Genomic DNA, 44,850 nt, shown 5'->3' with positions numbered 1-44,850 from the left:
CCCGCCATGGTGCGCACCTTCCTGGCAGGCAAGGCCGGCGTCTCGGTGCTGGCCGCCCAGCACGGTGTCAGCGTCCGCGTGCTCGACATCGCCGTCGACGACGACCTCGTCGGCGTCGATCCGGCAGTCACGGCCCACAAGGTGCGGCGCAGCAGCGGCGCGATCCACCTCGAGGATGCGCTGACCGCCGACGAGACCGCACGGGCCATCGCAGTCGGCGAGACGATTGCCGCCGAGGAGATCGTCGCCGGCGCCCAGTTGCTGATCTCCGGCGACATGGGCATCGGCAACACGACGCCGACCGCCGCGCTGATCGCCGCCTCGCTGGGGCTCCCGGCGGCCGACGTCACGGGACACGGCACCGGGATCGACGAGGCAGGGCTCGCGCACAAGACGCTGATCGTGCAGCAGGCGATCGATCGCGCCGGTGAACGTGTATCTGACCCGATCGAGACGCTCACGGCGCTCGGCAGCGCCGACATCGCGGCGACCGCCGGGTTCATGGCGGCCGCCGCCCGTGCCGGCGTCCCGGTGCTGCTCGACGGCGTCATCTCGGTGGCTGCGGCCATCATGGCCGACCGCCTCGCCCCAGGCGCCGCCGCCTGGTTCGCCGCGGCACCATCGTTCGACCGAGCCCGCCCAGGCCTTCGCGCTCGAGAAGCTCGGCCTCGAGCCGATCCTCGACCTGGGCATGCGGCTGGGTGAAGGCAGCGGCGCCGTCGCCGCCGTTCCGGTGCTGCGCTCGGCCGCCTTGTTGCTCGCTGACGTCGCACTGCTCGCCGATCTCGGCTGACCCGGTGCTGGACGCCTGGCGACTCGCAGTCGGCACCCTCACCGCGATCCGAGTCAAGCCGCCGCAGACCGTCACCCGCCAGATCGCTGGTGCCGCGATGCTGGTGGCACCGCTGGCCGTCGTGCCGCTGGCACTGCTGGTCGCCGCGACGTTGTGGATCGGCCGCGAGCCGGCTCGCCCGATAGCGGTCGCGGTGGCTGCCGTTGGCCTGCTCGCGGCCGGAAGCCGGGCCTTCCACCTCGACGGCCTGGCCGACACCGCCGACGGCCTCACGTCGTCGTACGACCGGGAGCGCTCGCTCGCCGTCATGAAGACCGGCGACACAGGACCGGCCGGGGCGGCCCGCGCTCGTCGTGGTGCTGGGTGTCCAGGCCGGATCCCTGGCCTCGGTCATGTGCCTGCCCCAGGGACCGTGGCTCGCGGCCCTGCTGGTCTGCGTCTCCCGTGGCGCCGTCGCGATCACCTGTCTGCGTGGCATCCCGGCGGCGCGCCGAGACGGGCTCGGCGAGACCTACGTCGGCAGTGTCGCACCTGGCGCGGCCGCCGCGGTGTGGGCCGGACTGACGGCTGCCGTGTGTGCCGGATTCGTGATGATCGACGAACCGTGGTGGCGTGGGCTCATCTGCCGCCGGCGCGGCGCTCGTCGTCATCGCGTTGGTCGTCCGGCGGGCCGTCAACCGGTTGGCCGGCGTGACCGGTGACATCTCCGGCGCCTGCATCGAGCCGAGCCTCGCCGCGCTCCTGCTCGCGGCCACCTGACCGTCGCACGGAGGGGCGGTGCCCCCAGCGCACCGAACCCCCGAACGCCGAGGCGCCGGGGGTTTCGTCGATCTGTTAGATCAAGAGATCAGGTAGATCAGAGGGGACGGATGTTCGTCGCCTGCAGGCCCTTCTGGCCCTGCTCGACGTCAAACTCAACCTTCTGGTTCTCGTCCAGCGAGCGGTAGCCGCTCGTTGCGATAGCCAGAAGTGCGCGAAAACGCTTCTTCGCTGCCGTCGTCGGGGGCGATGAATCCAAAGCCCTTGTCAGCGTTCGACCACTCGACTGTTCCTGTAGCCATAATCTTGCTCCTTCTTGCGAGTTGCCTCCCGCGCTTTTCGCGGGTGACCGTCGCGACACACATTTAACCGAGAAGAAATTCAAGACCAGTGATGGGAACATCATTCGTTCGTACAGCCCAACGTCGTGCAACTACTGACTACCCTAGCGGGTTTCTGCCCACAATGGCTCATTTGACCTTCTGAACAATTGTCGGCGCATACGAGCACGTCGCGAAGCCCGCCGCGACGTCGCCAGATCGCCGGTCCGAGCACCACGATCGCGACGCTGTTGGCGATGGCGCGGCCGGTGTCCCAGCCCGCAGTCGACGTCAGCAACGTGTAGATCAGGAAGCGGTGCAGGTTGTCCAGGAGATCGGCACCGGGGACGAACGACAGCCCGCCGTGTGCCCCGGCACCTCGATCCCGAGCGTGAACGGCCACGACGACAAGTTCATGAGCAGCCCGTAGGCGTACGCGCACACGATCCCGTACCCGACGAGCATGACGATCTCGGCCCGTCCGGTGACTCGTCGGGGCAACAGCCCGGCGCCCAGCCCGATCCAGGCTGAGGCCATCATCTGGAACGGCAACCACGGGCCGACTCCCGACGTCAGCAACGCCGAGGCGAACAACGATGTGCACCCGAGCACGTAACCGAATCCTGGACCGAAGACCCGGCCCGCCAGGATCAGCAGGAAGAACACCAGCTCCAGTCCGGCCGTCCCTGCACCGAGAGCCCGGAGCGCCGCGTTGATCGCGGTCAGCACGCCCAGCATCGCCAAGGCCTTGGAGTCCATGCCGCCCTCGCTGCGCTCGGCGACCACGACGATCACGACGAGCGGCAGCAGCAGCATGAAGACGAAGGGCTGGTCGACCCGCGTGGCGCCTTCGGCAGGCACCAGGAGCAACGGCCAGACGAACATGATGAGTCCCGCCACGGAGGCCACGGTGAGCACCGCGACGGACCGGGGACGCAAGGCGATCGCAGACTGCATCAGCACAGCCTGGCTGGTCTGATCCTGGCTGGCCTGTGCCGCCTCGACCTGCGAGACCGTGAGCCAGCCCGGGCCGAGGATCTGGAGACCTGCGGCGCGAAGGCCGGCGACTCGGCCAGCACCTTGGCGGTCGGACCGGCCGACACGATCTCGCCTTCGGCCATCACGACGACTCGTCGGCGACGTGCGCGATGAACTCGACGTCGTGGCTCGCGACCAGGACCGCGCGGCCCTGCGCCGTGATCTCTCCCAGGATCGCCGCCAGCTCGTTCTTCGCCCCGTAGTCGAGGCCACGGGTCGGTTCGTCCAGCGCGACGACGCGGGGTTGCGCGGTCAGCACGATCGCCAGCACCAACGACAACCGCTGTCCCTCCGACAGGTCACGCGGATGCGCCTCGCCCTCGATGCCCGGCGCCAGTCGGTCGAGGATGCTGCGACACGTGCCCTCGTCAGCGCCGGCCTGGGTGTCAGCGGCTCCGCACTCCTGGTCGACGGTCTCGAGGTAGAGCAGGTCGGTCGCTGTCTGAGGAACGAGCCCCACGACTCCGCGCACCGCTGCTCGACAAGCTCCTCGGGGTCCAGGCCACCGACCCGCACCGATCCGGCATGCCGCTTGCCAGTGCCCTGCACGGCCCACAGCAGGGACGACTTTCCTGACCCGTTGCGCCCCATGAGCGCCACGACCCGACCGACAGGCACGGTCAGGTCGACGTCGCGTACAGCCACCAGTGAGCCGTAGGCCACCGTGACGCCTGTTGCGGTCAGCGCAGGCTCGCGAGGAGCCAGCCGCAGTGGCGACGGGCGCGGGCAGGACGCCCAACGATCCCCGGAGGCGGCAGCTTCTCGGACCGACAGCGGCAACGGCGACCAGCCGGCCAGTCTGCCCAGCTCGATGACCGGCGGCGCCACGACCGAATCGACCAACAGATCGGCAGGCAGGCCATCGCGAACCCGGCCGTCCTCGACCAGCACGAGTCGATCGGTGAACGGGATGACCCGCTCCATCCGGTGCTCGGCCAGCACGACCGTCAGCCCGAGGTCGTCGACCAGCCGCGCGAGGGTCGCCAGCACGTCTTCGGCGGCGGTCGGGTCCAGCGCCGACGTCGGCTCGTCCAGCACCAGCACCTGCGGATGCATCGTCAGCACCGCACCGATCGCCACCCGCTGCTGCTGGCCACCCGACAGCGTGCGCAAAGGCCGCGACCGCAACGACGCGATGCCGAGCAGGTCGAGCGTCTCCTCGACGCGGCGGCGCATCGTCTGCCCGTCGAGACCCAGCTGCTCCATCCCGTACGCGAGCTCTTCCTCGACGGTGTCGCTGACGAATCCGGCGAGGGGATCTTGCCCGACGTACCCGATCTTGTCAGCCAGCCGCGCGGAGCGCGCCCGGTGATCGACTCACCGGCCAGCAGCACGTCGCCGCCGAGCTCACCACCGCTGAAGTGAGGGACGAGTCCATTGAAGGTGCCGAGCAGCGTCGACTTGCCCGATCCGGTGCGACCGGCAACCAGGACGAGCTCGCCTTCGTCGAGGCTCAGGTCGACCCCCGTGAACGTGTGCTCGACGGCACCGTCGTAGCGGAAGGACAGCCCGCGCAGTGCGATCATGGGCGCACCTCGGCTGGTTCCCGGAACGGCTGTCTGCGCCTGGCCCATGACGTCGAGCACTGGCGGAGGCGTGAGGAAGGCCGGCACGACACCGATCATGACAGCCGCCAGCGCGGCGACGGTCAGCCCCGGGACGTCGGCGACCGGCGGCGTGATGACCAGCGGATCGCGATCGGCGATCACGGCCGTCATGACGGCCGCTCCCAGACCCGAGACGACGGCGACGACTCACCGGCCCGCCACCGGTCGGGACGGTACCGGGTGCGCTCGACCCGCCTGCCAGCAACAGCGAACCCGACGGCTGCCAGGGCGATACCGGCCAGGAGCATCGGCCAGGCCAGCCAGCGCGGGGCCGTGGCGTCGAGGTAGCCGTACGTGCCGATGCAGACACCGGTCAGTCCGGCCAGCATCAACGTCCCGGTCAACCAGCGAGTCGTCGGGATGCCTGCCCCGACCGCCCGTAGCCACGAGCGTCCATGCCCGCGGCGAGCGTCATCGACCGCTCCAGCGCATCTTCGAGCACTGGCACGATGATGCGGCGCAACGAGCCGATCCCCTTGCCCGGGTCGCCGCGCAGCCTGCGCGCGCGACGAACCCGCTGCACGCTCTCGGCGAGCCGCGGAAGACCGACAGCGCCACGACGATCGCGGTGCCGACCTCGTACAGCGCCGGCGGCATCGACTTGAGCAGCCGCTTGGGATTGGCCAAGGTGTTGGCAGCCCCGACGCAGATCACGATCGCCGCCAGCCGCATGCCGTCGTAGAGGCCGCCCAGCAAGGAGTGCGCGTGCACCGGACCCAGCAGCGTGATGCCACGGGCCACGTCGGGCAACGGGATCTCCGGCAGCGTGAACAGCACCTGACCACTGCCAGCGCCGCCTACCAGGATGCGGAACACGACGCGGATCGTGATGATCAGCAGGGCGAGGTACAGGTAGAACCGGAACGACATGGCCCACGGCGCCGCGGTCCGGCGCGAGATCACGACGAAGCACACGACGAGCACGACCAGGACGATCAGGATCGGGTTGGTCATGAGCGACACCGCGGCCGCGAGCCCGAGTGCCCAGATCCACCAGGCGCCCGGATGCAGATCGCGCGGAAGGACCGTTGCTATGACGACTCGCCTGCTGCCTTGCGCCGCCAGAGTCGCACCCATCCCGCCGAGCAGCAGGATGCCGATCGCCGCTGCCGCCCAGACCAGCCCCCCGGAGCCGCCTTCGTCGTCGCTGCTCTCGGCGCTGGTCAGCCGGCGTCGTCCTGTGCCGCCGGGGCGGCTGTCGTGCTGGTCGCTGACGATTCCGCTGGAGAGGAGGTCGGTCTCGGGGTCTTGGTCGACGCCGACGGCGTGGGCGTCGCGGTCGACGTCGCGGCTGTCGGAGTGCTGGCGGTCGGCTGCGGAGCGGACGTCGTCCCTGCCGCCGGGGGCTTGGTCGACTTGGCCGACGGCTTCGGGGCGGGCTTCGGCTTGGGCTTCGCGGATGGGGTCGTCGGCTTCGGTGCTGTCGCCGCGAGCGGCTTCATGCTGGGTACGTCTTGGAGTTGCCGTTCTGGAACACGAAGGCGACCCAGCCGCCCTGCGGGACGTTGAGCGAGCCGACGCCCAGGCTGGAGTACTTCCAGGTGCCGGACGTCCCGTTCGACCAGAACAGGCCCCAGTACTTGGTGGCCGGCGGCGCCTTGGCACAGCTTGTGCTGGGCGCCCCGTCGACCTGGCACACCATCCCCGGCTCGGGTGTCGACGTACGTCAGCGAGTGACCTGCGTCGACGAAGTTGCTGGCCGCATCTCCCCCGCCGTCGGCGTCACGCGACGCTGCCGCCGACCACGACCGTGACCCCGACGCCCTTGGCGCATGCTGCGGCCGTTGCCGGACCTGTCGCAAGCGCGACACCCGCCGCGCTGCCCAGGAGCAGCGCGGCGAGCAAGGACGTCAGGCGGCGCATCAGCTGACCTTGAAGCCTTCGAACCGGTGCGGTTCTTGAATGCTCCGACGACCTTGACGGTCTTCTTGCCGGCCTTCTTGCCCACGCTGAACGTGTAGTTGTACTTGCCGCTGGAGTTGGCCTTGGCAGTCTTGACGAGCTTGCCGGACACGTAGACCTTGATGGTCTCGCCCGAGGCCAGACCGGAAGCCTTCGCGGTCTGCTTCTTGTTCTTCTTGACCTTGCTGCTGAGGCTGATCGAGAAGCTTCTTGGCCGCGAGGATCTTGACCGAAGTCGTGCCGACGCGGTTCGTCCGCGAGCCCTTGATCGAGACGGCGCGCGTGGCCGAGCTGCCGCCTGTCTTGACCTTGGCCGAGGCGACGCCTGCTGCAGTCGCGGTGCCGGTGACCGTCGTTCCGCCGGCGACGGACGCCGTGAACTTCTCGCCGGCTGCGAGGCCCGTCGCCGACACCGAGATCGTGCTGCCGCTGGCCAGGTAGCCGCTGGGGGCCTTCGCCGTGAAGCTCTTGGCCGGCAACTGGGCGTTGACGCCGATGGCGGCCTGCGCCGAGGCACGGATCCACTGGTCACGCTGGTTGACCGGGATGCCAGTCGTCTTGCCGGCGGCGAGTGCATCCTGGTCGAAGGCGATAGCGCCGAGCTCGTTGGCGAGCGCCGTGTCCTCGGCGATCGCGTCGGTGACCTGGTGCGAGACGATCCACGACGCGGCGCTGCCGGCCGCGCCGGTCTGCACCGACGGCCTTCAACGTCACAGCGGCCAGGCCTGTGGTGTTGGTGTTCGCGTTGTCATCGTTGACGAAGGAGCCATTCGCAGCCTGCTGCTTGAGCAGCCAGCTGACGGCGGCGTCGATGTCGTCCTGCAGGTTGGCGACACCAGCGTCCTTGGCCGACAGGAGTGCCTGGATGCCGAACGCGGTGGCGTCGATCGTGATCTGGTCGTCGTCGGCCGTGGTGGTGTCGCCGCACTCACGGTCGACGGGCAGGACGGTCTCGTCCTCCCACGGTTCCGTGGTGGTCGGGTCGTCTGCGACCGCTACCGCGAACATGTTGGTGCGGAACGCGCCGGTGGCGCACTGCTGCTTGAGCAGGTAGTCAGTCGCCGACGTGAGCTTCGCGGTGCTGGTCGGGCTCGTGGCGAGCGCGCGGACGACCCACGCCTGACCGATCGAGTTGGAGTAGTCGGCGAACCCAGAATCGACGGCGCGACCGGCTTCGTCACCGCTGGCCACGACGCGGGACTCGACCGTGGCGATGAGGTTCTGGCCACCGAACGCGGTCGCGTCGGCGTCATCGCTCGAAGCCTCGACTGCCGTTGCGAGCTGCCCGCAGCACCGGCGGATCCGCCGCCGACGTACGCCGATGGGTTTGCCTCGAACGCGGAGATGATCTTCGCCTGATCGGCGGCCCGCGTGTCGAGGTCGTTCAACGCGAAGAACACGTCGAGGGACAGGCCGTAGTGGTTGAAGCTGTACTGCTCGTTGTAGACGATGCCGTTGGTCAGCTGATCGCTCAGCCAGCGGGCTGCGGAGTAGCCGTACGAGTTGGGGGCGGCCTGCGCCGAGGGCGCTGCGACGACCATGCCAGCGGCGAGCGCCGGGGCGATGGCGGCCGCGCCGAGGCGGCGGAAGGCTGGTGCGGTTGAGCATGTGGGTCCTTCCCGCTGTTGAACGGGAGAGGCGGAAGCCCGTCACGTGTGTTCCTCGACAGCGTGGATCGGTCATGCCCACAGCAGGTGCTCCGGCTCGCCACCTGAGGTGGCCTGCGGTTGCGGGTCAGCGCCGGAGTTTGACCGGCTTTCCCTGACATGCGGGCGGTTTTCGAGTTGTGCCAAACGGCTTCAGCAATCTAACACCCGGAACCCGCGACCGAAGAATCTGGTTCTGTCCGCGATTCAGCGGACAGAACCAGATTTCTCCCGTCGCCGAGCGGAGCGTGGACCAGTACCGTCGTAGCCATGACGCTCAGTGACGAACTCCGCATCGCTCTCGACGGCAAGTGGCGCCACGTGCGGGAGCAGTCCGCAAGGATCTCGCCGCGATCGACCTGGCCTACGACCACGACCTGACCCTCGCCGAGGCACGCGAACGGGTGCTCGGGCAGATGAAGAAGCTCGTGCCGACCGGTATCCCCGCCGCAGGATTCAAGGTGGCGAGCGGCGGCACCGGGCGATCCGGGCGGCGCGGTCACCGGGATCGAGATGCTGGCCCAGTTCGACCTGTCGCTGATGGTCAAGGCCGGCGTGCAGTGGGGGCTGTTCGGCGGAGCGATCGAGAACCTCGGCACCGAGCGTCACCACCACAAGTACATCCCCGACCTGATCAACCTCGACCTGCTGGGCTGCTCGCGATGACCGAGACGGGGCACGGCAGCGACGTCCAGAGCCTCGAGACGACCGCGACGTACGACCCGGCGACGCAGGAGTTCGTGATCCACTCCCCCACGCCGTCGGCGCGCAAGGACTACATCGGCGGCGCTGCGCTGCACGCCGAGGTCGCGACGGTCTTCGCCAGCCGTCACGAACGACGAGAGCCACGGCGTGCACTGCTTCGTCGTGCCGCTGCGCGACAAGCCGGCAACGACCTGCCGGGTGTCACGACCTCGGACGACGGTCACAAGGGCGGGCTCGGCGCGGTCGACAACGGCCGCATCATGTTCGACCAGGTGCGTATCCCGCGCGAGAACCTGCTCAACAAGTACGGCGACGTCGACGAGGACGGGACCTATTCGTCGCCCATCGACAACGTCAACCGGCGATTCTTCACGATGCTCGGGACGTTGATCCGTGGTCGGGTCAGTGTCGGCGGCTCGGCTAGCGCAGCGACCGAGGTCGCGCTCAGCATCGCCGGACGCTACGCGCTCAAGCGCCGCCAGTTCAGCGAGGGTCCCGGCCAGGAAGTCCTGCTGATGGACTACCGCATGCACCAGCGGCGGCTCCTCCCACTGATCGCCCGCTCGTACGCCTACCGGTTCGCCCAGAACCAGCTCGTCGCCCGCATGGACCGCCTCCAGAGCACCGACACTCCCGATCCGCAGGAGTCCCGTGAGCTCGAAGGTCGCGCCGCTGGCCTGAAGGCAGCCCAGACCTGGCACGCGACCCGCGCGATCCAGGAGGCCCGCGAAGCCTGCGGCGGAGCCGGCTACCTCGCCGAGAACCGTCTGACGACGCTCAAGGGCGACACTGACGTCTTCACGACCTTCGAGGGCGACAACCACGTCCTGTTCCAGCCGTCGCCAAGGAGCTGCTGACGTCGTACGCCCAGGAGGTCGGCGGGCTCGACCCCGTCGGCTTCGTCCGTTTTGCTGCCAGCACCGTCGCCGATGTCGTCAAGGAGCGCACCGCCGCATCCCAGCCATCCAGCGCTTGATCGACGCACGATCCGGCGACGACGACCACGACCTGCTCGACCGGGGCACCAGCTCAACTTGTTCGAGGACCGCGAGCAGCACGTCATCGAGACCGCCGCTCGCCGACTTCGCCGGGCAGACAAGGACGAACCGGCCGAGGCCTTCGCGGTGTTCAACGCCGCCCAGGATCACGTCATCCGGTGCGGACGGGTCCATATCGACCGTGTCGTCCTCGAGGCCTTCACAGCCGGGATCGCGCGGTGCGACGACCCTGACGCCCAGAGCTGCTGCGTGACGTCTGCTCGCTGTACGCGCTGTCGATCATCGAGGAAGACCTCGCCTGGTTCATGGGCCACAACCGGTTGTCCGACCAGCGGGCCAAGACCGTGACGTCGCTGATCAACGACCTCCTCGACAAGCTTCGTCCGCACACCCTGACCCTGATCGAGGGCTTCGGAGTACCTGAAGAGACCCTCGGTGCCGCTATGCTCCGCGACCTAGATTGAGACGGTCTGTCGGCCCAGGCTGAGTATCTGCTTAAATGAAGCCCTATTTCTCATCTCAATCCGGGGGGAACCACCGCATGAAAAACCTTTTGCGTTTCGCGGCCATCACCGTCGCGTCGACTGCACTCATCGCGGGCGGCACCACAGCCGCCACGGCTGCGCCGGGCGACACGGCCGCCATCACGACCTTCAAGCTCAAGCAGGGCGCCACGTACTACAAGACCTCCAACTTCATCTCCGGAACCGTCGTGGCTTCCGCGCCTGGATCGTCCTCGTTCTACGGCGTGAAGGCAACGGTCACCGTCAACGGCAAGGCCGTCAAGACCGGCGTCCCGGTCTACCAGAACGGCATCTACTTCGATCGGGCCTGGGGTGCTGGCACCGTCAAGCTGATCAACTTCACGGCGTCGGGCTACGACACCCGTCCCGGTCACGTCGGCGCGTACTACGACCGCCCGATCCCGGCTCCGGCCAACTCCACGCGCGTCCGTTATGCGGTCGAGTCGACTTCGGGCGTCAAGGTCACCAAGCGTGGCAAGAAGCTGACGTTCAAGCTCACCGCGACCTACCGCGACAAGGCCGGCAAGCGCAAAGAGCGCCCGCAAGGCGACGATCCAGGTCAAGAAGAGCGGCAAGTGGAGGACGTTGAAGACGGTCCGGCTGAACTCGAAGGGCAAGGCCACCTACAAGCGTTCTGACAAGAAGAAGCGGCCCTACCGCATGGTCGTCAAGACGACGAACCTGATCAAGGGCGGCACGACCCGCGGCGGTCTGAAGATCTGACGCAAGCTGAAAACCAGAACGCCCCCGACCCACTGGGTCGGGGGCGTTCTGGTTTTCAGGCTCGGCTAGAAGTCGCCCGCTGCCGAGCGCACGTGGCGCAACAGCTCGAAGGTCTGGTCCTGCTGCTCGTCGTCGAGCCCGACGATCGCGAAGTCGATCGCCATGATCGCCGCGGTCGACTCGGCCAGGATGCGCTTGCCCTCGTCGGTCAGCTCGGCGAAGGTGCGCCGGCGATCGGTCTGGTCGGCCACCCGACGCACCAGCCCCTGTGACTCCAGCCGGTCCATCGCGTTGGTCACCGAGGTCGGATGCACCATGAGCCGCTCACCGATCTTGCTCAGCGGCAGCCGTCCGGTCGCGCTGAACGAGATGAGCTGCAGCACCTCGTAGCGGGCGAAGGTGATGCCGAACGGCTTGAGCGCGGCATCCAGCCGGCGCTGATGCAGCTGCTCACCCGCATGATCGACGTGGCGAGGCGCATCGAGCGGGCCGGCCCGATGTGCTCGACCCACAGCTCGGAAGCGCGTTCAATGGGGTCGAAGGGCAGCTTCGGCTCGGCAGGCATGCGCTCCATCGTAGGGCAGCAGCCCCGGACTGGTAATTACTTGGACATGCGACTATTTTAGATCCAAGTACTTTGATCCGTGTGCTTCGCAACACCTTCGGCAACCCGCCCGGAAGAGGAACCATGAGCAGCCCAGAACTTCACGTCCCGAAGAACCCGGTCCGATTCGTCACGGCATCGGCACTGTTCGACGGTCACGACGCGTCGATCAACATCATGCGCCGCATCTTCCAGTCGCAGGGGGGGCTTGAGGTCATCCATCTCGGCCACAACCGTTCGGTCAGGAAGTCGTCGATGCCGCGATCGAGGAGGACGTCCAGGGCATCGCGGTGTCGTCCTACCAAGGTGGCCACGTCGAGTACTTCGAGTACCTCGTCGAGTCGTTGCGCGAGCAGGGAGCCGGCCACATCCATGTCGTCGGCGGTGGTGGCGGCGTCATCGTTCCTGAGGAGATCGCCCGGCTGCGAAAGTCCGGCGTCACGATCTTCTCGCCCGAAGATGGCCAGCGCCTCGGCCTGGTCGGCATGATCAACTCCGTCGTCAAGGACTGCGACTTCGACCTCACGGCGCAGGGCACCCTCGACGTCGACGCCCTGCTCGCCGGCGAGCGTCCAGCCGTCGCCCGCGCCATCACCTTGGCCGAGAGCGGAAGCCTCTCCGACGAAGAGCAGGCTCGCATCGCCTCCGCTGCCGCCGCCCACTCGCACCCTGTTCTAGGAATCACCGGCACCGGCGGCTCCGGCAAGTCTTCGCTGACCGACGGCTCGTGCGCCGTTTCCGGGTCGACCAGCAGGACAAGCTGCGCGTCGCGGTCATCGCGGTCGATCCCACCCGTCGCCGGGGTGGCGGCGCCCTGCTCGGCGACCGCATCCGGATGAACTCGCTCGACGGCGAGCACGCCTACTTCAGATCGTTGGCGACCCGCGGCTCGCACGAGCTGCCCGCCTCGCTGAACGATGTCATCCAGGTCGTCAAGGCCGCTGGCTTCGACCTGATCATCGTCGAGACCCCCGGCATCGGCCAGGGCGACGCCGCGATCGTGCCGTTCGTCGACTCGTCGCTGTACGTCATGACACCCGAGTTCGGTGCAGCCTCCCAGCTGGAGAAGATCGACATGCTCGACTTCGCCAACACCGTCGCGATCAACAAGTTCGAGCGCCGCGGCGCCAAGGACGCCCTGCGTGACGTGGGCCGGCAGATGGTCCGCAACCGCGAGGCATTCGGCTCCAAGCCCGAAGACATGCCCGTGTACGGGACGTCGGCGGCGACGTTCAACGACGACGGCGTCACGGCGCTGTACCAGCACCTGCGCGACGAGCTCGGGGCTGCCGGGCTGCCGATCGCCGAAGGCGTGCTGCCCCCGGTCGACGTCAAGTTCAGCAGCGGCATCCAGCAGGTCGTCCCCTCCGAGCGAGTCCGCTACCTGTCGGAGATCACGCAGACGGTCCGCGACTTCCACGACGAGACCGAGGTCCTGGCTGAAGCCGCCGACCGCGTGCAGCGACTCGAGCAGGTTGCCGAGGAGGGCCCCCTCTCGACAAGCTCGAGGGACGAGCTGACTGGCTCGTCGACCAGGCGAAGAAGGACGTCCCCCACGAGATCTCCGACCAGATCACAGGCTGGCCCGCCGTCGTCGAGTCCTACTCCGGCGACGTGCAGACCGTCCGGGTCCGCGACAAGGAGATCCACACGCAGCTGACGCGTGAGTCGCTGTCCGGCAACAAGATCCCCCGGGTCTCCCTGCCGAAGTTCTCCCATCACGGCGAGCTCGTCCGGTTCTGGCGCCGCGAGAACCTGCCGGGCTACTTCCCGTACACCGCCGGCGTCTTCCCGTTCAAGCGCGACGGCGAGGACCCCGCCCGCATGTTCGCCGGCGAGGGCGATCCGTTCCGCACCAACCGACGGTTCGAAGCTGCTCTCCGAGGACGGCGACGCGACCCGCCTGTCGACCGCGTTCGACTCCGTCACCCTGTACGGCCGTGACCCCGACCCACGCCCCGACGTCTACGGCAAGGTCGGCACCTCAGGCGTCTCGGTGGGGCGACCTTGGAGGACATGAAGGCCCTGTACGACGGCTTCGACCTCGTCGCGCCGTCGACGTCGGTGTCGATGACGATCAACGGCCCCGCGCCCACGGTGCTCGCATTCTTCCTCAACACCGTGATCGACCAGCAGGTCGACAAGTTCCGCGAGAAGGAGGGGCGCGAGCCCAGCGAGGCCGAGCACGCCGATCTGCGGTCGTACGCCCTGCAGAACGTCCGTGGCACGGTGCAGGCCGACATCCTCAAGGAGGACCAGGGCCAGAACACCTGCCTGTTCTCCACCGAGTTCTCCCTGCGGATGATGGGCGACATCCAGCAGTACTTCATCGACGAGGGCGTCCGGAACTTCTACTCCGTCAGCATCTCGGGCTATCACATCGCCGAGGCCGGAGCCAACCCCATCAGCCAGCTGGCCTTCACGCTCGCGAACGGCTTCACGTACGTCGAGTCGTACCTCGCGCGCGGCATGGACATCGACGACTTCGCGCCGAACCTGTCGTTCTTCTTCAGCAACGGCATGGACCCCGAGTACTCCGTGCTGGGCCGCGTCGCCCGCCGCATCTGGGCCATCGCGATGAAGGAGAAGTACGGCGCCAACGATCGGTCGCAGAAGCTCAAGTACCACGTGCAGACCTCGGGTCGGTCGCTGCACGCCCAGGAGATGGACTTCAACGACATCCGCACGACCCTGCAGGCCCTCATCGCGATCTACGACAACGCCAACAGCCTGCACACCAATGCCTATGACGAGGCCGTCACGACACCATCGGCCGAGTCGGTGCGCCGGGCCCTCGCGATCCAGCTCATCATCAACCGGGAGTGGGGCCTGGCGATGAACGAGAACCCGCTGCAGGGCTCGTTCATCATCGACGAGCTGACCGACCTGGTCGAGAAGGCCGTTCTGGCCGAGTTCGACGCGATCAACGAACGCGGCGGCGTGCTGGGCGCGATGGAGACCGGCTACCAGCGCGGCCGGATCCAGGACGAGTCGATGCTGTACGAGCACCGCAAGCACGACGGCACGCTGCCCATCATCGGCGTCAACACGTTCCGTCGCCCCGACACCGAGGGCGAGGGCGAGGAGCACACCGTCGCTGGCCCGGGCCACCGAGAGCGAGAAGGAGTCAGCAGCTTCGCCCGCGTCCGCCGCTGGCAGGAGACCCACTCCGCCGAGGCCGCCGAAGCCCTGGAGCGGTTGAGGCTGGCCGCGATCAACCACGACAACGTCTTCGCCGTGCTGATGGACGCCGCCCGCGTCTGCTCGTTGCAGCAGGTCACCGAGGCGTTCTTCGAGGTCGGTGGACAGTACCGCCGCAACGTCTGACCCACGCTCCCCGGGTGTGGACCCGCCGGAACCGGGTACGCCCTCGGATGCAGGGACGTGGCCGCTCGGCCGGGTCCCCATGCGACGGGAGGAGATGGCATGTCTGACATCGACTGGTGGGTATGGGTCATCGTGGCGGTCGTCCTGATCGCCGTGCTGCTGGGGCTTGCCGCAGCAAGTCGTCAGGTGGCGACGCGACGGTTGGTCAAGCAGCGCGAGCAGGACGACCTCGATCGCGGCGAGGCCGAGAAGCTGCGCCGAGACGCCGACGCCACGCACGCAGCCGTACAACGTCGGGAGGCCGAGGCGGCCACGGCACACGCGGACGCTGAAGAGGCCCGGCTCCAGGCTCAGCAGCTTCAGCGCGAGGCCGCCGATCTCGACCGGGATGCGACACGACAGCGAGGAGCGCTCGACGACCAGCTCGCCGAGGCCGACCGCATCGATCCCGACGTGACTGACGGCGCACACGTGAAGCGCGACGAGCAGCCCTGATCGGGACCGCGGGCCGGTCTGGGTAGGACAGGCGCTCTGGGCGGGGTCGAGGCCCCGCCGGGAGTCCCCTATCGTCGGATCGTGAGCATCTCGATTCCCACTTACGACCAGATCATGGAGCTCCCGGCCCAGATCGACCGGCCCGTCCCGCCAGAGTTCATCGACGAGAACGGCCACATGAACATCGGCCGCTACCTCGAGCTCGGAGCGAACGCCCTGTGGGCCCGCCTCCAGAACGACCTGGGGATCACGACCGAGTACGTCCAGTCACGCGGCCTGTCGACGTTCACGGCCGAGCACCACCTCACCTATCTGTCAGAGATGCTCGAGGGCGAGCAGGTCAGCGTCCACGTGCGACTCGTCGGACGTAGCGACAAGGCCCTCCACTCGGTCGCCTTGGTCGTGAACCAGACCCAGCAGCGCCTTGCCTGCATCATGGAGAGCGTCATCATCCACATCGACATGGGCCCCCGGCGACCGGTGGAGTTTCCCGCTGACATCGTCCCCCTGCTCGACGCGGGCCTGAAGTCCGACGACCTCGTCTGGCCAGCACCCGTGAACGGCTCGATGGGCGTCCGGCGCAAGCCATGAACGACGATCTCGGGCACCCTGTGAGCCGGCACGCCCCCGCGCGTCGGATCGTCTCGCTGGTCCCGTCGCTGACCGAGGCGATGGCCGCCACCCGGCCAGAAGCACTGGTCGGGGCGACCGACTGGTGCACGCATCCCGCTGACCTCGACGTCACCCGGGTGCGAGGCACCAAGAACCCCGACCGGCGGGCCGTCCTGGCGTTGAAACCCGATCTGGTGATCGCGAATCGCGAGGAGAACCGCGAGCTCGACATCACCCGGCTGCGCGATGCCGGCGTCCAGGTCTGGGTCACCGTGATCGAGACCCTCGACGAAGCCTTCGCGTCGATGCGCCGGATGTTCACCGACGGCCTGGGCTGGGACGTCCCCGACTGGCTCGTCGAGGCCGAGGCCGCGTGGCAGCGTCCTGCCGACCGCGACGGCCGACGGGTCGCGATCCCGATCTGGCGCGATCCGTGGATGGTCGTCGGCTCACGCACCTTCACCGGCGACCTGATCTCGCGGCTGGGCCTCGTCAACGCCTACGCCGATCCGGTGCTGAATCCGGGACAGGACCGCTACCCGCACGTCGAGGTCGACGACATCGACGCCGACCTCGTGCTGCTGCCCGACGAGCCGTACGTGTTCACCGCCGACGACGGGCCCGAGGCCTTCCCGCACATTCCGACCGTGCTGGTGTCAGGGCGCGTGCTGACCTGGTACGGGCCGTCGCTGGTGACGGCCCGCGCCGAGCTGGAGAGTGCGCTCAGCGGGAGATGAACGCCTGGACCAGTCGCTGCGCTTCGTCGCCAGCGACCGCCGAGGCGATCGTCGCGGACTCGTCGGCACCGGCTTCAGGGCCCGTGACGTCGTAGGAGCCGCGAATCAGCCGCTTGGCCTGCCCGAGCGCGGCCGGCGCGGTGTCGGCCCAGGTGCGGGCGATCTGCTCGACCCTGGTCTCGACCTCGTCATCGGCGACGACGTACGACACCAGGCCCCAGTCGAGCGCTTCGGCAGCCGTCAGCACGCGACCGCTGAGCGCGAAGTCGAGCGCCCGCTGCTGGCCGATCGCGCGGGGCACCAGGTACGAGGCGCCACAGTCAGGCGTCAGACCGATGCCGGGATAGGCCATGACGAACTTCGTCGACTCCGACGCGACGATGACGTCGCAGCCAGCATCACTGCGAGGCCCGCCCCGGCCACCGCTCCACGCACTCCGGCGACGACCGGCTTGGGCAGGTCGGCCAGGTCGCGCAGCCCGCCTTCGAGGACGTTGGCCAGCTCCAGCAAGTAGGACGGGGCGTCATCGGCCTCGACGAACGACTTGACGTCACCGCCGGCGCAGAAGCGCTTGCCCTGGGCCGTCAGCGTGATCGCACGCACCTCGTCGGACGAGACTGCGTCGACTGCCCGGACCAGGTCTTGGGCGGCCGGCAGGTCGAACGAGTTGGACTGCTCGGGTCGGCTCAGGACGAGCCGTCCGACGCCGTCGACGATCTCGTGGGTCACTGCGGACATGCGGGCCTGCTTTCGGTGCCGAGGAAACTACTCGGCCCACTCTAGGCGGCGCGCTCCGTGCGACGGACTCAGCCCACGAGCCGGTAGAACCGCCACAGGTCGTGCTCGATCGGGAGCACCTCGACATCATCGAAACCCGCCTCACGCGCATAGCCGCGCAGCACTGACGGTCGCATCACGGTGCCGGTTGCCCTCGACGGCGACGTGCTCATGCTGTCGGGCAGGCACACCATGAGCGAGAACCCGTACATGAGCTGTTCGACCGAGTCCCCTGACCGGCCGGTGAAGTCGTCCGGCACCCGTTCGTCCATGACCATGACGATGCCCGACGGGCGCGCAAGCATCCGCATGCTCCGCAGCACCGCCACGGGGTCGGGCAGGTCGTGCACGCACTCGAAGGCCGTCACCAGGTCGTAGCCCTCGCGGCCGTCGAGCGCTCCGGCGTCGATCCGCGTGAAGGTGACCCGCTCGCTCACCCCTGCCTGCTCGGCGTGCTCCTTGCCGGCGCGCACCGAGGCGGCGTCGATGTCGAAGCCGTCGACCGTCACCCCGGGATAGCCCATGGCCATCGCGATCGACGACCACCCTTCGCCACAGCCGACGTCGGCGATCCTCGCACCCTTCCCCAGCGCCTCGACCAGACCTGGAACGGACGGGAACCACTCCTGGGCCAACAGGTGCAGGTAGGCGGGGCGATTGCCCCCGGCCTGCCCCATCCGCATCTCGGGGCCGAAGGCCTCCCACGGGACGCCCCCACCGACGCGATAGGCCTCGACCAGCGCCTCGATCCGACTGGCCGCGGCCGCCACGACACCGATCACGGGCACGAAGTGCTCGATCGAGTCGGGATCGGCCAAGGCCCCGACGTGCTCGGCAGGCAAGGAGTACAGCCGGTCATCGGCCGGGGCAGCAGGGTCGTCGACGTCAACCAGCCCGACGACGGCCTGCTGCTCGAGCCATTCCCTGGCGTAACGAGGCGCGACAGGGGCCACGTCGGCCAGAGCCTCGGAGGTCATCGGCCCCTCACGGGCCAAGGCCTTGTACAGCCCGAGCCGGTCGCCCAGGTGGATCGACAGCAGCTCAAGCGCACCGAGAGTCGAGCTGAACAGCTGCTCGGCCAGGTTGTCAGCATCCATGGCGGGCACCTCCGTGCGGGTGTCCTACCAGCGTCGCACGTCCCGCCGTGATGGGCGAGGGACCAAAGTCAGTCGGTGGGTGCCTTCTTCGCCGCCGTCTTCTGGGCCGCTGGCTGCTTGACGGGCGGCGGTCCCGCCGGGGTCTTCTTGGCGGCGGCCTTCTTGACCGGCGCTTTCTTCGCGGCGGCCTTGGCGGCAGCCTTGCGCGGCGATCGCGCCTCGACCGTGAGCGGGGCCAGTGCCACGACCGGCGGGGTCTCGCCGACGATCGCGTTGTGGCTGCGGCCCACGAGGTACTTCGCGGTCAGGTTGGTCAGTGTGGCGAACCGGTTGCGGTTGCCCAGCAGGGTCGCGATGTGCAGGGCGACCCAGATGATCCAGGCCAGGAACCCCTTGAGCCGGGGCAGGAACTTGATCTCGGCGACGGCCGAGGAACGGCCGATCGTGGCCATCGTGCCCTTGTCCTTGTACTTGAACGGCTTGGGCAGGCTCTTGCCCTTGACCTCGGCCGCGATGACCTTGGCCACGTGCTTGCCGCCCTGCAGCGCAGGCTGGGCGAGCTGCGGCAGCGGCTTGTCGGGGCTGACCGCGACGTCGCCGATCGCGAAGACGTCGCTCATTCCCTTGACCCGCAGGTGCTCGTCGGTCTCGATCCGACCACCGCGTCCTTGCGGCACCGACCATTCCTTGACTGCGCTGTGCGCCGTGACGCCGGAGCCCCACACCACGATGCCAGCTGGCAAGAACTCTTCCTGGCCGTTGTGCTCGACCAGCACGCCGTCCTCACGGACCTCCTTGACAGCGGTCTCGAGACGCAGGTCGACGTCGCGCTTCTCGAGGGACCGCTTGGCGTAGTCGCGCAGCGACGGGTGGAACGGTGCGAGCACGAACGGCTGCATCTCGACCAGGGTGATGTGCACCCGCTTGGTGTCGAGCTCGGGGTAGGTCGTCGGCATGTCGTTGTTGCGCAGCTCGGCGAAGGCTCCGGCAGTCTCGACGCCTGTGGCGCCGCCGCCGACGACGACGATGCGCAGGTCGCGGTCTTGACCGTTGATCGCGGCGTCCTCGAGGTTCGCGAACATCTTGTCGCGCACCGCCAGTGCCTGCGAGCGTCGGTACAGCGGCATCGAGTACTTCTCGGCACCGGGGATGCCGAAGAAGTTGGCCGTGACGCCGACGGCGATGACGAGCTGGTCGTACTTGACCTCGACGCCACCGTCGAGGAGCAACGTCTTGGCCTCGTGGTCCATCGACGTCACGGTGCCCTTCAGGAAGCGCACGTTGCTCTGCTTGGCGCGGATCGCGCGCAGGAACCAGGTGATGTCGCCAGGGTTGAGGCTGGCGGTCGCGACCTGGTACAGCAAGGGGCTGAAGGTGTTGTAGTTGTGACGGTCGATCAGGGTCACGTCGACGTCGGCACGCTTGAGTTTCCGGACGGCGGCGATGCCTCCGAAGCCGCCTCCCACCACGACGACGTGCGGGCGTTTCTGGGCTGAAGCAGCGCTGTCAGACATACCTCCATGATAGAGGGCGACACGTGAGCGCCGCACCTCGCTCCCCCATTTATGTCTTGACAAACCACCCACGCGACTCGGGCTTGCGCAGCTGGACCAGCACGACGATGGCCGCGACCGTGAACGGGATCCCGATCGGGAACAGGACGATCGACGTGATGACCGTGACAGCCCCCATCACGAACAGGAAGACACCGCCGGAACGCCGCTTCGTCAGCACCAGGACGGAGGCGGCGAGCCCACCCAGAGCCAGGGCCAGACACATGCCGAAGATCACCATCGACGTCTGGTAGAGCTGGTCGTAGTCGAGACCGGCATCGTCGATCATGCTCTGCCCGAACGGGCTCTCACGCAGCAGTCGTTCGTAGTCGTCTCCGACGAGTCCCAGCACCAGCAGCGCCAGGACCGAGGTGCCGGCCACGATGGCCGAGCCGATGAACGTCGTCCACGTCGCTACCCGGACCGGCTTGGGCAACGACTCACGTCCGGCGCCCGGGGCAGCCGGATACTGCAGACCCGGCTGCGGGACCGGGTACTGAGCGGGATACGCGGCAGGATGGTGGGAGGCTGGATCGTAGGCGGCCGGCGGAGTCGACGGCGCGGCGTCCTGCGGGGGCGTCGACCCGACCATCGCCATCGGCTTGGGCGGCGGCGTCGGCTCGGGCTCCTCACCGTTCAACACCCGGAACCACGCCTTGGCCTCGCCTCGCCACAGACGGGTCGTGAACGCCACCGACAGCGCCCCGAGCAGGATGTCGAAGAACGACCCGCCGACGGCGCCGAGGAAGAAGCAGACTCCCACGACGGGCATCACGATCGACAGGCCGATCCGGCTGGCCCGATCACCGCGTGCGGTGTAGATCGCGAAGACGACTCCGGAGGCTGCCATCACGGCGAGAACTGTCAGGAAGATCTTGTAGCCCGACTCGGCACCGGCCTGGCTCGCTCCGCTCTCACGGATCACCTTGATGATCGACGAGACCCGGTCGGCACTGTTCTCACCGTTCCAGGTGGAGATCAGGTCGACGGCGCTGATGGCCTGGATCAGTGCGAACAAGCCGAGGTACAGGCAGGTCGCAGTCAGCATCGGCGGACGCTTGGGCGTCGTCGCAGTCATGCGCCCATCCCATCACGTCGTGGCAAGTCGGTGCCCGGGCGGGCAGGAGACGGCCTCGCCGCCGTCCCCTGCCCTCCCAGGCCAGAACCGCTAGCGCACCGTGACCTTGACGTACGAGCCGTCGCCGAGCCGTGCAGTGCACCCGACGCCAGGCTCACGCGCAGGTAGTGCGTGCCCTTCTTGAGATGGGGCAGCTTGACCGTCAGCCTGCCCTTGTGCCCGGCCTTGAGCGTGGCTGTCTTGAGGATGCGGCCACCGTCACGGATCACGAGCTGTCCGGTCGGTCGGTACGCGGAGGTCGCCGAGACCAGCGAGCCCCTCACCACCAGACGGGGCCGGGTCTTGCGGGTGATCGTCGCATCCTTGGCACGGACAGTGATCCGCGCGGAGGCCTTGACGACCCGCAGGGTCCCCTTCGTGCTCGACGCCGCCACACCTGCAGCACCCAGGTACGACACGGACACCGCGTAGGTGCCCGGCCGCAGACCCGAGGGCAGCTTCACGGTCGCCCGACCCTTGCTCAGCGTGCCGGACACGGTCTTGCCGCCGACGGCAACCTTGACCTTGCCAGCCACCTGGACGCCCGGCGCCGTCACCTGGACGGTCGCCGACGGCTGACGCCCGTACGTGTAGCTCGATCGTCCGACCGTGACCTGGGTCTTCGAAGCGGCCGGACCGGCGCTGCTCTCCTCACCCAGTCCCAGGTCGGCACCGAGATCATCGAGCTCGGAGCCGGCCGGGTAGAAACCGGCGAAGGCAGGCGCTCCCGCCTCGGTGAGCTGCTGCACCGACTCCCACCAGGCGCAGCGCGTCGGCTCCGGCCGTGAGGGCGTCCTTCGCATCGAGCGCGGCGAGCTCGACGTCGTCGTACGTCGTCAGCTCGGTCGAGTCGAGGCTCTTGGACACGACATCGGCGACGAGCACTCCCTTGTCTCCCGTGATCTCGACACGGGGGTCGGAGATCTTCAGGTCGAGAGCGCCTGCGTGACCCGTGAAGTGGACCGACCCGTCGTACTCGACCTCGAGGGTCTTGGTCTTCGGGTCGTACGAGCCGGAGTCGACCGGGAACCGGAACGTGCCGTCGTCGGCGATGCTCGCACCGCCGGCCACGGTCGTCGTGCCGTGCGCGATCGGTCCGCCGATGTACTTGCGGAACGACTCCTTGACACCCCAGGCCAGGTCGCCGGAGGCCACGTCACGCTTGGCGTCGGACGGTTCCGCGACCGACAGCGTGACTGTGCGGGAGTAGACCGTCGCGATGTCGTTGCGCAGGCGGGCCCGGAACACCGAGCCGCTCTGGTCGGCGTTGCTGTCCTTGACGGTCAGCGTGCCACCGTTGATGACGAAGTTGTCGTCATCGTCGCTGAGGTCCTGCCAGTAGCCGCCGACCCGACGCTGCCAGGTGATGGTCGGGTACGGATTGCCTTTCGGCATGACCAGGAACTGCGCGTCGTCACCTTCGGTGACGTCGGCACTCTCAGGCTGGAAGACGATCGCCGGCGCGGTCTGCACCTCGGCAACGACGGCCTCGGTGGCTATCTGGCCAGCAGCGTTGCTGACGAGCGCGCGGTACTGCCGACCATGGTCGGCCTCGGTCAGCGAGACCGTCGTGCTGGTCGAGGTCTCCCCCGCGATGGCGGTCCAGGCCTTCGGCGACGTGCTGCCGACCGGCCGGGTCTGCCACTGCAACGTCGGGCTCGGATCGCCGGTCGCGGCCGCTGTGAGCACGGCCGTCTTCGACACGTCTCCGAGACCGAGGCTGACCTTCGGCGTCGTCGGCTGCGTCGTGATGGTCGGCGAGATGCCGGTCTGGTCCCACGAGAAGAAGCCGAAGTCGGCCTCGTCGGCGCCCATGCGCTGGGCCACGGCGTACAGCTTGCCGCCGTCACCGGCCACGGGCAACGCCTCGAGGACCGAGTATCCGAGGGCCTTGACGGTCAGATCTCCCTGATGCGTTCCACGCACGGCGGCGATCCTGAACGCGCCCCAGTCCGAGAGGTACCAGGTGTCGGTCGAGATGTCGTACGACGAGCGCAGGACCTGGCTGAGGCCGGTGTCCTGGATCGGTCCGACGCGATCGTAGGCGCCACCGCTCACGGCGACGTCGTAGATCCGACCCTGATAGTTGGTCAGACGGAATCCACCACCGTTGACGGCAAGGGCCTCGGTCGGGTACTGGAAGGCCTCCTGCTGAGCCTTCGGGTTGGTGTAGTCGCCCGGCAGCTCGCTGACCACGGCACTGTTGCCGGTGACCTTGATGAGCTTGGGCGCACGTCCGGCCTCGGCGACGACCATCGCGCCGTGCTCGTCGACGGCGAGGCTGGGGCGACTGATCTGCAGATTCGGCGTCAGCGGGTACGAGGTCGTGGTCCACTCGCCGTCGGCGACCGTGAAGACGTGCAGCTGTCGGCGGTGATCGCGACAACCCGGTCGGCGAAGCGGTCGTACGCGACTTGACCGACGAGGCCGGTCAGCAGCTGATCGGTGTCATAGGTCTTGGTCTCGGGGTCCCAGGTGCGGGCGATGACCCGGTTGCTGGAGTTGCCGACGATGGCACCGGAGCCGACGTGCAGCACCGGAGCCGGGTAGGAGTTCCACGAGCCGAAGAAGGCAGGCGAGCTGGGCGAGCCGATCGGCTTCAGGGTGTCGGCGTCGTAGGCCTGCAGCTGCGAGCTGGTACCGAGGTGGACGACTCCTCGTGCCACGTCGGGAACCGTCGTGACGACGCCGGCCATGACGTCCGTGACGGTCTTGTCCAGGCCGAAGCCGAGCGAGCCGGGGGCAGCGAACGACTCTGAGGTCATCTCCGGCTTGCCACCGGGACCGGTGTAGACCGCCGAGACCGGGTCGAACAGCGCACCGCTGCCGTAGTTGCCGGAGAAGATCCGGATGCCTTCCTGCGTCAGCCTGGTGTCGAGCGGCGACCAGGTGGTCGTCCCGTCGGCGACCTCGACGTCGCCGCTGTTCAGGTCGACGTCGGTCAGCGGGATGACACCGTAGTCGACCATCTCCCCGGTCGACTCCGACTTGGACTGGACGTCCGCGAGAACCTGCGGCTCGTCGCCGTCGAGGACGAGGAGCAGGTCGCTCAGCGTGAGGTCGAGAGCGCCGTCGTGCAGGCTCCAGTGGACCGTGCCGGACGTCTGCAGCTCGAGTCGGCGAGTCTCGTCGTCGTACGTGCCCGACTCGACCTTCCACTGGTACTCGCCCTTGGCGTTGGCGGTCAGACCATCGGACAGCTCACCCGGCCCCGCGTAGTTTCGCCAGCTGGTCCGCACCCCCCAGGTGACCGTTCCGTCGCTGATCGTCACCTCCTCGGCAGATGCCGGCGACGCGGACGAAGCCACGACCAATCCGGTCAGCAACAAGGACGAGGAGGCGAGCAGTGCGGATGCTCGCCTCCTCCAGGACCGCCGCGCGCCGGGCGCGGTCTGGACAGAACTCATCAGGGGGACCTTTCACGATCAGATTGCGCCATCAACTGAGGGCAGCCTCACCATAGTTAGGCTGCCCTCAGGAAAACGATTTGATGACGTTCTGTCTTAAAAGGCGAGACGCCGTTCAGGTCACACGGCAACCACCGAGAGCCGTCGGTCTCGGCCAGCTTGTCGACCACGACGGTCTGGCCATCACGGACCTCACCAGCCAGCAGCGATCGAGCGAGACGGTCTCCGATGGCCTGCTGCACCAGTCGGCGCAGCGGACGCGCACCGTACGCAGGGTCCCACCCCGTCACGGCCAACCACTCCCGCGCGGCCTGGGTCACCTCGAGGTTGATGCGGCGCGACTCGAGCCGCTTGCCCAACGCCTGGATCTGCAGGTCGACGATGTGGGCGAGCTCATCGGTGCCGAGCGCATCGAAGGTCACGATCTCGTCGAGCCGGTTGAGGAACTCTGGCTTGAACGACATCTTCACGACCTCCATGACAGCTTCCTTCTTGGCCGCGTCGTCGAGCGACTCGTCCATCAGGAACCGGGAGCCCAGGTTCGAGGTCAGCACCAGGATCACGTTGCGGAAGTCGACCGTACGACCCTGACCGTCAGTCAGACGCCCGTCGTCGAGCACCTGCAGCAAGATGTCGAAGACCTCGGGATGAGCCTTCTCGACCTCGTCGAGCAGCACGACCGAGTAAGGACGGCGACGGACCGCCTCGGTCAGCTGACCGCCCTCGTCGTACCCGACATAGCCCGGAGGTGCACCCACGAGCCGGCTGACGGAGTGCTTCTCGGAGTACTCGCTCATGTCGATGCGGATGATGGCCCGCTCGTCGTCGAACAGGAACTCCGCCAACGTCTTGGCCAGCTCGGTCTTGCCGACACCCGTCGGACCGAGGAACAGGAACGATCCGGTCGGCCGGTCGGGGTCGGAGATGCCGGCCCGGGAGCGGCGCACCGCATCGGACACCGCTGCGACGGCAGCCTTCTGGCCGATCAGCCGCTTGCCCGCTCGTCCTCCATGCGCAGGCGGCTTGCCGTCTCGCCCTCGAGCAGACGTCCCGTGGGGATGCCCGTCCACGCCGCGACAACTTCTGCGATGTCGTCGGCGCCGACCTCTTCGTGCACCATGGCATCCTCGGGCCGATCAGCCTCTGCCGCCTGCGCGTCGGCGAGCTGGCGCTCCATCGCCGGGATCTCGGAGTACAGCAACCGGCTGGCCTGCTCCATGTCACCCTCGCGCTGGGCACGCTCGGCGGCACTACGGACCTCGTCGATGCGCTTGGTGATCTCACCGACCGCGTTGAGCGACTCCTTCTCGCGCTCCCACCGGGTCTCGAGCGCCCGCAGGGTCTCCTGCTTGTCGGCCAGCTCGACACGCAGCTTGGCGAGACGTTCGATGCTGGCCTCGTCGGACTCCTTGCTGAGGTGCAGCTTTCCATCATCAGCCGGTCGACGGCACGACGCAGCTCGTCGATCTCGATCGGGCTGGAGTCGATCTCCATGCGGAGCCGACTGCCGGCCTCGTCGATCAGGTCGATCGCCTTGTCAGGCAAGCTGGCGACCTGGGATGTAACGATCGGACAGCGTCGCGGCAGCGACCAGCGCCGCATCGGAGATACGGACTCCGTGGTGGGCGGAGTAGCGCTCCTTGAGGCCTCGCAGGATCGCGATGGTGTCTTCAGGCGACGGCTCACCGACGAAGACCTGCTGGAAACGGCGCTCGAGCGCGGGATCCTTCTCGATCCGCTCGCGGTACTCATCGAGCGTCGTCGCACCGATCATCCGCAGCGCCACGGGCCAGCATGGGTTTGAGCATGTTGCCCGCGTCCATCGCGCCGTCACCACCAGCGCCCGCACCGACGACGGTGTGCAGCTCGTCGATGAACGTGATGATCTGGCCGTCGGACTCCTTGATCTCGGTCAGGACCGCCTTCAGCCGCTCCTCGAACTCGCCGCGATACTTCGCACCGGCCACCATGGCGGCCAGGTCGAGCGAGATCAGTCGGCGTCCCTTGAGCGACTCGGGGACGTCGCCGGCGACGATGCGTTGGGCCAGACCTTCGACGACGGCGGTCTTGCCGACGCCGGGCTCGCCGATCAGGACCGGGTTGTTCTTGGTGCGACGGCTCAGCACCTGCACGACGCGCCGGATCTCGCTGTCGCGGCCGATGACGGGGTCGCAGCTTGCCCTCGCGGGCCACCGCCGTCAGGTCGACGCCGAACTTCTCGAGCGACTGGTAGGTGTCCTCGGCATTGGCACTCGTCACCCTGGACGTGCCGCGCACCGCCGCGAAGGCGGCCTCCAGCGCATCAGCCGACGCGCCGGCCTCGACCAGCAGCGTCTGGGCCGTGGACGTCACGGTGGCGATGCCGACGACGAGGTGCTCGGTCGACACGAAGTCGTCGCCGAGCTGGTCGGCGAGATCTTGGGCGCGCTGCAGCACTTCGTGCGAGGCGCGGTTGAACGTCGGGTTCTGCACGCTGGCGCCCGAGGCGCTCGGGATCGCGGCGAGAACCTGCTTGAGGTCTGCATCGACCTGCAGGGGGTCGACTCCGGCGGCCTGGATCAACGGCGCCGCCGTCCCGCCGTCCTGGGTCAGCAGCGCGGCGAGCAGATGGGCGGGCTCGACTGCGGGGTTGCCCGCAGCGGCGGCCGACGACATCGCGGCGCCCAGCGCCTGCTGGCTGCGGGTCGTGAACTTGGCAAGGTCCATGGGTGCTCTCCTTCGTAAAGCTTCTACAAAGAACAGCGTACAGAAAGTTGAGTCTATTCCTGTCAACTTCAACTTTCTGTACGCTGCGCCCGTCGAGCCTGATCAGCTGCGGTGCGAACCTCTCGGACGACGGTTCATGACGACGAGTGCGACACCGATCATCGCCGCCACCGCACCCAGCGGAGCCCGGAAGCCCGCCGGGCCTCCCGTGCCGGGGAGATCCTGCGACGTGCTGGTCGCATCAGCGTCGGTGCCGGCGTCTGTATCGACGTCCGTGACCGTGCCACCATCTGTGTCGGCGTCGGTGTCGGCATCCGTTCCGTCCGCGACAGTGTCGCCGTCGCTGTCTGCATCGGCGTCCGTGTCGGCTCCTCCGTCTGTGTCTGTGTCTGCGTCGGCATCTGCACCGGCGTCCGCGTCCGCGTCAGTACTGTCAGCGTCCACGTCGGCACCATCGCCAGCACCGTCCGCGTCAGCATCGGCGGCCGCGTCGGTACCGTCGTCGGCAGCGTCGTCGGCCACCACCGGCGCTGAGCAGCCTGGCATCGTGAACGTGTTGTTGAGCAGCGTCACGGCGCCCACCTGGGCGAGCAGGCGTCCCTCGAAGGTCGCACCTGTGCCGGCGCTGATGGAGTTCTCGGCCAGGACAGTTCCGACGAACGTCGAGCCCGCCTTGATGTCAGCGTCCTCCTCGACCTGCCAGAACACGTGGCAGGCCTGGGCGCCGCCGATGAGCTCGACAGTGCTGCCGACCTCCATCGTGAGCGATGAGCCGACCTGGATGACGAACTCTGCGTCGGGATCTCCCTGGGCGTCCAAGGTCACTGTGCCGTTGCCGGCGAGGTTGAGCGCTGACGAGGCCCGGTACACGCCCGGCAACAGGTCGACACCGTCGAGCGGGTCAGGTTGCTGCCGGACGGTGTCTGCGCGGCGGCCTGCAGGTAGGCCGCCAGGTTGGCGGTCTGCGCGGCCTGCGACTCCTCGGTCGTGGCGATGGAGCCACCGGCCGGCGGCTCCCACACGAAGTCGGCGATGCCGGTGATCTCGGTGCCCGGGAAGACCCCGACGTCACCGAGCACGTCGGCGTCGTCGGTGCGGATCGTGGTGGTGCCACCGCTGTTGGTGACGGTGCTCGCACCGAGCACCGCGAACTGCTCGGCGACGCCGAGATTGATCGTCGGGACTGCGGCGTGGGCCGCAGCTGCCGAACGAGATGCCGAGGGCGACGAGGCTGCCGGCCAAGGTGGCGGCACCTGCCGCGACGAGGACGGGACGTCGCTGCGAAGAGGAAAAGGCGGTCGAACGGGGATGACTATGGGTCATGGTGAACCTTCTGGCGATCTGGCGGATGTGAGCCCACGGTCGCCAGCGGCCTGGATGGGCCACCTGCGAGCTCGAGCCGGCGCCTCGGCGCACATGTCAGCGGGCTGTTCCACAAGCCTGAGGTCGCTGGTGCGTTCGCTGTCTTGCCACGGAGCGGCAATGAGTCGCGGCCACGTCCTCTCCCCGAGGAACTAGGCCGCTCGCGCAGGCATCGTCAGATCGAGATTCCTACCGGGTGGTGACGATCGGTCTGCCCGAGACAGACCGTCGCACATATCATGATACGCCATGGATGTCTCTCGCGCCGCATGAAGCAGAACGATTTATCCCTGCGGTCGCGGCAGCGACCCGGTTAGTATCCGGTGAAGTAGTCGGTCTTCACCCGACCGCAGCGACTCCGCAACGTCGATCGCACAGCGTTGACCATGGCCGGCGGCCCGGACACGTACGCAGTGCGTTCGGCCAGGTCGGGGACGGCGTCGGCGATGATCTCGGCGGTCAGGAACGGCGCGGCGACGTGCGTCCAACCCTCGGGCAGCACGTCGGGACGGTCCGGCGAGACCAGGACGACCCTGGCCCCGGCCAGGTCCTCGACGAACGGCGCTTCGGCGGCCGACGGTGCACCGTAGACCACGACCGCGTCCCGGTCCGCATCGTGCCGCAGCTGGCTCAAGAACGGGGTGATGCCGATCCCGCCCGCGACGAGCAGGAGCGGTTTCGAGCGATCGGCCGGCAGCACGAAGTCACCGCCCACTCCCGTGCCGTGGACCCGCTGGCCCGGTTCGAGCGAAAGCAGCGCCCGCTTGAAGCTCGAGGCGTTCTCGGGCACCCGCAACGCAAAAGCCACGGAGCCATCTGCGTTCGGGGGGCGAGCTGATGCTGAACGTCCGGCGGCTGCCCCGGCTGTCGGTGCCCGCATGAGGCAGGGAAAGCTCGACGTACTGGCCCGGCTCGAATGTGACCGGCCGGCTCGAACGGAACGCGAGCTCGTACGTCTGCGGCGTCAGCTGCCGGATCTCGTCGAGCTCGAACGTCAGACCGCGGCGACGGGCGAAGACGAAGGCCACGAGGTTGCCGATGAGGAGCGAGAGCTCGGGAGTCACGGTCACCACGCCGACCCTGATCGGATCGATGCCCACGACGGTCGTGAACAGCGGCCACGCCACCGCGACGCCAGTCACTGCAGCCACGACCCACTGCTGCCAGCGCCTCGGCGGCAGCGTCAACGGCTCGGTCACCATGAAGCCCGCCATGAACACCAACGGGTAGGAGTACGCCGTCAGCTTGATGATGTCGCTCAGCGAGCCGCCGGCCAGATCGTTCAGCGCGATGATCGTCAGACCTGCGCCGACCAGCACGAAGACCAGACCGATGTCGACGCGCCGGGTGCGCCACAGCACCAGCAGCGCCGCCACCGCGACGAACGGCAAGAGCTTCTCAGCAGCGATCCACCAAGTCGCATTGATCGGGTTCTCGCGCCCGGCAAGATCCTGGACGATCACGACGAGCAGGGCACCAGCGGCCGCAGGGTTGAAGACATGCCGACCACGCCAGGCCAGGACGTACTTCGAGGCGTTGGCAAGAGCAGCTGTCGCCGCCAACCACGCCAGGTCGGTGACCTCCGTCGACGGCCAGAACAGGAAGAACAGCAGCAGCGCAGTGATGACGGACGACTCGGTGTGCGGGGTGATCCGCCAGATCAGCCCCAGCACCCGGTTGCTGACGTACGACGAGACCAGCAGCACCACCAGCGTCACGAGCTCGGCCTCGACCGTGAAGGGCGCGACGAAGGTTCCAGCCGCGGTGTACGCGACAATGACAGCCGCCAGCAGCAGGAGCACGATCGAGACGAGCCGGTACATCGTGATGCGACCGAGCTGGCGGTCGAGAAGGTCTCTGACAGTCTTCATACGAAAAGCTCTCCGGGGAAGTCGGGTGACCACTCGAGGCGGCCGTCGGCGTGCATGCGGACGAACTCGTGCGAGAAACGGCCCATCAAGACTGCAGGGTCGGCAAAGAAGTGCGCGGTCGCCAGACCGTCGGCGCGCATGCACGACTGCGGCACGACGACCCACGTCGCGATGATGTCTTCGGTCGGTCTGCCGGTACGCGCGTCGATCACGTGGTGCAGCCCATTGCCCCAGGCCCGCCTGTTGGTCGCCGACGCGCACAGGGCGTCTTCGGGCTCGACCTCGGCGACGCCGACGGCGCGGGTCGGGTCGAGAGGATGCTCCAGCGCGACCCGGATCGGCGTCGTGCCGTTGTGGTAGAGGTCGCCGCTGGCGTCGATCGTGAACTGATGCGTGTGTCTACCCACGATCCCCTCGATCAGGTCGACCAGCAGCCCCTTGCCCGCCGCGCCGACGTCGAGCAGCACGGGCCCCCGCGTCGTGAGGACGTTCGGCTCGCTCATCGCAAAGTCGAACGTCGCCGTGCTGGCATACCAGCCGTGCGCGGAGGACGGCGCCGACTCCACCAGTGAATAGCTCGAGTCGTAGCCCAGGTCGGCCAGCGTCTGGCCGACGGCCGGGTCGACCGCGCCCTCCGTGGCGTCGTGCAGCTCTGCATAGAAGCCAAGCAGCTGATCGGCCTCGTCCGGCATCGTCCAGGTCCCGGCCCGGTGCGACATCTCGGTCACCAAGGAGTCCGGCCTGAACCGCGACCAGACCCGGTCGAACTCCTCGATGCGAGCCAGCACGGCTGCTTGGACGTCCGAAGGCAACGGCGCCCGCGTGTCGATCTGCCACGCAGTGCCGATGGCTTCGAACGTCCAAACGTGCATGTCAGGCCTGCGCTTCAGCCTTGATCTGCTCAATCGCGTCGTTGAATCCACCGCTGGTCAGCGAGGACCCGGCGACCTTCGAGACATTGATCTCGTCGAGGCTCTTGCCGACCACCTCGGCCGAGATGCCACCAGCGAACTGGGTCTGGAACTGCTTGGACGTCGGGTGGGTGGCCTCGGGCGTCACAGTGACAGCAGAGACGACACCGTCAGTGATCGTCAGGTCGACGGCGACGTGGGACGGACCGGCCGGGCTCGTGTAGTCGCCCTCGGCCGAGTACTCGCCGTCCTTGACCGCCGCGTCACCGGAATCGGTCGAATCGGCAGAGTCTGTCGAGTCGGTCGTGGCGTCGCTGGCGGCCGGGGCCGAGGTCGCCGTGTCGGTGGCGGCTCCGTCGGAGTCGCTGCTCCCGCAGGCTGCCGTCAGCAGCAGGACGGACGCGGCGGCCGCAGCCGAGAGCATCTTCTTGTGCGCGGGAAGGTTCATCAGTAGCTCCTGGATTCAGATCAAGAATGAAGGTTCAACTAGTAGAACGCGGCGTGGTGGAGACAGGTTCCGAAGGACCTATTCTCACAGGTCATCCACAGCGGCACGGGCCGCATGAAAGCCGGCCATGCCGTGGACGCCACCCCCGGGCGGTGTCGACGAGGAGCACAGGTACAGGCCCTTGACCCCGAGCGAGTACGGGTTGGCCGAGGCGCGGGGTCGCATGACGAGTTGCCACGGATCGTTGGCACCGCCGCCGATGTCACCGCCCAGGTAGTTCGCATTGTGACGTTCGAGCTCTGCGGGTCCCGTCGACGTCTTCGCGACGACTCGTTCGCGGAATCCCGGGGCGAACCGCTCGATCTGGGCGATCACCGCCTCCGTCGCATCACCGGTGTAGCCCGTCGGCACGTGCGCGTACGACCAGATCGGGTGGACATCGCCGGCCGAGCGACCCGGATCGGCGAGGTACTGCTGGCACACCAGGACGAACGGGCGTTGCGGCATCCGTCCTGCGTGGACATCGCGCTCGGCCGCGCTGAGCTGCTCGAAGGTGCCGCCGAGGTGGACCGTGCCGGCCCTGCGGGCGTCCTCGTTGGTCCAGGGGACGCCGCCTTCGACGGCGAAGTCGACCTTGAACGCCCCCGTGCCGGTCCGCCACTTGCGCAGCGGGGCGACGGACCCGTTCCGGTAGGCGGTCTCCGGTGATCTGGAGGACCGCAGCCGGCGACGTGTCGAACATGACGATGTCGGCCTGCGGAAGCTCGGTGACCCGGTGGCCTGTCTCGATGCGTCCGCCGTGGTCGGCGAGCTCGGCCGCCAGAGCGTCCGCGATCGCGATCGAGCCGCCCTTGGCGACAGGCCAGCCATAGGCGTGGCTCGTGACCGCGAACATGAGCCCGAGGCCACCGGTCGTGGGCCGGTCGAGCGGCTGCATCGCGTGGGCGGCGAGACCGGCGAACAGCCCCCGCGCCTCGTCGGTCTTCCAGCGTCGGGCGATCCATGACGCCGGCTGCATCGCCCGCAGACCGAACTGCGCCAGCAGCATCGGATGCTTCGGCACGTGCAGGATCGGACCGAAGATCTCGCCGATGAGATCGTCGCTGTGGTCGACGAGCGGCGCGAACAGCCTTCGCCAGGCCTTCCCGTCCTCGCCGAGCTGCTCGACCGTGCGGTCCAGATCGCGGAAACAGCACTCCGGCGCGTCCGCCGTCGAGGGGGTGCACGGCATCGATCTCGGGCCACAACCACTCGAGGCCGTGCTTCTCCAGCCCGAGGCTGCGGAAGAAGGGGGATGCCACGCCGGTTGGGTGGGTCGCCGAGCAGATGTCGTGCAGCACGCCAGGGACGTTGAGCTCAGCCGACCTCGTGCCGCCACCGATCTCGTCCTCGGCCTCCAGGACCGTCACGTCGATACCCGCACGGGCCAGCACGACGGCGGCCGACAAGCCGTTGGGACCGGATCCGACGACAACGGCAGTGGTCATGCGAACCAACCTAGTGCCACTTGTCCACAGGGGTGTGGATGGCTGGGGTTGCAGCACAAACGGGTGTCTGTGGTCGCGTCTAGCGTGGAAACATGTTCGAGGACGTGGCCGCTGCTGACCTGCTGGGACGGGTGCGCGCGTTCGATTTCGACGACGTGCCAGGTCATAAGACCGGCTACGCGCGGATCGAGGCACTCAAGGCCCTCGACGTGGCAGTGCGGGCGGCGCAGGCCGAGCAGATCCGTCAGATCTGGGCACTTCATCGCGAGCGGGTCCAGCTGATCGGGTTGGGACAGGGCGATCCGACCTTGTCGGTGATCGGTGAGATCTCGATGGCCCGCAACATAGGTCCTACCGCAGCAGCGAACCAGGTCACGTTGGCCATGGGCCTGCAGCACCTCCCTGGGTGTTCAACCTGCTCGCCAACGGGACGATCTGCGAGGCCACCGCCCGGGCAGTCGTCGCTGAGACAAGTTCACTAGGGGTGGACGACCTGGTACTGGCCGATGGGGTGCTGGCCGAGAAGATCCCGGGCATGACGACCGGTGAAGCCAGACGGGCCGCAGCACGCACCGTGATCAGCATCGACGCCGACGCAGCCCGGATCCGAGCCACCCGCAACCGGCAAGACCAACGAGTCACCTTGTGCACCGAACCCGACGCGGTGGCCACCATGATCGTGCGAGGCCCAGCCGAGCAGCTGGTCGCCGCCCACAAGAGCCTCGACCAGTGGGCCAACGGCCTGCGTGCCACCGGCGACCCACGCACTCGCGGGCAGATCATGTTCCAGACCCTGGTCGAGCGAGTCACCGGCCAGGCCCGCGCCGATCACTGCAGCGTCGAGATCAACCTAGTCATGGACGCCGACACGCTGCTCGGCGACGGCGACACGCCGGTCGACCTCGATGGCTACGGTCCCATCGCACCCGATGTCGCCGACGACATCATCGCCAGATCCCACACAGCCAGCGTCCGACGGTTGCTGGTCGACCCGGTCGATGGCAGCCTGCTGGTCCGAGAAAGCCGACGCCGCCACTTCGATGCACCCACCAGAGCCCACATCCGCACCCGCGATCGCCGCTGCCGCCAACCCGGCTGCGACCTGACAATCCGCGACACCGACCACATCGAAGACTTCCAGCACGGCGGCCAGTCCACCGCCAACAACGGCCAAGGACTCTGCAAACGATCACACACCCTGAAACACCTACCTGGATGGTCAGTCACCGGCGACGCGAAGACCACCACCTGGAAGACCCCCACCGGCCACACCTACCAATCCAGACCCCCACCCGTCCTCAGGCAATAGCGCGACCCCCACAGACCGTTACCCTCCGAGGATGCCTTCGAGCTCGACCGAGCACTTCTCCACGCTGTGGGTGCCGCGACGCCCACTCGTCTCGTTCTCGACCCGGCTGCCTGTCATCGTTGCGTCGTCGGTGTTCCTAGGCTTCCTACCGGCCGCGTTCATCGACGACCAGAGATGGGGCCTCGTCGTCGCGATCTCCATAGCCGCACTGACCACGGTCCACGGTGTCGCGACGTGGTGGTTCCGCGCCGCCCGACGCGTCCTCGTCAGCTCAGACTCCGCGATTGGCGTGCGCGTCGGCTCGAAGATCGTCTTCGAAGTGCCCTGGACGGAGATCGCAGCCGTCAAGCTCGACAAAGGCGACACCCTGCCCAGTCTCCTGCTCGACGTCACGGGCCACAGCGGGACCTACCCGCACCTCGCGCTGACCTCGACTGACCGCTGGGCCAACGACATCGGCTCCCCAGACTTCATCGCCTTCCTGCCCGGTGAATACCAAGAGCTCGCCGGCGCCCTGGCCGAGGAGTGCCGACGCCGCGCCGTGCCGTTCAGCTGCGACTGACACCACCCCAGTCCTAGCCCAGCCGGATCCCAACGTCCTCACCCACCGTGGTCGCACCACCCCCGACCACGGAGAACTCGATGTCTCGCCTCACCCGACCCGCCACCTGGCTGGGCACCATCGCCACATCAGCCCTGCTCGCGTCCCTGATTCCCGGCCTCGTCACCGCCCCCGCAGAAGCAGCCGACCTCGGCACCCTCGTGTTCATCAAGGATCACGACATCTGGCTCGCCAAGGGCGACGGCACCGCCCAGCGTCCGGTCACGAAGGACGGAACCTATGCCGACCCGTACCGGACACCATCGATGTCCGACGGCGGAACGATCGCCGCGAGCAAAGGCACCCGGGTCGTCCGGATGACCCAAGCAGGCCGAGTCCTCAACACCATGGACCCGCCCGCGCTCAAGAACACGCTCGGGCACTTCGTCGACGGAGTGCCGGTCGATGTCGCGATCTCGCCCAACGGCAAGCTCATCGCCTACACGTTCGTCGGGTACGAAGCCGGGATGGCCCGCTTCGCCACCGGCTACACCGCGGCTGACCGGCTGACACCGGCCAGCCAGCACAAGCCGACCTACTTCCGCAGCCCCTCGTGGATCGGCAGCAGCCGCACCCTGCAGACCGGCGGCTTCGGGTCCCAGGTCATGATCCACGACCTGGGCGGCGAGCCCTTTCACTGGTGGGACGACTCCGACTGGGCGGCTCCCAGCACCGACCTGTCGAACAGCGAGCTGTCGCCCAACGGCCAGTGGGTGACCGTGACGCGCGACTACGCCGAGAACTCCCACATCGTCAGTGCCAAGGTCCACGGCAACGCGCAGAACGGACGACCGATCCTGCCCACGGCGTTCTGCCTGTACGGGTACGACGAAGCACTGAGTCTCGACGACCCGACCTGGGCACCCGACTCCAAGCACCTCGCCTGGACAGAGCCGAGCAAGGGAATCTACGTCACCGACGACGCCACGAGCAGCACGTGCAACGCTGCACCCCGGCTGCTGATCCGCGGGGGTTCTGAGGCCGACTGGTCCCCCGCTGGCCTCAGCGCCGCACCCAGGCCAGCACTGCGCAACACGACGAAGCCGTCCATCTCCGGCACTCGCAAGGCCGGCAAGACCCTGACCGCGAAGACCGGGTCGTGGACCCCGAAGGCGTCGTCGTACAGCGTACCGCTGGTACCGCAACGGCAAGGCGATCTCGGGCGCGACCAAGCGGACGTACAAGGTCAAGAAGTCCGACAGGAGCCGCAAGATCACCGTTCGGGTGCAGGCCAAGCGGTCCGGCCACCCGACGGGTTCCGCCCTCAGCAGGCCCGTCACGATCAGGCGCTGAGCTGTCATGCCGGGCCGCACGAGCGGCCCGGCGTGACCTGCGCCACACCAAAACCGCTCATATCGTAGACAGATTTCATCCGCTTGAGCCTGGGCTTTAGGCTTGCCTAAGACATTTGTCTTCCTCCAGGAACCCACCCTCATCAGGAGCCGCGCATGAGCAGGCAGTTGCGAGTCGCCGTGATCGGCGCCGGACCGGCGGGCATCTACGCCGCAGACATCCTCAGCAAGTCAGAAGATGTCGACGCGACGATCGACATCATCGACCGCGACCCCACGCCGTTCGGGCTGATCCGCTACGGCGTCGCTCCTGATCACCCGCGCATCAAAGAGATCATCAAGGCCCTCAAGCGGGTGTTGTCCAATGACGACATCCGCTTCTTCGGCAACGTCAACTACGGTGCCGATCTCAAGCTCGACCACCTGCAGCAGTTCTACGACGCAGTGATCTTCGCGACCGGCGCGCGCGCCGACCGCGATCTCGACATCCCCGGCATTGAGCTCAAGGGCTCGTTCGGCGCCGCTGACTTCGTCTACTGGTACGACGGCCACCCCGACGCCCCCCGCACCTGGGGCTTCGAGCCGCACGCCGAGTCCGTTGCCGTCCTCGGTGTCGGCAACGTCGGCCTCGACGTCGCACGCATGCTGGCCAAGACCGCCGACGAGCAGCGTCACCGAGATCCCGCAGAACGTCTACGACGGACTCAAGGCCAACGCCGCCAAGGACGTCCACGTCTTCGCCCGACGCGGACCAGCGCAGGTCAAGTTCACCCCCATGGAGCTGCGCGCGGCAGCCACTCCCCCAACGTCGACGTCATCGTGCACCCCGAGGGCTTCGAGCCGACCGAGGGCTCGATGGACGCCATCCGCGCCTCCAAGAGCCAAAAGCCGTCGTCGACGTGCTGCAGAACTACCTGGCCAAGGAGCCCACCGGCGCCCCGCACCGGATCCACATCCACTTCTGCCAGAACCCCGTCGAAGTACTCGGCGAGGACGGCCAGGTCGTCGGTCTGCGCACCGAGATCACCGAGCTCGACGGCACCGGCAACGCCCGCGGCACCGGCGAGTTCAAGGACTGGCCGGTCCAGGCGGTCTACCGCGCCGTCGGCTACCGCTCCGACAACCTGGCCGGGATCCCGTTCGACAACAACACCGCCACGGTACCCAACGACGGCGGACGCGTCATCGAGATCGACGGCACCCCACTGCCCGGCGCCTACGTCACGGGTTGGATCAAGCGCGGCCCGGTCGGCCTGATCGGCCACACCAAGTCCGACGCCGCCGAGACCATCCGGCTGCTCACCGAAGACGTCGACCAGCCGTCGCACCGGCCAACCCGGCCCGTGAGGACGTCGACGCCTACCTCGACGGACGTGGCATCGAGTACACGACCTGGGAGGGCTGGGGAGAAGCTCGACCAGCACGAGATCGACCTCGGCGAAGCCGCCGGACGTACCCGCATCAAGGTCGTCCCCCGCGAAGACATGGTCGGCATCTCCCGCAGCTGAACCCGCCTGGCGACGTGCAGGGTCTCAGCGGCCCTGCACGTTGCACATCAGGGTGTGGATCGCCTCATCTTCGGGGGCGCAGACGGGCAGGGCCTGCAAGTCTGGGGCGCGCGCGGAGGCCGTCGAGGAACAGCGCTAGATAGCGACGCCACAGGTCGGGCTGTTCGGCCGTCGTCAGCGAGCTTCGCGAGCATCAGCTGGACGCCGATGTCAGAAGCCGCCACGTCAGCGCGCAGCGAGCCATCGGCCTGGGCGCGCTCGACCATGCGCTCGACGATCGGTCCGAGCCGCTCACGACCGATCGTGCGGTACTCGTCGGTCGCGGTTGCGCTCGCCATGACCTCGGCCAGCCCCCGATCGACGACCTGGCGCTCGACGGTGCGTTCGAGGAACGTCACGAGCGCATCCCACGGCCGCCCCACCGCCGCGGCGTCCTCAGCGATGGCCACGATCTCTTGGACTCGCGACTCGAACAGCGCCTGGACCAGCTCGGCCCGTTCGGGGAAGCGCCGATAGACCGTGCCGACGCCGATTCCGGCTCGTCGGGCGATCTCGTCGTAGCCGGCTTCGAGACCGTGCTCGGCGAACACCGCAGCGGCCGTCTCGAGGATGAGCTCGCGGTTGCGGGCGGCGTCACGGCGCAGCGGCCGATCTGTCTCAGGCCCAGCAATCTCGGTGCTCATACCTTCCATGCTAACGGGGTACAGGCATCGAGAAGGCAGTCAGCGGCACCCGCGCACCCAAGCGGAGCACGGTTTCTGCTGATGGACTAGAGTGAAACGGAGCATTGTTTCCACTTTTGTTTTCTCCCGGAGATCCCATGACTTCCCTCACCGAGCCGCGACGCCAGCCGGCCCGCTCGTCGCACGAGTCGGGTCGAGCCGACGCCGCTCGTGCCGGCGGAGGGATCCTCGGCACGGCGAGACGATTCGTCGCGGCCGCCGGGGTGCACGAGGTGCTCCTGCTGGCCGCCCTCTGGATCGCGTACAGCGCCAGCCGCCTGATCGCCAGCGACGACCTGGCTCAAGCCCGTGCGCGTGCTGTCGACATTCTGCATCTCGAACAGCTGCTGCACATCGACGTCGAGCACTGGCTCAACCACGCACTGACGCCGATCACCCAGGTTGCCGTCCCGATGTCCTTTTGGTACGCGACGCTGCACTACCTGGTCACCCCGCTGGTGCTCGCCTACCTCTTCTTCCGGCAACGCCCCGAGTACCGACGTGGCCGCAATGCGCTCGTGATCGGCTCGGCCCTCGGGCTGATCTGCTACATGTTGATCCCGACCGCGCCGCCGCGGCTGATGCCAGACGGTCGCTACCTCGATGCACTCGCCCTGACGACCCAGTTCGGCTGGTGGAGCGGCCAGGCGTCGGCGCCGGCAGGACTCGGCCACATGACCAACGAGCTCGCAGCGATGCCCTCGCTGCACGTCGGGTGGACCATCTGGGTCGCTTGGGCGGTCTGGCAGCACACCAACGTCGCCGGACGGGCGCTCGCTGTGTTCTACGCCGCCGGGACCACCGTGATCGTCATCGCCACCGGCAACCACTGGGTGCTGGACGCCGTGGCCGGCGCTGCCGTCGTCGCGGCGGGCATTGCCGTCGCCAGCTGGTGGGACTCCCACCGACGAGGTTCTGCCCCGGCCAGTTCGTGACGAGCGCCCTGCTGGGATTCGTCTTCGCCTTCGCCGAGTCGGGCCTGGGCCTCGGTGCGGTGATCCCTGGCGAGGTCGCCATCTCCGGGCTCGCCGCCAAGCTCGACGACCCGATACCGCTGCTCGTCCTCGCGCTGGCTGTCGCCCTGGGTGCCACTGCGGCCGACCATCTCGGCCTGTTCATCGGACGCTCCGGCGGGGGCAGGCTGCGCGAGTCGCGACTCATCCAGCGCGCCGGCGTGCACCGCTGGGACAAGGCATCAGACCTGGTGCAGCACCACGGCTTCTGGGCGCTGCTGGCCAGTCGCCTGCTACCTCTGGTCCGCACCGTCATGCCGGTGGTCGCCGGCGCGGGCGGCATCCGGTACCGCTCGTTCCTGGCGGCCTCGGTGCTCGGAGCAGTCGCCTGGTCGTCGCTGTGGGTCGGCGCGGGCGCCGGCATCGGGGCCACTGGTGTGCTGGATGACCCCTGGGTGGTCGGCGGAATCGTCGTCGTCGCGGCTCTGACGATCACGATCCGCACGCTTGTCCGGCGCCGCCGCAGCCGCAGACAGGCGTCACGGTCACAGGCGCCTGAGGCTACGTCGTCAGGATTGTCAGACAATCTGGTATTGTCAGACAATCATGGCAACCAGCCCGACTGACACCGCAGTTCGACCCGACGCCGTCGTCACCGCCTTGCGCGACGCGATCTTGTCGCGAGAGCTCCCGCCCGACTCGGCGGTGACCGAGGCCCACGTCTCCACGACGTACGCGGTCGCCCGCCCCACAGCACGCATCGCCATCGACCGCCTCGTGGTCGACGGGCTGCTGACCCGCGAACCCCATCACGCCGCACGCGTGCGGCGCCTCGGTCGCGACGACATCGACGACCTCTTCGTCACCCGCGCCGCCCTCGAGGCCACCGCCGTCGAGCTTCTCGCTGCTACAGCGACCATCCCGCAGCACGCAGCCGACGCCGACCGCGACTTCCTCGACCTGCCCGCCGACGCCTCGTACACCGCCCGCGACCTCGCCTTCCACCGAGCGCTGGTCCACGGCACGACGTCGACCCGCATCCCCGGCTCCACGACCTGCTGATGGGTGAGATCGAGCTCGGTATCGCCCAGATCGACGCCCACGGACTACGGTCCGCCGACGAGGTCGCCGCCGACCACCGCTCGATCCTCGACGCCATCGCCAGTGGCGACGTCGAGGCCGCCGGACGGCTCGCCCGCGACCACGTCCTGGCCTCCCGCGACCGCCTGGTCGCCCACTACGACACCACGCTCAGCCTTCCACACCCAGCACGACGCACAGAAAGTAGTTCCATGGTCCAGCGCCAGTTCCCCCGCCCGGTCGAGGTCTTCGACCTGCTCAAGTTCAAGAAGCCGGTCTGGAGTCCCAAGCGGCGCAGACTCGAGTCGGCCATGACGATCTACGATCTCCGCACGATCGCCAAGCGCCGCACTCCGCGAGCTGCTTTCGACTACACCGACGGCGCAGCCGAGGGCGAGCTCTCGCTCGCCCGGGCACGTCAGGCCTTCGAGGACGTCGAGTTCAGCCCGCGCGTGCTGCGTCCCGCCGCGTCCGTCGACACGTCGAGCACGATCCTCGGCGGGCCCTCTCGCCTGCCTTTCGCGATCGCGCCGACCGGCTTCACCCGGCTGATGCAGACCGAGGGCGAGATCGCCGGCGCCGGCGCGGCGGGTGCCGCCGGCATCCCCTTCACCCTCTCCACGCTGGGCACGACGTCGATCGAGAACGTCAAGGCCGCCAACCCCGACGGTCGCAACTGGTTCCAGCTCTATGTCATGCGCGACCGTGAGATCTCGTACGAGCTCGCGCGCCGTGCGGCCGCCGCCGGATTCGACACCTTGCAGTTCACGGTCGATACCCCCGTGGCCGGTGCGCGCCTGCGCGACAAGCGCAACGGATTCTCTATCCCGCCGCAGATCTCGCTGAAGACTGTCCTCAATGCCGCGGTTCGTCCGTGGTGGTGGTTCGACTTCCTCACGACCCCCAAGCTCGAGTTCGCCTCGTTGAGCTCCACCGGAGGAACCGTCGGCGAGCTGCTCGACTCGGCCATGGATCCGACGATCTCGTTCGACGACCTCGACGTGATCCGCGGCATCTGGCCCGGCAAGATCGTCATCAAGGGCGTGCAGAACGTCGAGGACGCCAAGCAGCTCGCGAGCCGTGGCGTCGACGGCGTCATCTTGTCCAACCACGGCGGACGCCGGCTCGATCGCGCGCCGATCCCGTTCCACCTGCTGCCTGAGGTCAAGCGCGAGGTCGGCGCTGACATCGAGATCGGCATCGACACCGGCATCATGTCCGGAGCCGACATCGTGGCCGCTGCGGCGCTCGGCGCCGACTTCTCGATGATCGGTCGTGCCTACCTGTACGGCCTCATGGCTGGCGGACGCGCCGGTGTCGACCGCACCATCGCGATACTTGAGGACGAGATCGTCCGCACGATGAAGCTGCTGGGTGCTTCATCGATCGCCGAGCTCGAGCCTGCGCACGTCACCCAGCTGGAGCGGCTGATCCCCGCGCCCCGTCGCTAAGAACCACCCACCCGCTGAGGAGGGGGTTGTGGCCCCTTGAGGAGGCACTTACGGGCCTCCCCCCTCCTCGGCGGGCCACAACCACCTCTTCACGGGGCGGTTACCACCTCGTCGGGGGGCGAGAAGTACCTCGTCAGGGGCGGGGGGTGAACTTCGCGAGGTCGTGAGTCGTCGCGATGAGGTGACGCATCTCTTCCAGGGTGTCGCCTACTGCGCCGAGCGTGCGGGCCTGCACCAGGACGTTGCCCAGCGCGGTCGCTTCGACAGGGCCCGCCAGCACCGGACGACCGCTGCGGTCGGCCGTCAGCTGGCACAACAGCCGGTTGAGCGAGCCGCCACCCACGACGTGCACGACGCCGATCGAACGGCCCGACAGCTTCTCTGCGGTGTCGAGGGCATCGGCGAAGGCCTGAGCCAGGCTCTCCACGATGCTGCGCATCAGGATCGCCTTGTCCGCTGGCGCCGGGACGTCGTGCTCGGCGCACCACTCGCGGATGCGGGTCGGCATGTCGCCGGGGGGCATGAAACGGGGGTCCTGGACGTCGAACGTCGTGACCGGCACCGACACGTCGGCTGCGGCACGCAGGATCTCGGTCAGCTCGACCGGATCGCCGTCGCGCTCCCACTGCCTCAGCGTCTCGCTGATCAGCCAGGTGCCCATGACATTGGTCAGGAACCGGGTGCGACCGTCGACGCCACCCTCGTTGGTGAAATTGGCGGCCCGCGCGTCCTCCGTCATGACCGGAGCATCGAGCTCCAGCCCGACCAGGCCCCAGGTGCCGCAGGAGATGTAGGCCGCGCCGTCGGTCAGCATCGGCACACCGACGACCGCAGAGGCGGTGTCGTGCGAGCCCACGGCGGTGACCGGCAGGTCGGGGGCACCAATGCGCTCGCCAACCTGCGCGGAGACAGTACCGATCGTCTGGCCAGGGTCGACCAGATCGGTCAGGATGCCGGCCGGCAGGCCGGCGCGCTCGACCAGGTCGAGGTCCCACTCACCCGTCCGGGGATCGAGCAGACCTGTCGTCGAGGCGTTCGTGCGCTCGGTGACCATCCGGCCGGTGAGCCAGTAGCCGATCAGGTCGGGAATCAACAGCAGACGGTCTGCGAGCTCGACCGCAGGATCGGCGGCCAGCTGGTAGATCGTGTTGAACGGCAAGAACTGCAAGCCGTTGCGTGAGAAGAGCTCTGCGGGCGACACGCGGGTGTGGATGCAGTCCACACCCGCGGTCGTCCGCTCGTCCCGATAGTGGAACGGCACGCCCAGCATGCGGTCTGCACGCATGAGGGCGTAGTCAACCGCCCAAGAATCCACCGCTACGCTCCGGAGCCCGTCAGGTGACTGGCTCACGGCTGTCCACAGTCCGCGTAGAGCGTGGCGGTAGAGATCGAGGGGGTCCCAGTGAAGCCCGTCCGGAAGGACGATCGGCTGATTGGCAAATCGCGCGACAGCGCGCAGCTGAAGGTGTCCCGGCCCCACGTCGCCGACCATGACACGGCCGCTGGAGGCGCCGAGGTCGATGGCGGCGACGGAGACAGAAGACAAGGTCGACATGATGAGAGGAGCGGTCCGATCTAGCGCAGGAACGCTGCAGCGACGCCGGCGTCGACGGGAATGTGCAGACCCGTCGTCTGGCTCAGGTCAGGACCGACCAACGCGTACACCGCGCTCGCGACGTGATCCGGAAGGACCTCGCGCTTGAGCAGCGTGCGCTGGGCGTAGAACGCACCCAGGTCCTTCTCGTCGACTCCGTAGACCGCGGCGCGGTTGGCGCCCAGCCGCTGGAGAAGATGCCCGAACCCTGCACGACGCCATCGGGGTTGATGCCGTTGACCCGCACGCCATGCTCGCCGAGCTCAGCGGCGAGCAGTCGTACCTGGTGGGCCTGGTCGGCCTTCGTCGCGGAGTACGCGATGTTGTTGGGTCCGGCGAACACCGAGTTCTTGCTGGAGATGTAGACGATGTCGCCACCCAGCCCCTGCTCGATGAGCGCCTTGGCGGCGGTGCGCGAGACCAGGAACGAGCCCTTGGCCATGACGTTGTGCTGCAGGTCCCAGTCGGCGACGGTCGTGTCGAGCAGCGACTTGCTGAGCGACAGACCCGCGTTGTTGACGACGAGGTCGATGCCGCCGAACGCCAGCAGGGTCGCGTCGACGGCAGCCTGGACGGCGGCTTCGTCGCTGACGTCTGCCTGCACGCCGATCGCGACGTCGGTGCCACCGATCTCGGCGGCCGCAGCCTGCGCCTTCTCGAGGTTCAGGTCGGCGATCGCGACGACCGCGCCCTGGGCTGCGAGCTTTTGGCGATGGCCTTGCCGATGCCCGATGCGGCGCCGGTGACCAGCGCGATGCGGGTCGCGAGCGGCTTGGGGGGCCGGCATGCGCTGCAGCTTGGCCTCTTCCAGCGC

At 68.0% G+C, this 44,850-nt stretch carries 49 protein-coding genes, 7 pseudogenes and 1 riboswitch (1 of these 57 only partly in view); of the genes and pseudogenes, 24 read left to right on the top strand and 32 right to left on the bottom strand.

From position 1 onward, the window contains the following. From ACHMWU_RS30150 to ACHMWU_RS30135, 4 genes are all read left to right on the top strand, one after another. The coding region (locus tag ACHMWU_RS30150) for a nicotinate-nucleotide--dimethylbenzimidazole phosphoribosyltransferase (RefSeq protein ID WP_396049148.1) at positions 1-705 on the top strand (705 nt) is incomplete at its 5' end. Then, positions 677-793 (top strand): nicotinate-nucleotide--dimethylbenzimidazole phosphoribosyltransferase, encoded by a 117-nt coding sequence (locus tag ACHMWU_RS30145; RefSeq protein ID WP_396049299.1) that lies wholly within the window; start codon positions 677-679, stop codon positions 791-793. The genes ACHMWU_RS30150 and ACHMWU_RS30145, both read left to right, overlap by 29 nt. Before the next feature lie 4 nt (positions 794-797). Further along, entirely contained in the window at positions 798-1,487 is a 690-nt protein-coding gene (locus tag ACHMWU_RS30140) for an adenosylcobinamide-GDP ribazoletransferase (RefSeq protein ID WP_396049147.1), read from the top strand. After that, the gene (locus tag ACHMWU_RS30135; protein ID WP_396049146.1) at positions 1,448-1,552 is read left to right on the top strand and encodes a hypothetical protein; all 105 of its coding nucleotides are present in this window, start codon (positions 1,448-1,450) and stop codon (positions 1,550-1,552) included. The genes ACHMWU_RS30140 and ACHMWU_RS30135 overlap by 40 nt, the downstream gene beginning before the upstream one ends. Positions 1,553-1,649: 97 nt before the next feature. Here the strand turns inward: ACHMWU_RS30135 and ACHMWU_RS30130 are convergent. The 12 genes and pseudogenes from ACHMWU_RS30130 to ACHMWU_RS30075 all read right to left on the bottom strand — a co-directional run bounded on the left by ACHMWU_RS30130 (position 1,650) and on the right by ACHMWU_RS30075 (position 8,027). Then, a pseudogene (locus tag ACHMWU_RS30130) lies at positions 1,650-1,854 on the bottom strand (cold-shock protein). A gap of 324 nt (positions 1,855-2,178) precedes the next feature. Beyond that, the gene (locus tag ACHMWU_RS30125; protein WP_396049145.1) at positions 2,179-2,829 is read right to left on the bottom strand and encodes an ECF transporter S component; all 651 of its coding nucleotides are present in this window, start codon (positions 2,827-2,829) and stop codon (positions 2,179-2,181) included. Positions 2,830-2,992: 163 nt separating this feature from the next. Next, positions 2,993-3,370, bottom strand: a complete 378-nt coding sequence (locus ACHMWU_RS30120) for an AAA family ATPase (protein ID WP_396049298.1) — start codon at positions 3,368-3,370, stop codon at positions 2,993-2,995. 81 nt (positions 3,371-3,451) lie between these two features. Next, positions 3,452-4,188, bottom strand: a pseudogene (locus ACHMWU_RS30115) (ATP-binding cassette domain-containing protein); the annotation flags it as partial. Positions 4,189-4,274: 86 nt separating this feature from the next. After that, a pseudogene (locus tag ACHMWU_RS30110) lies at positions 4,275-4,436 on the bottom strand (ATP-binding cassette domain-containing protein); the annotation flags it as partial. A gap of 188 nt (positions 4,437-4,624) precedes the next feature. After that, positions 4,625-4,861: a hypothetical protein gene (locus ACHMWU_RS30105; protein WP_396049144.1), complete on the bottom strand. Its 237-nt coding sequence runs from the start codon at positions 4,859-4,861 to the stop codon at positions 4,625-4,627. Positions 4,862-4,928: 67 nt separating this feature from the next. Continuing rightward, positions 4,929-5,594, bottom strand: a complete 666-nt coding sequence (locus tag ACHMWU_RS30100) for a hypothetical protein (protein WP_396049143.1) — start codon at positions 5,592-5,594, stop codon at positions 4,929-4,931. 86 nt (positions 5,595-5,680) lie between these two features. Continuing rightward, positions 5,681-5,959 carry a hypothetical protein gene (locus ACHMWU_RS30095; RefSeq protein WP_396049142.1) on the bottom strand — a complete coding sequence of 93 codons (279 nt, stop codon included), beginning with the start codon at positions 5,957-5,959 and terminating at the stop codon, positions 5,681-5,683. Then, positions 5,956-6,159 carry a hypothetical protein gene (locus tag ACHMWU_RS30090; protein WP_396049141.1) on the bottom strand — a complete coding sequence of 68 codons (204 nt, stop codon included), beginning with the start codon at positions 6,157-6,159 and terminating at the stop codon, positions 5,956-5,958. The genes ACHMWU_RS30095 and ACHMWU_RS30090 overlap by 4 nt, the downstream gene beginning before the upstream one ends. Positions 6,160-6,239: 80 nt before the next feature. Continuing rightward, positions 6,240-6,380 carry a hypothetical protein gene (locus ACHMWU_RS30085; protein ID WP_396049140.1) on the bottom strand — a complete coding sequence of 47 codons (141 nt, stop codon included), beginning with the start codon at positions 6,378-6,380 and terminating at the stop codon, positions 6,240-6,242. Then, the gene (locus tag ACHMWU_RS30080) at positions 6,380-6,898 is read right to left on the bottom strand and encodes a hypothetical protein (RefSeq protein WP_396049139.1); all 519 of its coding nucleotides are present in this window, start codon (positions 6,896-6,898) and stop codon (positions 6,380-6,382) included. The genes ACHMWU_RS30085 and ACHMWU_RS30080 overlap by 1 nt, the downstream gene beginning before the upstream one ends. A gap of 49 nt (positions 6,899-6,947) precedes the next feature. Then, positions 6,948-8,027, bottom strand: coding sequence for a prenyltransferase/squalene oxidase repeat-containing protein (locus ACHMWU_RS30075; protein ID WP_396049138.1), 1,080 nt, complete (start codon positions 8,025-8,027; stop codon positions 6,948-6,950). A gap of 63 nt (positions 8,028-8,090) precedes the next feature. Continuing rightward, positions 8,091-8,228, bottom strand: a riboswitch (cobalamin riboswitch). Between the two features lie 350 nt (positions 8,229-8,578). On the opposite strand from ACHMWU_RS30075, the gene ACHMWU_RS30070 reads away from it, so the two are divergent. From ACHMWU_RS30070 to ACHMWU_RS30045, 6 genes are all read left to right on the top strand, one after another. Then, positions 8,579-8,731 carry a hypothetical protein gene (locus ACHMWU_RS30070; protein WP_396049137.1) on the top strand — a complete coding sequence of 51 codons (153 nt, stop codon included), beginning with the start codon at positions 8,579-8,581 and terminating at the stop codon, positions 8,729-8,731. After that, positions 8,728-9,627, top strand: coding sequence for an acyl-CoA dehydrogenase family protein (locus ACHMWU_RS30065; protein ID WP_396049136.1), 900 nt, complete (start codon positions 8,728-8,730; stop codon positions 9,625-9,627). The genes ACHMWU_RS30070 and ACHMWU_RS30065 overlap by 4 nt, the downstream gene beginning before the upstream one ends. A gap of 72 nt (positions 9,628-9,699) precedes the next feature. Beyond that, a complete protein-coding gene (locus tag ACHMWU_RS30060; protein ID WP_396049135.1) occupies positions 9,700-10,116 on the top strand; it encodes a hypothetical protein in 417 nt (138 codons plus the stop codon). After that, positions 10,011-10,232, top strand: coding sequence for an acyl-CoA dehydrogenase (locus tag ACHMWU_RS30055; RefSeq protein ID WP_396049297.1), 222 nt, complete (start codon positions 10,011-10,013; stop codon positions 10,230-10,232). Before ACHMWU_RS30060 ends, ACHMWU_RS30055 begins: the two co-directional genes overlap by 106 nt. 77 nt (positions 10,233-10,309) lie before the next feature. Beyond that, positions 10,310-10,930 carry a hypothetical protein gene (locus tag ACHMWU_RS30050; protein ID WP_396049134.1) on the top strand — a complete coding sequence of 207 codons (621 nt, stop codon included), beginning with the start codon at positions 10,310-10,312 and terminating at the stop codon, positions 10,928-10,930. After that, positions 10,878-11,015, top strand: coding sequence for a hypothetical protein (locus tag ACHMWU_RS30045; RefSeq protein ID WP_396049133.1), 138 nt, complete (start codon positions 10,878-10,880; stop codon positions 11,013-11,015). The genes ACHMWU_RS30050 and ACHMWU_RS30045 overlap by 53 nt, the downstream gene beginning before the upstream one ends. A gap of 65 nt (positions 11,016-11,080) precedes the next feature. Here ACHMWU_RS30045 and ACHMWU_RS30040 read toward each other — a convergent pair whose 3' ends face one another. Then, positions 11,081-11,527 carry a MarR family winged helix-turn-helix transcriptional regulator gene (locus ACHMWU_RS30040; protein ID WP_396049132.1) on the bottom strand — a complete coding sequence of 149 codons (447 nt, stop codon included), beginning with the start codon at positions 11,525-11,527 and terminating at the stop codon, positions 11,081-11,083. 176 nt (positions 11,528-11,703) lie between these two features. On the opposite strand from ACHMWU_RS30040, the pseudogene icmF reads away from it, so the two are divergent. From icmF to ACHMWU_RS30020, 4 genes and pseudogenes are all read left to right on the top strand, one after another. Beyond that, positions 11,704-14,946, top strand: a pseudogene (gene icmF / locus ACHMWU_RS30035) (fused isobutyryl-CoA mutase/GTPase IcmF). Positions 14,947-15,045: 99 nt separating this feature from the next. Then, positions 15,046-15,441 (top strand): hypothetical protein, encoded by a 396-nt coding sequence (locus ACHMWU_RS30030; RefSeq protein ID WP_396049131.1) that lies wholly within the window; start codon positions 15,046-15,048, stop codon positions 15,439-15,441. An 81-nt stretch (positions 15,442-15,522) separates the two neighbouring features. Beyond that, positions 15,523-16,032, top strand: a complete 510-nt coding sequence (locus tag ACHMWU_RS30025; RefSeq protein WP_396049130.1) for a thioesterase family protein — start codon at positions 15,523-15,525, stop codon at positions 16,030-16,032. Further along, positions 16,029-16,790 carry a helical backbone metal receptor gene (locus tag ACHMWU_RS30020; RefSeq protein ID WP_396049129.1) on the top strand — a complete coding sequence of 254 codons (762 nt, stop codon included), beginning with the start codon at positions 16,029-16,031 and terminating at the stop codon, positions 16,788-16,790. The genes ACHMWU_RS30025 and ACHMWU_RS30020 overlap by 4 nt, the downstream gene beginning before the upstream one ends. On the opposite strand, the pseudogene ACHMWU_RS30015 reads toward ACHMWU_RS30020, so the two are convergent. From ACHMWU_RS30015 to ACHMWU_RS29940, 16 genes and pseudogenes are all read right to left on the bottom strand, one after another. Next, positions 16,777-17,528: pseudogene (locus ACHMWU_RS30015) on the bottom strand (enoyl-CoA hydratase/isomerase family protein). The gene ACHMWU_RS30020 and the pseudogene ACHMWU_RS30015 overlap by 14 nt on opposite strands. Before the next feature lie 68 nt (positions 17,529-17,596). Further along, positions 17,597-18,664, bottom strand: a complete 1,068-nt coding sequence (locus ACHMWU_RS30010) for a class I SAM-dependent methyltransferase (protein WP_396049128.1) — start codon at positions 18,662-18,664, stop codon at positions 17,597-17,599. Positions 18,665-18,732: 68 nt separating this feature from the next. Beyond that, positions 18,733-20,178: an NAD(P)/FAD-dependent oxidoreductase gene (locus ACHMWU_RS30005; protein ID WP_396049127.1), complete on the bottom strand. Its 1,446-nt coding sequence runs from the start codon at positions 20,176-20,178 to the stop codon at positions 18,733-18,735. Between the two features lie 49 nt (positions 20,179-20,227). Next, a complete protein-coding gene (locus ACHMWU_RS30000; RefSeq protein ID WP_396049126.1) occupies positions 20,228-21,295 on the bottom strand; it encodes a hypothetical protein in 1,068 nt (355 codons plus the stop codon). Next, the gene (locus tag ACHMWU_RS29995; protein WP_396049125.1) at positions 21,292-22,083 is read right to left on the bottom strand and encodes an Ig-like domain repeat protein; all 792 of its coding nucleotides are present in this window, start codon (positions 22,081-22,083) and stop codon (positions 21,292-21,294) included. Before ACHMWU_RS29995 ends, ACHMWU_RS30000 begins: the two co-directional genes overlap by 4 nt. After that, on the bottom strand, positions 22,013-23,590 hold the full coding sequence (locus ACHMWU_RS29990) for an HtaA domain-containing protein (protein ID WP_396049124.1): 1,578 nt from the start codon (positions 23,588-23,590) through the stop codon (positions 22,013-22,015). Before ACHMWU_RS29990 ends, ACHMWU_RS29995 begins: the two co-directional genes overlap by 71 nt. A gap of 53 nt (positions 23,591-23,643) precedes the next feature. Beyond that, positions 23,644-24,741, bottom strand: coding sequence for an HtaA domain-containing protein (locus ACHMWU_RS29985; RefSeq protein ID WP_396049123.1), 1,098 nt, complete (start codon positions 24,739-24,741; stop codon positions 23,644-23,646). A 56-nt stretch (positions 24,742-24,797) separates the two neighbouring features. Next, positions 24,798-27,447 (bottom strand): annotated as a pseudogene (gene clpB, locus ACHMWU_RS29980) (ATP-dependent chaperone ClpB). A 102-nt stretch (positions 27,448-27,549) separates the two neighbouring features. Continuing rightward, complete coding sequence (locus ACHMWU_RS29975) at positions 27,550-28,317, bottom strand: ice-binding family protein (RefSeq protein WP_396049296.1); 768 nt, start codon at positions 28,315-28,317, stop codon at positions 27,550-27,552. Further along, a complete protein-coding gene (locus ACHMWU_RS29970; RefSeq protein ID WP_396049122.1) occupies positions 28,269-28,700 on the bottom strand; it encodes a hypothetical protein in 432 nt (143 codons plus the stop codon). Before ACHMWU_RS29970 ends, ACHMWU_RS29975 begins: the two co-directional genes overlap by 49 nt. A 422-nt stretch (positions 28,701-29,122) precedes the next feature. Beyond that, complete coding sequence (locus tag ACHMWU_RS29965) at positions 29,123-29,509, bottom strand: ferredoxin--NADP reductase (RefSeq protein WP_396049121.1); 387 nt, start codon at positions 29,507-29,509, stop codon at positions 29,123-29,125. Positions 29,510-29,513: 4 nt separating this feature from the next. Next, positions 29,514-30,680, bottom strand: coding sequence for a hypothetical protein (locus ACHMWU_RS29960; RefSeq protein ID WP_396049120.1), 1,167 nt, complete (start codon positions 30,678-30,680; stop codon positions 29,514-29,516). Next, positions 30,677-31,552: an FAD:protein FMN transferase gene (locus tag ACHMWU_RS29955; RefSeq protein ID WP_396049119.1), complete on the bottom strand. Its 876-nt coding sequence runs from the start codon at positions 31,550-31,552 to the stop codon at positions 30,677-30,679. The genes ACHMWU_RS29960 and ACHMWU_RS29955 overlap by 4 nt, the downstream gene beginning before the upstream one ends. A gap of 1 nt (position 31,553) precedes the next feature. Next, entirely contained in the window at positions 31,554-32,039 is a 486-nt protein-coding gene (locus tag ACHMWU_RS29950; RefSeq protein ID WP_396049118.1) for a hypothetical protein, read from the bottom strand. Positions 32,040-32,123: 84 nt separating this feature from the next. Continuing rightward, entirely contained in the window at positions 32,124-32,450 is a 327-nt protein-coding gene (locus ACHMWU_RS29945) for a phytoene desaturase family protein (protein ID WP_396049327.1), read from the bottom strand. Further along, positions 32,411-33,526 (bottom strand): phytoene desaturase family protein, encoded by a 1,116-nt coding sequence (locus tag ACHMWU_RS29940; RefSeq protein ID WP_396049117.1) that lies wholly within the window; start codon positions 33,524-33,526, stop codon positions 32,411-32,413. Before ACHMWU_RS29940 ends, ACHMWU_RS29945 begins: the two co-directional genes overlap by 40 nt. Positions 33,527-33,618: 92 nt before the next feature. Here ACHMWU_RS29940 and ACHMWU_RS29935 point away from each other — a divergent pair, with 92 nt between their 5' ends. The 6 genes and pseudogenes from ACHMWU_RS29935 (at position 33,619) to ACHMWU_RS29910 (ending at position 38,236) form a co-directional block, all read left to right on the top strand. Then, positions 33,619-34,008, top strand: coding sequence for a hypothetical protein (locus ACHMWU_RS29935; protein WP_396049116.1), 390 nt, complete (start codon positions 33,619-33,621; stop codon positions 34,006-34,008). Between the two features lie 2 nt (positions 34,009-34,010). Beyond that, positions 34,011-34,835 carry a hypothetical protein gene (locus ACHMWU_RS29930; protein ID WP_396049115.1) on the top strand — a complete coding sequence of 275 codons (825 nt, stop codon included), beginning with the start codon at positions 34,011-34,013 and terminating at the stop codon, positions 34,833-34,835. Between the two features lie 31 nt (positions 34,836-34,866). Further along, complete coding sequence (locus ACHMWU_RS29925) at positions 34,867-35,397, top strand: hypothetical protein (RefSeq protein ID WP_396049114.1); 531 nt, start codon at positions 34,867-34,869, stop codon at positions 35,395-35,397. Positions 35,398-35,477: 80 nt separating this feature from the next. Continuing rightward, positions 35,478-36,797: a hypothetical protein gene (locus tag ACHMWU_RS29920; RefSeq protein ID WP_396049113.1), complete on the top strand. Its 1,320-nt coding sequence runs from the start codon at positions 35,478-35,480 to the stop codon at positions 36,795-36,797. A gap of 87 nt (positions 36,798-36,884) precedes the next feature. After that, a pseudogene (locus ACHMWU_RS29915) lies at positions 36,885-37,334 on the top strand (FAD-dependent oxidoreductase); the annotation flags it as partial. A gap of 293 nt (positions 37,335-37,627) precedes the next feature. Then, positions 37,628-38,236, top strand: coding sequence for a hypothetical protein (locus tag ACHMWU_RS29910; protein ID WP_396049326.1), 609 nt, complete (start codon positions 37,628-37,630; stop codon positions 38,234-38,236). Between the two features lie 47 nt (positions 38,237-38,283). Here the strand turns inward: ACHMWU_RS29910 and ACHMWU_RS29905 are convergent, their stop codons facing one another. Beyond that, positions 38,284-38,919: a TetR/AcrR family transcriptional regulator gene (locus ACHMWU_RS29905; protein WP_396049112.1), complete on the bottom strand. Its 636-nt coding sequence runs from the start codon at positions 38,917-38,919 to the stop codon at positions 38,284-38,286. A gap of 137 nt (positions 38,920-39,056) precedes the next feature. Here ACHMWU_RS29905 and ACHMWU_RS29900 point away from each other — a divergent pair, with 137 nt between their 5' ends. The 4 genes from ACHMWU_RS29900 to ACHMWU_RS29885 are packed head-to-tail and all read left to right on the top strand — an operon-like array spanning position 39,057 to position 42,442. Further along, complete coding sequence (locus ACHMWU_RS29900; RefSeq protein ID WP_396049111.1) at positions 39,057-39,893, top strand: phosphatase PAP2 family protein; 837 nt, start codon at positions 39,057-39,059, stop codon at positions 39,891-39,893. Further along, on the top strand, positions 39,890-40,537 hold the full coding sequence (locus tag ACHMWU_RS29895; RefSeq protein ID WP_396049110.1) for a DedA family protein: 648 nt from the start codon (positions 39,890-39,892) through the stop codon (positions 40,535-40,537). The genes ACHMWU_RS29900 and ACHMWU_RS29895 overlap by 4 nt, the downstream gene beginning before the upstream one ends. Further along, entirely contained in the window at positions 40,518-40,973 is a 456-nt protein-coding gene (locus tag ACHMWU_RS29890) for a GntR family transcriptional regulator (protein WP_396049109.1), read from the top strand. The genes ACHMWU_RS29895 and ACHMWU_RS29890 overlap by 20 nt, the downstream gene beginning before the upstream one ends. Further along, entirely contained in the window at positions 40,973-42,442 is a 1,470-nt protein-coding gene (locus ACHMWU_RS29885) for an alpha-hydroxy-acid oxidizing protein (protein WP_396049108.1), read from the top strand. Before ACHMWU_RS29890 ends, ACHMWU_RS29885 begins: the two co-directional genes overlap by 1 nt. A 133-nt stretch (positions 42,443-42,575) precedes the next feature. On the opposite strand, the gene ACHMWU_RS29880 is transcribed toward ACHMWU_RS29885, so the two are convergent. Both ACHMWU_RS29880 and ACHMWU_RS29875 read right to left on the bottom strand, forming a co-directional pair. Next, positions 42,576-43,988: a rhamnulokinase family protein gene (locus ACHMWU_RS29880; RefSeq protein ID WP_396049107.1), complete on the bottom strand. Its 1,413-nt coding sequence runs from the start codon at positions 43,986-43,988 to the stop codon at positions 42,576-42,578. Positions 43,989-44,079: 91 nt separating this feature from the next. Continuing rightward, a protein-coding gene (locus ACHMWU_RS29875; protein WP_396049295.1) for a bifunctional aldolase/short-chain dehydrogenase crosses the window boundary here: on the bottom strand, positions 44,080-44,850 show its 3' portion. 1,176 nt of this gene lie beyond the right edge of the window; only the last 771 of its 1,947 coding nucleotides appear in the window; the start codon falls outside the window, past its right edge; its stop codon occupies positions 44,080-44,082.

The organism is Aeromicrobium sp. UC242_57 (assembly GCF_044452305.1).
GTDB lineage: Bacteria > Actinomycetota > Actinomycetes > Propionibacteriales > Nocardioidaceae > Aeromicrobium.
Note: the sequence above shows the minus strand (reverse complement) of the source record. Positions and strands in the feature narration are given on the sequence as shown.

Coding starts and splice junctions, on each gene's coding strand:
- ACHMWU_RS30125 (WP_396049145.1), bottom strand. CDS start 2,829: ATGCAGTCTGCGATCGCCTTGCGTCCCCGGTCCGTCGCGGTGCTCACC.
- ACHMWU_RS30100 (WP_396049143.1), bottom strand. CDS start 5,594: ATGGGTGCGACTCTGGCGGCGCAAGGCAGCAGGCGAGTCGTCATAGCA.
- ACHMWU_RS30095 (WP_396049142.1), bottom strand. CDS start 5,959: ATGAAGCCGCTCGCGGCGACAGCACCGAAGCCGACGACCCCATCCGCG.
- ACHMWU_RS30090 (WP_396049141.1), bottom strand. CDS start 6,159: ATGGTGTGCCAGGTCGACGGGGCGCCCAGCACAAGCTGTGCCAAGGCG.
- ACHMWU_RS30085 (WP_396049140.1), bottom strand. CDS start 6,380: ATGCGCCGCCTGACGTCCTTGCTCGCCGCGCTGCTCCTGGGCAGCGCG.
- ACHMWU_RS30075 (WP_396049138.1), bottom strand. CDS start 8,027: ATGCTCAACCGCACCAGCCTTCCGCCGCCTCGGCGCGGCCGCCATCGC.
- ACHMWU_RS30070 (WP_396049137.1), top strand. CDS start 8,579: ATGCTGGCCCAGTTCGACCTGTCGCTGATGGTCAAGGCCGGCGTGCAG.
- ACHMWU_RS30065 (WP_396049136.1), top strand. CDS start 8,728: ATGACCGAGACGGGGCACGGCAGCGACGTCCAGAGCCTCGAGACGACC.
- ACHMWU_RS30060 (WP_396049135.1), top strand. CDS start 9,700: ATGTCGTCAAGGAGCGCACCGCCGCATCCCAGCCATCCAGCGCTTGAT.
- ACHMWU_RS30050 (WP_396049134.1), top strand. CDS start 10,310: ATGAAAAACCTTTTGCGTTTCGCGGCCATCACCGTCGCGTCGACTGCA.
- ACHMWU_RS30030 (WP_396049131.1), top strand. CDS start 15,046: ATGTCTGACATCGACTGGTGGGTATGGGTCATCGTGGCGGTCGTCCTG.
- ACHMWU_RS30020 (WP_396049129.1), top strand. CDS start 16,029: ATGAACGACGATCTCGGGCACCCTGTGAGCCGGCACGCCCCCGCGCGT.
- ACHMWU_RS30010 (WP_396049128.1), bottom strand. CDS start 18,664: ATGGATGCTGACAACCTGGCCGAGCAGCTGTTCAGCTCGACTCTCGGT.
- ACHMWU_RS30005 (WP_396049127.1), bottom strand. CDS start 20,178: ATGTCTGACAGCGCTGCTTCAGCCCAGAAACGCCCGCACGTCGTCGTG.
- ACHMWU_RS30000 (WP_396049126.1), bottom strand. CDS start 21,295: ATGACTGCGACGACGCCCAAGCGTCCGCCGATGCTGACTGCGACCTGC.
- ACHMWU_RS29990 (WP_396049124.1), bottom strand. CDS start 23,590: ATGGTCGTCGCCGAGGCCGGACGTGCGCCCAAGCTCATCAAGGTCACC.
- ACHMWU_RS29985 (WP_396049123.1), bottom strand. CDS start 24,741: ATGAGTTCTGTCCAGACCGCGCCCGGCGCGCGGCGGTCCTGGAGGAGG.
- ACHMWU_RS29960 (WP_396049120.1), bottom strand. CDS start 30,680: ATGAAGACTGTCAGAGACCTTCTCGACCGCCAGCTCGGTCGCATCACG.
- ACHMWU_RS29955 (WP_396049119.1), bottom strand. CDS start 31,552: ATGCACGTTTGGACGTTCGAAGCCATCGGCACTGCGTGGCAGATCGAC.
- ACHMWU_RS29950 (WP_396049118.1), bottom strand. CDS start 32,039: ATGAACCTTCCCGCGCACAAGAAGATGCTCTCGGCTGCGGCCGCCGCG.
- ACHMWU_RS29940 (WP_396049117.1), bottom strand. CDS start 33,526: ATGACCACTGCCGTTGTCGTCGGATCCGGTCCCAACGGCTTGTCGGCC.
- ACHMWU_RS29935 (WP_396049116.1), top strand. CDS start 33,619: ATGTTCGAGGACGTGGCCGCTGCTGACCTGCTGGGACGGGTGCGCGCG.
- ACHMWU_RS29925 (WP_396049114.1), top strand. CDS start 34,867: ATGCCTTCGAGCTCGACCGAGCACTTCTCCACGCTGTGGGTGCCGCGA.
- ACHMWU_RS29920 (WP_396049113.1), top strand. CDS start 35,478: ATGTCTCGCCTCACCCGACCCGCCACCTGGCTGGGCACCATCGCCACA.
- ACHMWU_RS29905 (WP_396049112.1), bottom strand. CDS start 38,919: ATGAGCACCGAGATTGCTGGGCCTGAGACAGATCGGCCGCTGCGCCGT.
- ACHMWU_RS29900 (WP_396049111.1), top strand. CDS start 39,057: ATGACTTCCCTCACCGAGCCGCGACGCCAGCCGGCCCGCTCGTCGCAC.
- ACHMWU_RS29890 (WP_396049109.1), top strand. CDS start 40,518: ATGGCAACCAGCCCGACTGACACCGCAGTTCGACCCGACGCCGTCGTC.
- ACHMWU_RS29885 (WP_396049108.1), top strand. CDS start 40,973: ATGGGTGAGATCGAGCTCGGTATCGCCCAGATCGACGCCCACGGACTA.